The following is a 55,205-nucleotide window of genomic DNA, read 5'->3' as shown; positions in this document are numbered from 1 at the left end:
GTTCGCTACCCCATATCTCCCCGCCCCTCGGCCCGGCCGAACCCGTGAACCCCGCGCGAACCACGAAGGTCACAGTGTTGTCCCCATCACGTCCGGACGAGGCGGGACGCGCCGCGCACACGAAGATCGTCGCCGAATACAGTGCGGATCATGAGCCGACCGACATATCCGCCCGCGCGCCGCCAGGACGTCGTGGACGTGCTCCACGGCCGCGAGGTGCCCGACCCGTACCGGTGGCTGGAGGACCGCGACTCGGCCGAGACGCGCGACTGGCTGGCCGCCCAGGACGCCCTGTTCCACGCGGCGGTCGACGGCCTGCCCGGACGGGACCGGCTCCGCGCCCGCCTCACCGAACTGCTCGGCGCGGGCCACGTCGGCACGCCGGTCTGGCGCGGCGGACGGCTGTTCCAGACCCGCCGCGACCCCGCCCAGGAGCACGCGGTGCTCGTGACGACCGATCCGGACGGCACCGAACGCGTCCTGGTCGACCCGATGGCCCTGGACGACGCCGGCACCACCACGCTCGACGGCTGGCAGCCCGACAAGGAGGGCCGCCGCGTCGCCTACAAGATCTCGCGCGGCGGCGACGAGGAGTCGCTGCTGTACGTCCTGGACGCCGCGACGGGCGCGCCCGTCGAAGGGCCGATCGACCGGGCGCGCTACTCGTCGGTGGCGTGGCTGCCCGGCGGCGAGGCGTACTACTACGTCCGGCGGCTCCCGCCCGAGGACGTCCCCGACGGCGAGGACCAGTACCACCGCCGCGTCTACCTGCACCGCGTCGGCGCCGACCCCGCCGAGGACGCCGAGATCTTCGGCGACGGGCGCGACAAGACGAACTACTACGGTGCGAGCGTGAGCCGCGACGGCCGCTGGCTGACGATCTCGGCGTCCCAGGGCACGGCGCCGCGCAACGACCTGTGGATCGCCGACCTGGCCGCCTCGTCGCCGGACAAGCCCGCGCTGCGCGCCGTCCAGGAGGGCGTGGACGCCGAGACGGGCCTGTACGTCGGCCGCGACGGCCGCGCCTACGTGTTCACCGACCGGGACGCGCCGCGCTCGCGGCTGTGCGTGACCGACCCGTCCGACCCGGCGCCACAGACCTGGCGGGACCTGATCCCGCAGGACCCGGAGGCGGTGCTGACGGACTTCGCGATCCTGGACGACCTGGACCGTCCCGTCCTGCTCGCGGCCTGGACGCGGCATGCGATCGGCGAGATCACCGTGCACGACCTGGCGTCCGGCGAGCGCGTCGGGACCGTTCCGACGCCGGGGCTCGGCTCGGTCGGCGGGTTCTCCGAGCGTCCCGAGGGCGGCCATGAGGCGTGGTTCTCCTACACCGACAACGTGACGCCCGCGCGGGTGCTGCGCTACGACGCGCGGACGGGCGAGACCGCGACCTGGGCGGCGCCGCCCGGCACGGTGGACGTCCCGCGGATCGAGACCAAGCAGGTCGCCTTCACCTCGCGGGACGGGACGACCGTCCGGATGCTGGTCATGGCGCGGCCGGGGGCGGACGGGCCGCGTCCGGCCGTCCTGTACGGCTACGGCGGCTTCAACGTGCCGCTCACCCCGGGCTACTCCGCGAGCGTCCTCGCGTGGGTCGAGGCGGGCGGCGTCTACGCGATCGCCAACCTGCGCGGCGGGTCGGAGGAGGGCGAGGAGTGGCACCGCGCGGGGATGCGCGAGCACAAGCAGAACGTCTTCGACGACTGCCACGCCGCGGCCGTGGCGCTGGTCGCGGGCGGCTGGACGACCCCGGACCGGCTCGCGGTCTCCGGCGGCTCCAACGGCGGCCTGCTCGTCGGCGCGGTACTGACGCAGCGCCCCGAGCTGTACCGGGCGGTCGTGTGCTCGGCGCCGCTGCTCGACATGGTCCGCTACGAGAAGTTCGGCCTCGGACGGACGTGGAACGACGAGTACGGCACCGCCGACGACCCCGGCGAGCTGGAGTGGCTGCTGTCCTACTCGCCGTACCACCACGTGCGGGAGGGCGTCGCTTATCCGGCCGTCCTGTTCACGGTCTTCGACGAGGACACGCGCGTCGACCCGCTCCACGGCCGCAAGATGTGCGCGGCGCTCCAGCACGCGACCGCGTCGGACGCGCCGGTCCTGCTGCGCAACGAGGAACAGGTCGGGCACGCGGCGCGGTCGGTGAGCCGGTCGGTGGACCTGATGACGGACACGCTGTCGTTCATGGCCGCGCAGACCGGGCTGGACCTCGGCTGAGTGGCTTCGCTCACACCGGGACGAAGCAGGACGACAGGGAAATTGACGCGTGCTCCAATAGCCGCATGACTCCCGTGGCCGCGCGTCCCGCCGCGCTGGACCGGATCCTGGCCCTTCTCGCCGACCCGCCCGCCGTACCGGACACCGGCGCGGGCTACCTCGACCTCCTCGGACCGGTCGAGGAACCCGCGCCGACGCTCGCGCAGTCGGTCATGCGCTCGTCGTTCCTGCCGCGCATCTACGAACGCGTGTGGCGTCCGGTCGGGTTCAACCTCGCCAAGGGCTGGCCCGCCGGACCCGACACCGCCGCCGAGCAGGCGCTGCTGCGCCGCCGCCTCGGCCTCGGCGCCCGCCGGCACGCGGGGAGCGGCGACCGCCCGGACGCGACCGTCCTCGACATCGCCTGCGGACCCGGCAACGTCACGCGGGCGCTGGCGCGCGGCGTCGGCCCCGGCGGACTCCTCGTCGGCCTGGACGCGGCGCCGCGCATGCTCGCCCGCGCCGCCGCCGAGCCCGTCGCCGAGGACGGCCCCGCGATCGGGTACGTCCGGGGCGACGCCGTCGACCTGCCGTTCGCCGACGCGACCTTCGACGCCGTGTGCTGCTCGGGCGCGCTCTACCTGTTCGCCGACCCGTGGGCCGCCCTCGACGCCATGACCCGCGTCCTGCGGCCGGGCGGACGGCTCGTCATCCTCACCAGCCGCCGACCCCGCCTGCCCGTGACGGGCCTGACGGTCAGCACGGCCGGCCGCGCCGCCGGGATCCGCGTGTTCGGCGACGCCGAGGTCACCGGCGCCCTCGCCGAACGCGGCTTCGCCGACGTCCGGCGCGACCGCTACCCGCTCGCCCAGATCGTCGCGGGACGCCGCGTCTAGCGCAGGCGCTTCTCCAGGTAGACGTTGACGAGCCCGCCGATCCGCTCCCGGCGCGTCTCGCGCCAGCCGAACCGGTGGTAGAGCGCGAGCGCCGTCGTCTGCCGCGACGTCGTGTCGGCGCGCAGCACCCGGTACCCCAGCTCGACGGCGCGCTCCTCCAGCATCCGCACCAGCGCGGTGCCGTACCCGCGTCCCTGGTGGTCGGGACGGACGCGCAGCCGCACCATCTCGACCGCGTCCAGCTCCGGGGAGCCGAGCACCGTCGCGCCGAACGCCCGCGCCCGGCCGCCCGGCACGAGATCGGCCCGCCGCAGCCCGCCCATCGCGACGATCGCGCCGCCGGTCTCCCCGACGAGGAACTCCCCGTCGTTGGTCAGGTAGATCTCCTCCATCCGGAAGAAGTCGTGGTCGTAGTACACGCCGTCGCCCGGCCGCAGCCCGACCTGCGCCAGCCCCTCGCGGTGCAGCCGCAGCACGGTGGCGTGGTCGCCCGGCCGGTAGCGGCGCAGCCGCAGCTCCCCGAGCCGCCACACCGGCGGCTCCTGCGCCAGCCGCACCGGGACCGGACGTCCCGCCGGTCCGGCGCCCTGCGGGGACGTGCCCTCGAACGTCGTCATCTCGCGGTTCAGACCTCTGTACTCGGGTCGGAGGTGGCGGGGCTCTTGACCCACGGCCCGGTCATCGCCTCGTTGAAGGCGTCCAGCGCGGGCATCTTCCCGTGCCGGACCTTGACCTCGGCGCCGATCTGCCGGGCGCGGTGCATCAGGATGTCGGACCGGTGCTCGGGCGGCAGGTCGAGGATCGCGTCCTGCGCCGTGACGAGCGCCCCGTCGGCGTTCCCGGCGTTCAGCTTGCACAGCGCCCGGTCGAGCTTGACGAGCGTCAGGTCCACCCGGTCGCTCGGGGCGTAGAGGGTCAGCGCGCGGCTGAGCACCTCGTCGCCCTGCTTGTGGTCGCCGAGGTTGGTGAACGTGTCGCCCTCGTAGAACGTCATCTGCCGGTCGGTGAAGCCGAACACCAGGTCGTTGGTGTCCTCGTTGGTCAGCCGCTCGAACACCGACCGGCCGCGCGCCAGCGCCCGCCGCGCGCCCGGCCCGGCGTCGCCGCGCCCGCGCAGCGCGAGCATCCCGAGCGCCCGCGCCTCCACCGCCGGCCCCATCGCGGCGGCGACGGACGGGTCGCGTCCGGCCAGGTCCTGCGCCTTGCGCGCCAGGTGCAGCGCCTCGCGCGGGTCGCCGTAGTACATCGGGACGAGCGCCTCCCGCACCGTCACCCAGGCGCGGAGCTTGCGGTCGCCGGTCTCGTCGGCGGCGGTGCGGGCGGTGCGGAAGAACGACCGCGCGAGCCGGTGGTCGCCCAGGTTGATCATGATCAGGCCCGACAGCGCCGACAGCCGCGCGGCGATCCCGCACAGCCGCTCCTGGAGTTCGACCGGCTGGCGCATGTCGCACATCCGGCGGACCTCGCTGAAGTCCAGCAGGACGTCGCAGAGCATCCGCAGCGACGGCGTCGCCTGGTAGATCTGCCCGTACCCGAGGGTCGTCTCCTCCCACTGGTCGAGCATGGTCGGCGAGACGGTCGCGTTGACGAGCGTGTCGTCCATCTTGCGGCGGAGCCCGTCCACGGCCCCGAGGAACTGGCCGTCGACGGCGACGCCCGCCCCGGCCAGGAGCTGCAGCAGTGTTCTACGCAGCACGATGTCCTCCTCCCCCACGTCGATCGACGCGGGATTCTCGGCGCGGCCGGACTCCCCGCGTCCGACCGGCAGCCAGCGGCGCCGCTCCGGACGGGCGACGACGTTCCCGACGAGGGGTTCGGGCTCGGGCGCGCGGACGTCCCCTCCGCCCGACACGGCGACCGGCGCCGCGTGCGGGCGCCCGCAGACGCACAGGTTCGCGAAGCCGAGCTGCACGGGCTCGACCCGGTACACGGCGCAGAGATAGTGCAGGTACTCCGGGCCGGGCCGCTTGTACCCGCTCTCATAGGCCGACAGCAGCGTCTCGCCGAGTTTCGGCTCGGGCTTGCCGTCCAGCTCGAAAAGCGCTCTGACCTGCGCGACGATGTCCGAAAGCGCGACACCGTGCGCGAGCCGGTGCGCCTTCACCGCGCTCGTTCCGAACAACGGGCCGCACTGGTCGTGGATTTCTCTCGCGATCTCCACGGGAGAATGTCCCCTGGCCAGCCCGTGTGCGCGTATTCTGCGCGCAATGTCCGTTTCTTTTCGGGGGGGATCCGACATCGCCTCCGGCCTCCCTCACCGTTCGGCGGGGGCTCCGGCCGCGGGGGCGGCCGACGTCTCCTGCCACGGCGACCGGTTGGTTATAGCCACGACAGATAATCTTTCGCGCACAGAGCGTAACTCCCGGGCGGGTGCGCGCCAACCCAAATGGAAGAATGGCAGCGCGCCCCCGGTGCCGTCCGGCACACGGGTAGAGGATTTTCCTCCGCGGGGTGTCATCTGTGCTCCCGGGTAGGTGATTTCCCCTCCTTGACCGTCCGACGGGTGCCTTGACCCTTCCGCTGAGAGTTGCAATTCTCGCGTCCGTTGCCGGAGTACGGACGACGGAAGGGGTGCGCGGGTGGCCAGCGACAGACGCGTCGCCTACCTGGAGGACCTGGAGCAGGCGCTCGACACGCGGGGCCTGGTCGGCCGGGTGGTGTCGACCGGAACGGGACACGCCTTCCTGCGGGTGATCAACCCCGACGCGGCGAGTCTCGCGGAGGACGTCACCTGCGCCCCCTCGCCCGAGTCCCCCGACGTCTACTTCTGGTGGTCCTGGGGCGAGCGCCTCCACCCCGCCGACGACCCCGCCGCCGCCGCGTCCAAGCTGGCGCACGTCCTGCAGCCGTTGTGCCGCGAACCCGTCGGGCCTGTCCCGCACGGCGCCGCCGACGCGGCCTGGCGCTGGCGGGCCGGACACCCCTGAACCGGGCGCGTCCCGCGCGCCGGCGGGCGGATTCGGCGCGGCAGCGCCGTCGCGCGGGACGTGTCCACTGTGGAAAACCCACTGCTCCCGGGCCGTTACGATCGAGCGGGTACGCCACGGGAAGGTTCGCTCGATCATGTTGTTGAACCTCGTGTCCCTCCAGGTCCCCTGGGGTGACAAGGGGACGCCGGAGACGATGTGCCACTCCGCGGAGCCCAGCGTCGGCTGCCGCCTGGTCTGGAACGTCTCGCACGACGAGGGCTTCACCGACTTCTTCCGCACCTGGCTCGACAAGCCGCTCAACACCCTCGTCGTGATCGTCCTCACCGCCGCCGTCGCCCTGGTGCTGCGCAGGATCGCGCACCGGATGATCGACCGGGTGACGCTCCGGATGGCCGAGAGCACGATCTCCGAACGCGTCAAGGAACGGACGCGGACGCACTTCGAGGGCAGTCCCGCCCTGCTCAGCCAGCGGCGGGCGTCGCGGGCCAAGACGATCGGGTCGGTGCTGCGGAGCATCGCGTCGATCATGATCCTCGGGACGGCCGCGTTCAGCATCCTCGGAAACCTCGGCCTGAACCTCGCGCCGATCCTCGCCAGCGCCAGCGTCATCGGCGTCGCGGTCGGGTTCGGCGCGCAGAACATCGTCAAGGACTTCCTCTCCGGGCTGTTCATGCTCCTGGAGGACCAGTACGGCGTCGGGGACGTCATCGACGTCGGCACCGCCAAGGGCACCGTCGAGGCCGTCAGCCTGCGCGTCACGCGGATGCGGGACGTCAACGGCATCGTCTGGTACGTCCCGAACGGTGAGATCAAGCACGTCGGGAACGAGTCGCAGAACTGGGGCCGGGCCGTGCTCGACATCCCGGTCGGCGTCACCGAGGACGTCGAGAAGGTCAAGGCGCTGCTCCAGTCCACCGCCGACGAGATGGGCTCCGACCCCGCGTGGGACGCGCTGATCCTGGAACGTCCGTCGGTGTGGGGCGTCCAGTCCCTCGCCGAGGACGCGCTGACGATCCGCGTAGTGATCAAGACACTGCCGGGCAAGCAGGCGGAGACCGCGCGGGAGCTGCGCGAGCGCGTCAAGGTGGCGTTCGACCGGGCGGGCGTCTCCGTCGGCCCGACGGTGTGATCACGACTCGCATAGGGTGGGGACCGCTATGGCTGAACAGGTGACGTTCTACGAGGCGGTCGGCGGCGAGGAAACGTTCCGGCGCCTGGTCCATCGCTTCTACGAGGGCGTCGCGGGCGACCCCGTGCTGCGTCCGCTCTATCCGGAGGAGGACCTCGGCCCCGCCGAGGACCGGCTGCGGCTGTTCCTCGTCCAGTACTGGGGCGGGCCGAACACCTACAGCCAGGAGCGCGGGCACCCCCGGCTGCGCATGCGGCACGCGCCGTTCGTGATCGGCGCGGTCGAGCGGGACGCGTGGCTGGCGCGGATGCGCGAGGCCATGGACGACCTCGACCTGCCCGAACAACTCGACGCGATGCTCTGGAACTACTTCACGATGGCGGCGCAGAGCATGGTGAACGCGCCGTCCTGACAGGGTAGATCTCGCTCATGACGCGAACCCCCTGGTGGCGCAACGCCGTCGTGTACGAGGTGTACGTCCGCAGTTTCGCCGACGCCGACGGAGACGGCGACGGGGACCTGCGCGGCGTCCGGTCCCGGCTGGGATACCTGCGGGACCTCGGCATCGACGCGCTGTGGCTCACCCCGTTCTACCGGTCGCCGCTCGCCGACGGCGGCTACGACGTCGCCGACTACCGCGACGTCGACCCGCGCTTCGGTTCGCTGGAGGACTTCGACGCGCTCGTCGCCGACGCGCACGAGCACGGGCTGCGGGTGATCATCGACATCGTCCCGAACCACACGTCCGACCGGCATCCGTGGTTCCGGGAGGCGCTGGCGTCGCCGCCCGGTTCGCCCGCCCGCGACCGGTACGTCTTCCGCGCCGGGCCGCCGGACGGGTCGCCGCCCACCGACTGGCCCTCGGCGTTCGGCGGCCCCGCCTGGACGCGCCTGCCGGACGGCGAGTGGTACCTGCACCTGTACGCGTCCGAGCAGCCCGACCTCAACTGGCACAACCCCGAGGTCCGCGCCGAGTTCGAGGACATCCTGCGGTTCTGGCTGGACCGGGGCGCCGACGGGTTCCGCATCGACGTCGCCGCCGGGCTGTTCAAGGACCCCGAGTTCGCCGACCTCGGCGACCGGGGGCGGCACGAGCCGGGCAGCCCGATCTACGGCCGTCCCGAGGTGCACCAGGTCTACCGGGACTGGCGGCGCGTCCTGGACTCCTACGACGGCGAGCGGATGGCGATCGGCGAGGTGTGGACCGACGACCCGGACACGCTCGTCCGGTACCTGCGCGCCGACGAGCTGCACCAGGTGTTCCAGTTCCACCTCCAGCTCGCGCCGTGGTCGGCGGCGGACTTCCGGCGCGTGGTGACCGGCGCGATCGACGCGGTGGCGCCGACGGGGGCCGCGCCGACCTGGGTGCTGTCCAGCCACGACGTCATCCGGCACGCGACCCGGTACGAGCAGCCCGCCGGGCCGCCGGGGACGGGCCTCGCGCGGGCGCGGGCGGCGCTGCTGTTCGTCCTCGCGCTGCCCGGTTCGACCTATCTGTACCAGGGCGAGGAGCTGGGGCTCCCGGAGGTCCTGGACATGCCCGCCGACGCCCGCCGGGACCCGATCTGGATCCGCAGCGGCGGGACCGTCCTCGGCCGGGACGGCTGCCGCGTCCCGCTGCCGTGGGCGGGCAAGGCGGCGCCGTTCGGGTTCGGGCCGGACGGGTCGCGGCCGTGGCTGCCCGTCCCGGACGCGTGGCGCGACCTCACCGCCGAGGCCCAGTCCGCCGAGCCGGACTCGATGCTCGCCTTCTACCGGCGGGCGCTGCGCAAGCGGCGGGCGCTGCCGTCCGACCTGCCCGACTCCATCGTGTGGGCGGAGTCGCCGGGCGAGTCGCTGGCGTTCCGGCGCGGGCCGCTGACCTGCGTCGTGAACTTCGGGTCCGAGCCGGTGAAACTGCCGTCCGGGCAACGCCTCCTGTCCAGCGCGCCCGTCGGGGACCTACTGCCCGGGAACACCGCCGTCTGGCTCCTGGACCGCTGACCGGCGCGGCGGCCCGCTCGCCGGCGGGCCGCCGCACGGGTCACAGGCGCGGACGTTCCAGGAGAACCGGGTCCTCGGCCGGGACCGTCCGGGCCAGCATGGACGGCGCCGGGCCGAGCCCCGCCCAGCGGCGGACGTCGCCGGTCGCGGCGGCGCGTTCGGCCTCGGGCAGCTTGGCGATGAGCCGTCCGCTGTGGTTCATGCCGGGCGCCACGTACACCGCCGAGTCCCTCGCGCCCGCTCCGAGCCGGAAGGGCTCGGCGCCCCACGGGTCGTTCTGGCCGTACAGGAACAGCATGCGGTCACTGTGGCCGCGCACCCACGCGTCGATGTCGCGCATGGCCGCGCCGCCGTCGAACCGCATCGGTATGTCGCGGGGTACGTACGTGCGGGGCAGGTAGTCGTCCGCGTACTTCAGCTCGCCCTTGAGGTTCGGGAACGCGGGATACGGCCAGCCGAGCTGCGTACCCGCCTGGAAGTAGTACGGGACGTACTGCTCCAACGACTGGTCGGTGTAGGACGACAGGCCGGCGATGGCGTTCAGGCTCGCGTACAGCTCGTCGTCGGGGGCGGTCACGGCGGGCAGGCTCGCGCAGTCGGACTGGAGGCTGTACTGCCAGAACGCCCACTCGTAGTCCAGCACCGAGTTCTCGAACGCGCGGTCGGCGGTGCGCAGGATCCGGAACGTCCAGCCGTTCTTCGCCGCGTCGGCCTCCAGGTGCGCGACGAGCGGCTTGCGGCGCTCCAGGAACTCGCGGGCGAGGCTCTTGAGCTGCGCCCGGCACTTCGGGTCGTCGCCGACGGTCAGGAAGAAGCGGTCGTAGCGGCTGTCTTCGTCGTTGACCACGTCGTTGGGGGCCACGTAGACGACGCTACCGTCCACATCGTGGGGGTAGAACCGCCGGTGGTAGACGGCCGTCATACCGCCCTTGCTGGCGCCGGTCGAGATCCACTTGGCGCCGTAGATCGTCTTCAGTGCGCCGATGATGCGGTGCTCGTCCGTCGCGGCCTGCCAGATCGTGTCCTTGCGCCAGTTCGGCGGCTCCGGGCGCGACGGCGTGAAGTACCGGTACTCGACGGAGATCTGGTTGCCGTCCACCAGCGCGGTCGGCTCGCTCGTGAACATCGTCTCGGGCGTGTTGTAGCCGCTGGTGTAGAGCACCATCGGACGGTCCGTGCTCTTGTGCTCCAGCAGGACCCGCTGCTCGAACCACCGTCCGCGCGGGTTCCGGTGGTCGACGGGCTGCTTGTAGGTGAGCCAGAACCACCGGTAGCCGGGGAGCGTGGACGTCCGCTCCTGCACGGTCATGCCCGGAATCGCGCGCAGCCGGTCGGCGACGTCCGGTGGCGCCGCGCGGACCGCCGTGACGGTGCCGCCGGCCAGCCCCGCCGCCAGGAACAGGGCCATCGCCCCGCGTGAGAAGCGCCGCATCCTTCCCCTTCCCGCGTGAAATGTCGACGCGACCCTAAGCGGCTCGCGGTTGCGGGAACCGGCCCTGTTCCGTCCGTTACCCATCCGTGACCGGGGTCAGGACGGCGGGGCGAGGGTCCGTCCGTCGTCCCAGGGGGCGAGGCGCTCGAACAGGCGCTCGTCGTGCCAGCGTCCGGCCACATGGATGTGGCGCCGCGCGACGCCGACCGGGGTGAACCCGTTGCGCAGCAGGACGCGCTGCGAGGCGATGTTGTCGACGCGGGTGAACGCCTCCACGCGGTGCAGCCGCAGCTCGCCGAACGCCAGGGCCAGCGCCTGGCGCACCGCCTCGGTCGCGACGCCGTGCCCGACGTGGTCCCGGTCGACCCAGTAGCCGGTGAAGCAGCTCTGGAGCGCGCCGCGCAGGATGTTGTTGAGCGTGATGCGGCCGGCGATCGTCCCGTCCACGAGGATGACGCCGGGCCACATCTCACCGAACGCCAGGGCGTCCAGCAGGTCCCGGATGTTGTCGAGCTGGCCCTGCTCGGTGAAGTACCGGTCGCCCTTCTCCGGCTCCCACGGGCGAAGATGCTCCCGGTTCGTCCGGTACAGCGCGGCCAGCTCCGGCGCGTCGGCCTCGGCGACCGGACGCAGCGCGATCCGCCGCAGCGTCGCCGCGTCGCGGCCGGTCACTCCGCCGGGGCGAGGTACCGGCCGATGAACTCCCGCTCGTACGGGGTGAAGCGCCGCAGCCGGTTCGCCTCCACGTCGAACGCCACGATCGTGGACGTCGCCGTCGCGTACACGTTCTCGTCGTCGCGGACCTCGTAGGCCAGCGTGAACGACGCCGCCCGCGCCTGCCGCACCCACGTCTCGACCCGCACCGGGTGGACGGTCGGCAGCAGCGGCAGCCGGTAGTCGATCTCGTGCCGCGCGATGACCATCCCGCGCACCGGCTCCTCGCCCTTGCGGACGGGGTCGCCGTGGAACATCTCCAGCCGCGCGTCCTCCAGGTAGCCGAGGAACTTCACGTTGTTCACATGGCCCTGCGAGTCGATGTCGCCGAAGCGGAGATGGAACTCGTACACGTGCCGGAACTCGGCGGGGGGCGGTTCGGTGCGCTGCATGTCTCACCTGGGTTCGGGGGCGCTGGTCCGGGTGATGGTACCCGGACCAGCGGCCCGTCCCGGATCAGTCCCGGGTGAGCTTGCGGTGGGTGACGCGGTGCGGACGGGCCGCGTCCGCACCGAGCCGCTCCACCTTGTTCTTCTCGTAGTCGGCGTAGTTGCCCTCGAACCAGAACCAGTTCGAGCCCTCTTCCCACGCCAGGATGTGCGTCGCGATGCGGTCCAGGAACCACCGGTCGTGCGACGTGATCACGGCGCAGCCGGGGAACTCCAGCAGCGCGTTCTCCAGGCTGGACAGGGTCTCGGTGTCCAGGTCGTTGGTGGGCTCGTCCAGCAGCAGGACGTTCCCGCCCTGCTTCAGCGTCAGCGCCAGGTTCAGCCGGTTGCGCTCACCGCCGGACAGGACGCCCGTCGGCTTCTGCTGGTCCGGGCCCTTGAAGCCGAACGCCGCGACGTACGCGCGCGACGGCATCTCGACCTGGCCGACGTTGATGTGGTCGAGGCCGTCGGACACGGTCTGCCACACCGACTTCTTCGGGTCGAGCCCGCCGCGTCCCTGGTCCACGTAGGAGATCTGGACGGTCTCGCCGAGCCGCAGCACGCCGCTGTCGGGACCCTCCTCCCCCACGATCATGCGGAACAGGGTCGTCTTGCCGACGCCGTTCGGGCCGATGACGCCGACGATGCCGTTCGGCGGCAGGTTGAAGCTCAGGTGCTCCATGAGCAGGCGCTCGCCGAACCCCTTGACGACGTCGTCGGCGACGATCACCGTGTTGCCCAGGCGCGGGCCCGGCGGGATCTGGATCTCCTCGAAGTCCAGCTTGCGGGTCTTGGCCGCCTCCGCCGCCATCTCCTCGTACCGCTGGAGACGGGCCTTGCTCTTGGTCTGCCGCGCCTTCGGGTTCGAGCGGACCCAGTCCAGCTCGTCCTGGAGGCGCTTCTTGCGCTTGGCGTCCTTGTTGCCCTCGACCTTCAGGCGCTCGGCCTTCTTCTCCAGATAGGTCGAGTAGTTGCCCTCGTAGGGGTGGCAGCGGCCCCGGTCCAGCTCCAGAATCCACGTCGCCACGTTGTCCAGGAAGTACCGGTCGTGGGTGACGGCGAGGACGGTGCCCTCGTACTTCGCCAGGAACTGCTCCAGCCAGTTGACGCTCTCGGCGTCGAGGTGGTTGGTGGGCTCGTCCAGCAGCAGCAGGTCGGGCGCCTCCAGCAGCAGCTTGCACAGCGCGACCCGGCGCCGCTCACCTCCCGACAGCGTGGTGACGTCCGCGTCCGGCGGCGGGCAGCGCAGCGCGTCCATCGCCTGTTCGAGCTGGCTGTCGAGGTCCCAGGCGTTGCGGTGGTCGAGCTGCTCCTGCAGCTTGCCCATCTCGGCCATCAGCTCGTCGGAGTAGTCGGTCGCCATCTTCTCGGCGATCTCGTTGAACCGGTCGAGCAGCGCCTTGGTCTCGGCCACGCCCTCCTGGACGTTCCCGAGGACCGTCTTCTCCTCGTTCAGCGGCGGCTCCTGCTGCAGGATGCCGACAGTGAAGCCCGGCATGAGCTTCGCGTCGCCGTTGGACGGCTGCTCCAGACCGGCCATCATCCGCAGCAGCGTCGACTTACCGGTGCCGTTCGGTCCCAGAACACCGATCTTGGCGCCCGGGAGGAAGTGCAGGGTCACGTCGTCCAGGACGACCTTGTCCCCATGTGCCTTGCGCACACGCTGCATCGTGTAGATGTACTCGGCCATATCGTCAAGCCTAGAGCCTTCCGGGCACCGGTCGACGCATCCCGACCCCGCCCCGCCGACCCCACCCCCTCACCCGCCCCACCCCCAAGAACAGCAACAAGAGCCCCCACCAACTTCCCCCAACAACACGCCGCCTCTCCCCCGGCAAGCCCACCAAGAACACGAACCAAGCGCCCGCAGAGCACGGACACAAAACAAGAAACACAGCCACCCACGCGCCACAGCGAAGCAGCGCCCCGACAAAACGCGGAACAGAGCACCACAACACGCTGCCACGGGACACGAAAAACACCTGGACGGCTTGCTAAGCAGAGCGGCATGACGGGTCGACGCGGCGGGACGGGCCAGCGCGGCGCGGCGGGACGGGATCGGGCGACGCGGAGGCTCGGGGCGGCGCGGCGGATCAGTGCAGCGGGTCGGGTCGACGTGGCGGGATTGGGCGGCGTGGCGGGGTGGCGCGGCGGGATGGGATCGGGCGGCGCGGCGGGGCCGGGCGTGCGTGGTGGCGGGGCAGGTGGGAAGGGTTGGCCAGGGCGGTGGGTGCGGACGAGTGTGGTCAGAGGGTGCGGGGGCCGTCCAGGGCGGGGAGGCAGACGCGGTCGCGGCCGGACTGTTTGGCGCGGTACAACGCGAGGTCGGCGGCGGCGAGCATCTCGATCATGTCGGCGCCGTGCATGCGGAACAGGGCGACGCCGATCGAGATCGTGACGCTGACCGTTCCTTCTTCGGCGGGGACGGCCAGGCGGCGGACTCGGCCGCGCAGGCGTTCGGCGACGCGGCATGCTTCCACGGTGTCCGCGCCGGGCAGGAGGACGACGAATTCCTCGCCGCCGAATCTGCCGACGATGTCGTAGTCGCGCAGTTGGTGGCACAGGGTGCTCGCCACGCCGATGAGGACCTGGTCGCCGATGAGGTGGCCGTGGGTGTCGTTGACGCGCTTGAAGTAGTCGATGTCGATCAGCAGCAGGGCCAGGGAATCGTGGCCGCGCTGGGCGCGGGAGAGTTCGGTGTCGGCCTCGCGTTGCCAGGCGACGGCGTTGAGGAGGCCGGTCTTGGCGTCGGTGCGGGCGGCGGCCTGGAGCTGCTGGTGCATCAGGCTGCGCTGGAGCAGGACGGCGGGCGGGAGGGCGAGCAGCAGCAGGCCGAGCGAGATCGTCGCGCAGATGGAGACCGTGACGCCGACGCACAGCTCGACCAGGTCGAGGAGCAGGCTCTCGCGCGTCCACAGGACGTCCTTCCAGCCGCTCTCGGGGTTGGCGGCGTGCGCGGCGATCGCCACGATGAACGTGCTGATGACGGTGAACAGGACGGCGCAGCCGACCGCGACGGGGATGCCGGGGGTGACGTCCACGACCCAGCCCGTCCCGGCGAGCGGGTCGGGCACGACGAGGTGGAACAGCACGGACGCCACGGCCGCGGCGATGCCGTGCGCCGCCATGAGGAGCAGGCGCCGGTAGAGCAGCGTCCGGCGGACGCGGAACTGCAGCAGCAGTTGCAGCGGGATCGGGACGACCAGCGCGTACGCGGGGGGGAGGAGCAGCGCCGCAGGTAGCCACCACGCGGACAGCAGGTCGCGCGCGACCCCCGCGGGCATGCCGAGACGCCGGGACGCCTCGATGCATACGACCCCGCAGGCCAAAATCGCGCCAAAGGTCCCTAGATCGTTCAACCGCAGCGGCGCCTCCAACAGCGCCCCGACGGTCAGGAAGACGTGGACGGCGATGACGACCGACACGTACACGGCCGTCACCGACGGACGTCCGGAAAGCCCGCGCCAACTGGGCTTTTGGGTGAGGTCCCCGCCACGGTCCTCGGCGGACGACTGCACTGCTGTCATCCTTCCCCCCTATGCATCACGTTCTGTAACACGATAGTTGCAACGTGTGCGCACCGTGCCGGAAACCGGTAGCTTCGATTACGCACAAGTCGGTGGCCATCGGGCCATCCACCGCACGGCCCGCGAATCCGCGGGCCTCGGCACATTCGGAGGGGGAAGAGATCATGCGTGGCGTTTCCTGGATCTGAGGCGGCCCGCGACCCCCGCCGCGCGGGGACGGCGCGACGGCGCCCCCGCGCCGGGGACGGCGGACCCGGTCACGACCGCGACACCCGCTCGCCGTCCGCCCGCCGGACGGACCGGCCGTGGGTCTCGCGGTCCGCGGTCCTCGCCCGGCACCCGGACCGCATCACCGCCCCCGCCGGCGCCTCCCACGACTCTCCCGCCGTCCGACCGCTCGCCCACCCGGCCGAGAAGCCCGACGACCGCGCCACCCCCTCCGCCGGACGCCACCCGTCCGGCATCGCTCTTTCCCCCGCGAACACGAGCACCTCACGCACGACGACCAGCCCGAGCCCGTCCGCCGCGCACCCGCGCCGCGACGAACCGGACCAGGCTCTAGCCGCAGGCCCGCACCGTCGGGAACCACCGTTTCCCCGACGCTGCAGAACACCCACTTCGCACCCCCGCGCGCCGAAGACGGCCCTTCCGGCGGCACGTCTCCTCCCACGCGAGGACGAGCACAAAACGCGGCCGACGCCATGACGCGGCGCCCTCGCGCGCAGCCCGGCGCGCGGGGACACGACGGATCCACGGACGACGCAAGCCTTGATCAGCACGACCGCGGCAGCGTCCCCCGCAACAGCAATCCGGGTCCGACTCACGATTACCGACGGTACAGATATCTTTACGCTCACGAAAGACCCGAGGGCAACTTTTTGCGATCGTCACACCACCGTCCGTGATGGTCGTGAGGTTTTCTTTACCTTGCGTCTCGACCTCCCTTACGTACCGCCGCGCGACACGCCCGAGCCCCGTCCCCGCCCCGCCTCCTCGCACCCTCGCACCGCGCCACCTCCCGGCGCTGCCGCCCCGCACCGCGTCCCCGCGTGACGCGCCTGAGCCGTGTCCCCGCCCCCCTCCTCGCGCCCTCGCTCCGCGCCACCTCCCGGCGCCGCGTCCCGCCCCGCCTCCTCGCACCCTCGCACCGCGCCACCTCCCGGCGCTGTCTCCCGGCGCTGTCTCCCCGCGCCGCCTCGCGGGTGGGAGGCGGGGCGGCTTGGGGTGCGTGTTAGGCGGCTTGGGTTGCTCGGCGGGGGGATTTGGCGGGGGTCGTCGTGGGGGTGGGGGGTGTTTCGGGGGGCGGGGCCAGGGGGCCGGCGGCGGTCCAGTGGTCGGTGGCGTCGGCGGCCTCGCGGCGGTCGTCCTCGGTGAGGCCCGGGGAGCGGGTCACCGGGCGGAAGTCGACCGTGCCGCGGTTGAGGTCGGGGGCGAGGGTGACCGCCTCGATCTCGGCGGCGAAGCGGTTTGCGCCGTCCTTCTCGTACTGGCGGATCCGGAGCCTGCCGGTCACGATGACGGGATGGCCGCGGCGGAACTCCGACGAGTTGACGTTGTCGGCGAGAGACCGCCAGCACTGGACCGTCAGGAACATCGTCTCCAGGTCCTGCCACTGGCCGGCCTGGCGGTCGTAGCGGCGCGGCGTGCAGCCGATCCGCAGGGACAGGCAGGACGTCCCGGCGGCCGTGACCGAGTAGATGGGCTCGGCCGCGACCCAGCCGGTGACGGTGATCTGGGCTTCGTTCATCGTGGGCTCCTTCGTCCGGCGCGAGCCCTTGTGGCCCCGCGCTCGAACCCCACGCTCCCCCAGGTCAGAAGCTCAACGGAAGCCGCGATCCAAACTGTGGATAACCCTCAGCCGCGCAGCGCGTCCACATCGGCACGGAACCGGGCGAACCGGGCGAGTTCTTCGCCCACCGGCTTGAGGACCTTGGCGTCCGCGAGCCGTTCGATCCGTTCCCGCATGTGCCGTTCCAGCCGGTCGCCGTGCTTGGCCGACGACAGGGCCGCCAGGTTCCGGCACGCCGCCGCCGTCAGCCAGCCCATCCCGAGCGTGCAGACGGCCAGGACGGCGATGTACGGGATCAGCCCCGCGTCCCCGAGCAGCCGGTTGGTGTCGGCGTCCGTCCCCATCACCGCGTAGGCGACGAGCACACCGATCCAGCCGATGCCGAGCACGGTCACCAGCGCGAGGAAGTACTGCCACGTCTTGACCAGCCACCACCAGCGCGGCACCTGGTTGAACGCGGGCAGGACGTCCCGCAGCGACGCGCCGAGCGATTCGGGCAGGTCGTGGGCGTGCACGCGGGCGGCGGCGCGCACCGAGCGCGCCCAGGCGTCCGGGAGCGCGTCGGTGAAGCCCTCGGTGGCCTTGACCAGGGCGGCGTCCACGTCGCCCTGCTGCGCGCCGACCGGGCCGGTGAACGCGCCGCGCAGTTCCTCGCGCAGCTCGGTGAGCCGCATCCGGCGCAGCGGGTCGCTGCGGAGCCGGGAGACGAGCGTCTGGACGGGCCAGCCGACGAAGTCCGCGGCGCGCAGCTCGTAGGCGCTCTCCATGGCCTCGGCGACGGCGGGCGCCCCGGCGGCGGCGGTCAGCTCGGCGACCAGCTCCGCGCGGCGCTCGACGGGCACCGAGGTGGGCACCTCGTCGTCGCCGCGGTGGACGGCGAACCGGTCGGCGAACCGGTCCAGGTCGGTGGCGAGCCGTCCGGTGCGGGCCTCGCGGGCCGCGACGGTCTCGACCAGCACCTCGCGGAAGGAGGCGGCCCCCTCGTCGCTGACGGCGGACGTGGTCACGATCCGCGGCTTGGCCAGGCCCTCGGCCTCCAGCAGGCGGCGCAGGTCGGCGACGCAGTCGTCCACCTCGCCGGGCTGGAGCTTGTCCACCTGGTTCAGGACGATCAACGTGACCGCCGCGTACCGGGCGAACGGCACGATGTAGTTGCGGTGCAGCGCCGCGTCCGCGTACTTCTGCGGGTCCACCACCCAGACGAGCAGGTCCGCGATCGTGACGAACCGGTCAACCTCGGCGCGGTGGACGGCCTGGATCGAGTCGTGGTCGGGCAGGTCCAGCAGCACGAGCCCCTGGAGCGACTGGTCGGCGCGCGTGTCGAGGGCGCTGGCGCGGGCGTAGCGGTGGCGTTTGTCCACGTCGAGCCAGTCGAGGAGGGGCCCGGCGCCGTCCAGCCCCCACACGCAGGCGTGGGCCTTGGACGTCATCGGCCGCCGCACCCCGGTGGGCGACAGGTCGAGCCCGCAGATCGCGTTGAACAGCGAGGACTTGCCGCTGCCGGTGCCGCCCGCGAGCGTGACGACCGTGTGGTCGCCCGAGAGCCGCAGCCGCTGCCCGGCCCGGTCCAGCAGGTCGTGGGCGTCGTCCAGCAGCGCTGGGTCGACGCGGTCGGCGCCGCCGGTGACGAGGCGTTCCAGGCCGTCGAGCCGGGCGACGAGCGCGGGCGCGGGCGGCGCCACGGGCGCCGCGGAGGTGGTCATCGGGCAACCTCCAGGTTGTGGGTGGCCTGGTAGAGCTGCACGGGGACGCTCTGGTCCGGGATCCCGGCGGCGTCCAGCGCCTGCCCGAACCTGATCGCCTCCTCGTCGAACAGCATGCCGATGCGGCTGCGCAGGTCGGCGCGGGCCTTGGCGCCCATGCCGCGCAGCGACTCGGCCCCGAACAGCGCCTTGAGGAGCCGCTGCGGGACGGCGCTGGTGCCGGCGTCCACGGTGACGTCGGACGTCCCGTAGCCGAGCAGCCCGATCATGAGGACGAGCGACAGCGCCTCGGCGTCGAAGGAGACGAGCTTGGCCACCGACCGCTTCGTCACGCCCTGGGTGCGGACGAGTTCCTGCACGTGGTCCTGCCAGGAGCTGACGGCCCGGGTGACGCGGCGCTCCAGCTCGGGCGAGGCGGTGCCGAGCGCGGCCGACGGCGCGGCGAGCACCGGCCCGCCGGCGGGGTGCTCGCGCCAGCGGGCCATGACCTGCTCGGCGGCGTGCTCGGCGGACGAGACGATCAGCGACTCCAGCCCGCCGCGCAGCGCCGCCTTCAGCGACCGGACCCGGCTCGGGCTGCGGTGCCGCCGGACGCCGCGCTTGGCGGCCTTGCCCCGGCCCCGGACGCGCAGCGAGCGCAGCAGGTCGCCGGTGCCCGCGAAGTCCTGCCAGCGGGCGAGGACCTCGCCGCGCAGCAGGGAGCCGTTGCGGGTGGCCTCGTCCAGTTCGGCGAGCGCGGTGCCGTAGGCGGCGTCCACGATGCGGGCCAGCTCGGCGCGCTGCTCGGCCTGCGCCTCGACGTGCCTGGCGATCTCGGGGACGCGGGTGCGCAGGCTGTCCAGGACGGCCGCGAGCGTCTCCGACACCACGACCTCCCGGTCGGCGGCGCTGGCGGCGAGGTCGGTGAGCCAGGAGCGGACGTCCTCGACGGCCTCCTCGGGGAGGCGGCTGTCCTCGATGCGGGTCTCGGGGACGGTGAAGCGCCGCGCGCTCGTCACGCCGTGCTCGGCGAGCATGTCCGCGAAGTGCTCCACGACCTCGGACCCGGCGCCCTGCGGCACGCGGGACAGGACGACCCCGATCGTGGCGCCGTTGTCGCGGGCGCGGCCGAGCATGTCCCAGACCTGGGCGTCGGCGTAGCGGGCGGCGGTCGTCACGCACAGCCAGAGGTCGGCGGCGGCCATGAGCTTGGTCGCGAACTCGTAGTGGTCCTCGAAGACCGAGTCGAAGTCGGGGCTGTCCAGCAGCGCGAGGCCGGGCGGCAGGGTGTCGCTGGCGATGACGACGAGCTGGTCGCCGACGATGGCGTCGGGCGCGGGGCCGCGGACGCGTCCCATGCCGGGCAGCAGCGGCCCTTCGAGGAACCAGTCGGCGTGGTCGGGGTGGCAGACGAGGATCGGGCTGCTCGTGGTGGGGCGCAGCACGCCGGTGGCGCTGACGCGGGTCCCGACGAGCGTGTTGACCAGCGTGGACTTGCCCGCGCCCGTGGAGCCGCCGAGGACGACGAGCATCGGCGTCCCGGCCGCCTGGACACGCGGGAGAAGGTAGTCCTCGAGCTGGTTGCGCAGTTCGGAGCGGGCTTCGCGGGCGTCGGCGACGCCGGGGCCGTCCAGGACGAACTCGAACGCGTCGAGCTGTTCGCGCAGGCTGGTCAGGGCGTCGGTGAGCGCGCGCTGGCGCACGGTCAGCTCGCCGGGACGGACGGTGCCCGCCCGCGGGCGGGTCACGGCCTCGGTGCGCACGGCGGCGGGCGGCTTCGGCGGTTCGGCGGAGCGGTTCGTCTCGACGGGACGGTCCTTGTCGTCTCGGTGCTCGGCGGACGGCGCGGTCTCGTCCGGCCCGTCGTTCTGGACCGCGCTTCGTTCTGCGGGGGAGGTCACGGATCCCGTCCCAGGTCGGCTCGCAACGTCTCGATCTCCTGTGCCACGGTGACGACGTCGCCCACGATCACGATCGCCGGTGGCCGGACTCCGGCGGCCCGCATGCGGGCGGCCACCGTCGCCAGGGTCGCCGTCAGCGAACGCTGGGCCGGGAGCGTCCCCTCCTGGACCACGGCGACCGGCGTACCCGGCGACCGACCATAGCTTATGAGGGCTTCGGTGATCAGTTCCATGCGCTCGACCGCCATGAGGAGGACGAGTGTGCCGCCGCACCCCGCCAGGGCCTCCCAGTCGACGGTCGATTCGGGGTGACCCGGGGCGACGTGCGCGGAGACGACGTGGAACTCCTGCGACAGCCCCCGGTGCGTCACCGGGATCCCGGCGGCGGACGGCACCGCGACGGCGCTGGTGATGCCGGGGACGACGGTCACGGGGATGCCGTGCCGGGCGCAGTGCAGCGCCTCCTCGCCGCCGCGCCCGAAGACGAACGGGTCGCCGCCCTTGAGCCGGACGACGAACTTGCCCTGCCGGGCGTGCTCGACCAGGTAGTCGTTGATGCTCTCCTGCGGGACGGTGCGCCCGTAGGGGATCTTGGCGGCGTCGATGACCTCGACGTCGGGGGCCAGCTCGTCCAGCAGCTCGCGGGGGGCGAGGCGGTCGGTGACGACGACGTCGGCCTGGGCCAGGAGCCGCCGGCCCCGGACGGTGATCAGCCCGGGGTCGCCGGGGCCGCCGCCGACGAGCGCCACGCCGACGGGCTTGCGCCGCGACCGGCGCGACTCCAGGGCGCCGTCGCGCAGCTTGTCCACGACGGCGTCGCGCAGGCCCGCGGCGCGCCGGGGGTCGCCGCCGGCGAGGACGCCGACGGTGGTCTCGCCGACCTGCCCGGCGGCGGGCGTCCAGCCGGGCGAGGCGTCGGCGTCGTCGGCGCGGACGGACCAGATCCGCCGCTCCTCGGCCTCGGCGACGACGGCGGCGTTGACCTTGCCGTCGTCGGTGGCCGCCTGGACGAGCCAGGCCCCGGCGCAGTCGCCGGGGGCGTAGCCGCGCTGCCGCCACTCGATCCGTCCCGCCGTCACGAGGTCCTCCAGGGAGGGCGTGATCTCCGGGGACACGACGATGACCGAGGCTCCCGCGGCCAGCAGGGCGGGGACGCGGCGCTGGGCGACGCGCCCGCCGCCGACGACGACGACGCGTCGGCCGGTGAGGCGGAGTCCTAGCAGGTACGGGGGCACGGCGTGGGTCTCTCGATCGTGGCGGGGCGGTCGTTGACGGACGTACGTGACGGACATGGTTCTTTGCGGATAAAGGTACTCGGAACAGGAGCCTGATGGAGCGCCCCCGCGCCGCCGATGTGGCCCGGCCGCCCAGACCGTGACCAGGTCGTTACGACGGCGCGGGGGTGCGGGCTATGACTCGCCGTCCTTACCCGTCACGCCCGCCGAGTCGAACGTGGCGACCTCGTGGAGCACGCGGACGGCGCTCTGGACGAGCGGCAGCGCGAGCACCGCGCCGGTGCCCTCGCCGAGCCGCAGGCCGAGGTCCACGAGCGGCTCCAGGCCGAGGTGGGCGAGGGCGGCGGAGTGGCCGGGCTCGGCGGAGCGGTGCCCGGCCACGCAGGCGCCGACGACGCCCGGGGCCAGCGCGGCGGCGGCGAGGGCGGCGGCCCCGGCGATCACGCCGTCCAGGACGACGGGCACGCGCTGCGCGGCGCCGCCGAGGATGAACCCGGCGAGCGCGGCGTGCTCCAGCCCGCCGACCTCGGCGAGGATCTCCAGCGGCCCGGCGCTCGCGGGCAGCCGTCCCAGCGCGTCCCGGACGATCTCGATCTTGCGCGCGTGGGTGGCCGGGTCGATGCCGGTGCCGAGCCCGGTGACCTGCTCGGCGGGCCTGCCAGTGTAGGCGGCGATGAGGGCGGCGGACGCGGTCGTGTTCGCGATGCCCATGTCCCCGGTGACCAGGCAGCGGGCGCCGTCTGCGACGAGCCCGCGCGCGACCTCGATCCCGGCTTCCAGCGCCGCCCGCGCCTGGTCGGCGGTCATCGCCGGGCCGGCGGACAGGTCGGCGGTGCCGCGCGCGATCTTGCGGTCCTGAAGGCCGGGCGCCGTCGGCAGGTCGGCGGCGACGCCGACGTCCACGACGGTGACGGTCGCGCCGGTCTGGGCGGCGAAGGCGTTGACGACCGCTCCGCCGGCGAGGAAGTTGGCCACCATCTGGGCCGTCACCTCCTGCGGCCACGGCGAGACGCCGCGCGCGTGGACGCCGTGGTCGGCGGCGAAGATCGCGACGGCGGCGGGCGCGGGGAGCGGGGGCGGGCAGGTCCCGGCGAGCCCGGCGAGCCGCACCGACAGGTCCTCCAGGGCGCCGAGCGAGCCGGGCGGCTTGGTCAGCCGGGCCTGGAGGGCGCGGGCGTCGCGGATGGCGGCCTCGTCCGGGGGGACGATCGCGGCCAGGGTCTCCTCGATCACGGGGGGTCTCCTCTGTCTAGACGCCGAGGTCGGCGAGCGCTTTGAGCAGGCCGTCGTGGGCGGCGGCGTCGCGGACGGCGATCCGCAGCCAGTCCGGCCCGAGGCCGGGGAAGGTGTCGCCGCGCCGGACCGCGTAGCCGCGCTGGCGCAGCAGGGCGCGGACGCCCAGCGCGTCGGGCAGGCGGACGCACAGGAACGACGCGGCCGGGCGCGGGACGACGTGCAGGCCGCGTCCGGTGAGGGCGGCGGCGAGCCGGTCGCGCTCGGCGCCCATCGCGGCGGCCCAGGCGTCGGCCTCGGCGACGGCGTCGGGCGCGCAGCACGCCTCGATCGCGGCGAGCGCGGGCGTGGACACCGCCCACAGCGGCTGGGCCTCGGCGAGCCGTCCGATCAGTCCGGGCTCGGCGAGGACGTATCCGGCGCGCAGCCCCGCGAGCCCCCAGGTCTTGGTGAGGCTGCGGATCACGGCGACGCCGGCGGGGAGGCGTCCGGCGAGGCTCGCGGGCTCGCCGGGGACGCAGTCCATGAACGCCTCGTCCACGACCACGAGCCGTCCCGGACGGGCCAGCGCCGCGACCGCCTCGGCCGGATGCAGCACCGACGTCGGATTCGTCGGGTTCCCGAGCATGACGAGGTCCGCGTCGTCCGGCACGGCGGACGGGTCCAGCGCGAAGTCCCCGCCGAGCACGACCCGCTCGACGGCGTGCCCGGCGGCGCGCAGCGCGGCCTCCGGCTCGGTGAACTGCGGGTGGACGACCACCGCGCGGCGCGGCGCGACGACCCGCGCGAGCAGCACGAACGCCTCGGCGGCCCCGGCGGTGAGCAGCACCTCGCCCACCGCGCGCCCGTGCCGCGCCGCGACGGCCGCGCGCGCGGCGGACGGGTCGGGATAGGCGGCGAGGTCGGCGACCGACGCCCGGATCCGCTCGGCGAGCCAGGCGGGCGGGGTGCCGGTCCGGACGTTCACGGCGAAGTCGATCAGCCCGCCGCCGACCTCGCTGTCCCCGTGATGACGCAGGTCGATCACGCCGTGCCCCCCGCTCGCCCACGGCGCGCCGGGAAGCCGCCCGCGCGCCCGCTCGGCCCGCGCTTCTGCGGCTCGCTCACGCGGCCTCCCGGTCGTAGTAGAGCAGCGCGTTCACGGCGGCGGCGGCGACGGCCGAGCCGCCCTTCTCCGACACGTTGCTGACCTGCGGCAGCCCGCTGGCCCGCAGCGCCTCCTTGGCCTCGGCCGCGCCGACGAACCCGACCGGGAGCCCGACGACCAGCGCGGGCCGCACGTCCCGGGCGATGATCTCCATGAGGGCGGCGGGCGCGGAGCCGACGGCCCAGATCGCGCCGGGGCCGACCTCGGCGTAGGAGAGCCGGACGGCGGCGGCCTCGCGGGCGATCCCGGCGGCGCGCGCGAGCCGTCCGGCGGCGGGGTCGGCGATGTGGCAGACGGCCGAACGCGCGGTGATGCCCGCGACGACCATGCCCTCGTCGGCGACGACCGGCGCCCCGGCGCGCAGCGCGGCGAGGCCGCGCGCCAGGTGCTCCTCGTGGGTGACGACGTCCACGGCGTACTCCAGGTCGGCGGTGACGTGGATGATCCGCTCGGTGACCGCCCGCCAGAGCGGCGGCATCGGGGTGAGGTCGACACGGGATCGCAGGATCTCGTACGACCGGACCTCGATCGGGTGGGGCTGGCGGACGGTCACGCGGGCTCCTGTCTGGGTCGAAACTGTCATCGGGGCGCGGCTCCGGCGAGGGCGGCGGTGGCGTGCGGGGCCGTCGTCCGGCCGACGAGCAGCACGGCCCGTCCCAGGGTACGAGCGGTGCGCAGGGCCGCGGCCTCGGCGACCGACGGCGTCCCGATGCGGGCGCGGACGCCCTCCGACGGGTGCGGCACGACCACGTCCGCCAGCTCCCCGGCAGCGTGCCCGACGATCGTCCACCCGCGCGCCGCGGCGACCTCGACCAGCGCAGCCGCCGCCGCACGAGCCTCAAGCGTCGCAAGCACCCGCACGTCGCCGGAACGCGCCCCCGCCGCCGCGAGCACCCGGTCCACCAGCGCGCCGACCTCGGCGGCGTCCGCCCGCGAGGACAACCCGACACCGACGACAAGCCCCATCACCGCAACCCACCGACCCTTTCGCCAGCACGCCGCGGCGCGGCGGCCCGGCTTTCGGGCAACTCCGCGTCGCGGGCACCGCGCACGACCGCGAGCCCGCCGAGCGTCTCGACAGGACGCCGCGCCGCCGGGGCCGGGCGTTCGGAGAAGCCCGTGTCGTGGGCGCCGTGGACCACCGCGAGCCCGCCGAGCGTCCCGGCAGGACGCCGGGACGCGGCAGGGCGCTCGGGGAGGCCCGTGTCGTGGGCGGTGTGGACGGGTGCGGTCACCGCAGTCCGCCGAGCGTCTCGACGGGGCGCCGGGTCGTCGGGGCCGGGCGTTCGGGGAGGGCGGTGTCGCGGGTGGCGTGGACGAGCGTGAGGCCGCCGAGTACGACGGATCCCGTGGTGAAGCCCGCTGCGGCGAGGGCGTCCCGGACCGCTTCCGTGCCGTCGGGGGTGGTGATCGCCACGGCGGCGCGGAGGGCGTGGGGGGCGCAGTGGGCGGCCAGGTCGGGGGTGCCGGTGAGGTAGACGGCGTCGGGTTCGGGCAGTGGCGCGAGTACGGCGGGCGGGGCGCCGCGCGCCACGGCGACCTTGACGCGGTGCGCGGCGACGTCGGCGCGGATCGCGTCCCGGGCGGCGCGGTCGGCGGCGACCGCGACGGCCGCCGCGCCGAGCCGGGCGCACTCGACCGCCATCGGGCCGGCGTCGGCGCCGACGTCCCAGACCAGGTCGCCGACGCGCGGGCCGAGCCGGGCCAGCGCGAGCGCGCGGACCTCGGGCGGCGCGGCGGGACGGGCGAACGCGTCCGCGGGCAGCGCCCAGGCCGACGGGCCGTGCGCGCCCGCCAGCCAGGTCGGCGCGTCGAAGCGGCCGAACGGGTCGAGGACGAGCACGACCTGCGGGTCGTTCCACGGCCGGGTGGTGGCCTCGGCGGGCCGGACGCGCTCGATGCGCTCGGCGGGGCCGTCCAGGTCCTCGCAGACGACGAACGTGCGCGGCGTCTGCGGGAACAGCTCGCGCGCCAGCTCGGCCGGTCCCGCGCCGGGGCCGGTGAGGACGGCGACCTTGCGGTGGGCGCGGCAGGCGTTGGCGGCGCGGCGCAGCGCCCCGTCGCGGGCCGACACGACGAGCGCGTCGGCGGCCGGGAGCCCGGCCCGGTCCAGCGCCCGCGCGGCGAGCGCGATCACCGCGACGGCGCCGTTCGGCCGAACATGCCGGTCATGCGGCCGGTCGCGTCCACCAGGACGATCTGGACGGCGGCGATGTCGAGCGTGTCCGCGACGCGGCGGCACACCTCGCGCCCGCAGCGGCCGAGCGCCCCGGACGTCGCCCACTCGGCGGGCGGGGGCGCGTCCAGCGCGGCGGCGATCTCGTCGAGGACGGGTTCGCCGCCCGCCGCGTCCGCCAGCTCGGCGAAGCGGCCGACGACCACGACCGTGTCGAGGCCGTGCGCGGCGGCCTCGCGGGCGGCGGCGGGCAGCGTCGCGGGGTCGGCGTGGACGATCCGGGTCGCGGGCACCTTGGGCAGCAGCGCGCGTGCGGCGTCGCGGGTGCCCTCCCCGGCGCAGAGGACGAGTGCGTTCATCCCGCCGAGCCTGGTCCGGACGGCGCCGCGTCGCCGTCAGGCGCGCCGGGGACGTCGCGGGCCAGGTCGCGCGCGATCAGCCCGAACACCACCTGGTCGTGGTGCGCGCCGTCCGCCGACCGCTCGGCGCCGCGCGCCCGTCCCTCGCGCAGGAACCCGGCGTACTCGGCGACGCGGATCGACGCGTGGTTGGACGTCAGCGCCCGCAGCTCGACCCGGTGCAGGCCGCGCTCGTGCAGCGCCCACCGGACGACGAGCTTCAGCGCCTCGGTGGCGTAGCCGCGCCGCCGCCACGCGGGCCGCATCCCGTAGCCGACCTCGCAGGTGAGGTTGGACCAGTCGACGCGGAACAGCCCGATCGTCCCGGTGAGCGCGCCGGACGCCCGGTCGACGATCGCCAGGTGGACGCCGAGGCCGAGCTTCTGCGGCTGGTGGACGCCGTCCTCGAACCACCAGGCGAGGCGTTCGGCGTCCAGCTCGCGGGGGAAGTTGGGGGGCAGCCAGTCCTCCTCCGCGCGCAGGGCGGCGACGTAGTCCTCCGCGTCGTCCATGGAGAACGGCCGCAGGACGGTCCGCTCCCCCTCCAGCCGCACCGGGTCGCCGAACCGTCCGGTCATCGGGCCTCCTCCACCAGGCGTCGCGCGGACCAGGGCGTCGCGGCCCAGTGCAGGTGCAGGTAGGAGGCGACGCACGCGCCGCGCACGAAGCCCTCCGGTCCCGCCGGGGACCACTGCCACGCACCGCGGGGGCCGTGCGCCGGAGTGGTCCTGGTGCGGTGGAACTCGTGGCCGCGCACCCGTTCGCCGGTCCGGGCGACCACCGAGTCGTTGATCGCCACGGCGGCACGGTAGCCGAGTGCGAGACGCGGCGCCATGACTCCGGAGACATCGGGCAGAACACCGCACATCGGCGCCCCGTCGAGATCGCGGGCGAGGTACAGGAGCCCGGCGCACTCGGCGTAGACGGGCGCCCCGGACGCGGCGAGCGCGGCGACCTCGGCCCGCAGCGGGACGTTCTCCGACAGCTCCGCCGCGTAGACCTCGGGGAAGCCGCCGCCGATGACGAGTCCGCGCGTCCCGGCGGGCAGCTTCTCGTCGCGCAGCGGGTCGAACCGGACGACGTCCGCGCCCGCCCCGGCCAGCAGCTCCTCGTTCTCGGCGTACCCGAACGTGAACGCGGGGCCGCCCGCGACGGCGATCACGGGCCGCTCCCCCGGCGGCGGCGTGCCCGGATCCCAGGCGGCGCCGGTGAGCGGGGGCGCGGTGCGGGCCAGGGCGAGCAGGGCGTCCAGGTCGCAGGAAGCCGCGACCAGCTCCCCGAGGCGCGCCACGGTCGCGACGGCCTCGGCGCTGCGCTCGGCGGCCGGGACGAGCCCGAGGTGCCGCGACGGCTTGGCCACGTCGTCGCGGCGCCGCAGCGCGCCCAGCACCGGCACGCCGAGCGCCTCGACGGCCTCGCGGCACATGGCCTCGTGGGCGTCGGAGCCGACGCGGTTGAGGACCACGCCGCCGAGCCTGATTTCCCCGTAGGACGCGAAGCCGTGGACGAGCGCGGCGACGGACCGTCCGGCCGCCGCCGACGCGTCCACGACCAGCACGACCGGGGCGTCCAGCAGGCGGGCGACGTGCGCGGTGGACGCGAACTCGCCGCCCGAGTCGCCGCCCGGACGGCCCGTCGCGCCGTCGTAGAGGCCCATCACGCCCTCGATCACCGCGACGTCCGCGCCGGCCGCGCCGTGCTTGAGCAGCGGGACGAGCAGGTCCTCGCCCGACAGCCACGCGTCCAGGTTGCGTCCCGGGCGCCCGGCGGCGAGCGCGTGGTAGCCCGGGTCGATGTAGTCCGGGCCGACCTTGTGCGGGGACACCGTCAGGCCCCGCGCGGCGAACGCGGCCATCAGGCCGGTCGCCACCGTCGTCTTGCCGCTGCCCGACGCGGGCGCGGCGACGACCAGCCGTGCTACCACTCGATGCCCTTCTGGCCCTTCTGCCCCGCGTCCATCGGGTGCTTCACCTTGGTCATCTCGGTGACGAGGTCGGCGGCCTCCAGCAGGCGCGGGTCGGCGTCCCGGCCGGTGATCACGACGTGCTGGGCGCCGGGCCGGTCGCGCAGGACGGCCACGACCTCGTCCACGTCGATCCATCCCCATTTCATGGGATAGGTGAACTCGTCCAGCACGTACAGCCGGTAGGTCTCGGCGGCCAGGTCCCGCTTGATCTGCGCCCAGCCCTCACGGGCGTCGGCGGCGTGGTCGTCCTCGCCGCCCGCTTTGCGGATCCAGGACCAGCCCTCGCCCATCTTGTTCCAGACGACCGTCCCGCCCTCGCCGCTGTCCCCGAGGACGCGCAGCGCCGTCTCCTCGCCGACGCGCCACTTCGCGGACTTCACGAACTGGAACACCCCGATCGGCCAGCCCTGGTTCCAGGCGCGCAGCGCGAGCCCGAACGCGGCCGTCGACTTGCCCTTCCCCGGCCCGGTGTGGACGACCAGCAGCGGCCGGTTGCGGCGCTCCCGCGTCGTCAGCCCGTCCTGCGGCACGTACTCCGGCTTCCCCTGCGGCATGATCGCTCCTCCTCTGGCCTCGCCGCCGCGACGCGGCGGCTTCCCTCGCGGACTCCCTCAGGCGGCGCGGTGGGCGCGGACGAGTCCGGCGAGGCTGCCGGCCGCCAGGTCGTCCAGCCGGACGGTCTCCGCGCCGAGCCGGGCGCCGAGCGCGGCGGCCAGGCCGAGCCGCACCGGGCCGGACTCGCAGTCCACGACGACGCACGCGACGCCGTCCAGCAGCGGCGCGGCGGCGGCCGGGTCCGCGCCGGACGTGGCGCGGCCGTCGGTGACGAGCACGAGCAGCGGACGCCGCGCCGGGTCGCGCAGCCGCTCGGCGCGCAGCACCCCGGCGGCGCGGACGAGCCCGGCGGCCAGCGGCGTCCGGCCCCCGGTCGGCAGCCGCTCCAGCCGCCGCGCGCCCGCCTCCACCGACGACGTCGGCGGCAGCGCGACCTCGGCGTCCCGGCCCCGGAACGTGACCAGGCCGACCTTGTCGCGGCGCTGGTAGGCGTCGCGCAGCAGGCTGAGCACGGCGCCCTTGACGGCGGTCATGCGGCGGCGCGCGGCCATCGAGCCGCTCGCGTCCACGACGAACAGGACGAGGTTGCCCTCGCGTCCGTCGCGGACGGCCGCCCGCAGGTCTCCCGGGCGCAGGACCAGCCCGGCGCCCGCGCGGCCCCTCGCGCGCTGGCGCGGCGCGGCGGCGCGCAGCGTGGCGGTCAGGTGGATCCCGGCGGACCCGGGACGGGCGCCGGTCACGCGGCCGTGCGACGTGCGGGCCTTGGACCGGCGTCCCGGCGCGCCCGCGCCGAGGCCCGGGACGGTGAACAGGCGCGGCTTGAACGCCGCCCCCGCCGACACGACGCTCTCGCGCCCGCCGCTCGGCGGCTCGTCCGCCGCGTCCGGCGCCCCGCCCCCGGCGCCCGCACCTGCGCCCTCGCCCGCGCTCGCATTGGCATCTGCGCCCGCACTCGCGTCGGCGCCCTCGGCCGAACCCGCGCCCGCGCCGGAGTTCGCGCCCGTGCCCGCGCCGGCACCCGCGCTCTCGTCCGCGCCGGAGCCGGTGGCATCGTCCGCGCCCGCAGCGTCGCCCGAGCCGGCGCCGTCGCCCGGACCGGCCGCGTCGTCCGCACCGCCGGAGCCGCCGGAGCCGCCGGGGCCGCCGGGGTCGTCGTCGGGCGGGTCGGGATCGGCGTGTTCGTCCAGGATCTCGTCCAGCCGGTCGCGGTCCAGGCCGGGCGCGTCGAACGGGTCGCGGCGGCGCCGGTGCGGCAGCGCGAGCCGCGCGGCGGTCCGGACGTCGTCGGCGGTCACCTCGGTCCGCCCGTTCCAGGCCGCGAGCGCCAGCGCCGCGCGGGCCGTGACGAGGTCGGCGCGCAGCCCGTCCACGTCGAACGCCGCGCACACCGCCGTGATCTGCCGCAGCGCCGCGTCGGTCAGCGCGACGTCCGGCAGCAGCGCGCGGGCGGCGGCGATGCGCCCGGCCAGCTCGGCCTCGGCGGACGCCCACAGCGCGGCGAACGAGCCCGGGTCGTCCTCGAACCGCAGCCGCCGCCGCACGACCTCGGCGCGCTCGGCCGGGTCGCGGGTCGCGGCGACCTCGACGGTCAGCCCGAAGCGGTCCAGGAGCTGCGGGCGCAGCTCGCCCTCCTCGGGGTTCATCGTCCCGACGAGCAGGAACCGCGCCGCGTGCCGCACCGACACGCCCTCGCGCTCGACGTGCGACTCGCCCATCGCGGCGGCGTCCAGCAGCAGGTCGACGAGATGGTCGTGCAGGAGGTTGACCTCGTCCACGTACAGGACGCCCCGGTGCGCGGCGGCCAGCAGTCCCGGCTCGAACGCGGTGACGCCCTCGGTCAGCGCCCGCTCGATGTCGAGGGAGCCGGTCAGCCGGTCCTCGGCCGCGCCGACGGGCAGTTCCACCAGCCGCGCCGGGCGCTCGCCGGCGCCGGAGTGGGGGCCGTCGGGGCAGCGCGGGTCGGGCGCGGACGGGTCGCACGAGAAGCGGCAGCCCGGCACGACCGGCACGGGCGGCAGCAGCGCGGCCAGCGCCCGGACGATCGTGGATTTGGCCGTGCCCTTCTCGCCGCGCACGAGCACACCGCCGACCCGCGGCGACACGGCGTTGACCAGCAGCGCCAGCTTGAGATCGTCCATGCCGACGATCGCGGAGAACGGGTAGCGCGCGTCGCTGGAGGCCATGCCCCACTGTCCTTCCGTCGGGTGTCCACGCCCGTTGGCGGTCCAAGCGGCGGCCGGAGTCTCCTGGCTCCCGGATCACCGTCCGTCCCCGGGCCTTCCGGCGTGTCCGCCGTGGCGTCGAGCGTGGGGACGGGCTCCCCGGTCACAGTTGCGGGACAGCCCCGGATTCGCACCGGGTTCCTCCTGTCCGCCGTCCGCAAGGATCGCACACTCCCGGCGATCTGGACGAAGACGGTCAGGTAATGGCGAACCAGACGGCCTTGCCGGGCTCGGGCTCCCCGATCCGCGCGACGGCCGCCCCGGTGCCCCACCGGCCCCCCGACAGCTCCCGCACGATCGCGAGGCCGCGTCCGCAGTCGCCGGACGTCCAGGAGTAGCCGGGCAGCCGCGCGGACGCGTCCCGGTCGAAGACGGCGCAGTAGACCGTTCCGGACGCGGCGTCGCGGCACAGCCACAGCTCGTGCGGACGGCTCCCGGCCGCGTGCTGGTGGGCGTTGGTGGCCAGCTCGCTGACCATGAGCCGTGCGTCGGCGCGCGCCTCGGCGGGCACGCCGAGCGCGGCCAGCGCCTCCTCCAGGACGGCGCGGGCGTGCCGGGCGCACTCGGGGCCGTCCGGCAGCGGCCACGTCCAGCCGGCGGGCGGAGCGAGGGGGTCGGTGGTCTGGGCTGAGACTTTCACGGGTCGGTCCTCCCGCTCGGGACGCCTTGGGCGGGGGCGCCCCTGGGCAACTCGTCACATTGCGTCCCCGAGCCGTCACGCGACAGCGTCTCGTGAGAATCTCAGCGGCGCAACTGGCTTCGCCAGATTGCTCCACCGAGTTCGTCAATCCCTGCGGATTCCGGCAATCACGTTGTGCGACGCCGCGCTGACGGAAAGACTCGCTAGCCATGACCTACCGGCCTACTGTGCGCGGTCGCCGGCTGGCCCGCGAGCTGCGCAAGCTGCGCGAGGAGCAGCGCCTCACCCTCCAGGACGTGGCGGACCGGCTCGCCTGGTCGCGCGCCACCGTCTCCCGTCTGGAGACCGGCCAGACCCGCCCCAAACCCGACGACATCGCCGCGCTGCTCGACCTGTACGGCGTCCCGAGCCCCGACCGGGACGCGCTGCTCACCCTCGCCCGCGAGGCGGGCCGGCGCGGCTGGTGGACGGCCTACGCCGACGTGTTCGCGGGCAGCTATGTGGCACTGGAGGACGACGCCTCGGAGATCCGCACCTGGGATCCGCAGCTCATCCACGGCCTGCTCCAGACGCAGGACTACTCGCGCGCCGTCATCACGGCGGGCCGCCTGCTCGCCACGCGCGAGCAGATCGAGCGCCGGGTGGACGCCCGCAAGATCCGCCAGGCGATCCTGGACCGGACCGACGCCCCCCGACTGCACATGATCATGGACGAGGGCGCCCTGCGGCGTCCGATCGGCGGGCTCCAGGTGATGGCCGCCCAATTGGACAAACTTGTGAAAATGGGCGAACGGTCCTTTGTCACCGTTCAGGTGCTGCCGTTCTCCACCATGGAACACGCCGGACTTGACGGACGTTTCACCATCCTTTCCTATTCCGACCCCGCCGATCCCGATATCGCCTACGTCGAGGGCACGATGGGCGACGTTTATGTGGAAAGCAGCGCGGAAATAGCGAAGCACAGGGACCGCTTCCGCCGGATCGAGGAGGCGGCCCTCACCCCCGAGGAATCCGCGCACCTCATGATCGAGGCGGCAAGGAGCGGCATGTGACGAAAACGCGGCGCGACACCGGCGGCTGCTGGCGCACCTCCTCCCACAGCGGCAGCGGGGAGCAGTGCGTCGAGGTGGCGGACCTGGCCGGCGGACGGTGCGTCGTCCGCGACTCCAAGGACCCGCAGGGCCCGGCCCTGGTCCTGTCCAGCACCGGCTGGAGCGCGCTGCTGGACTCGGTGCGCGGGGCCTGACCGGCGGCCGTCCGGCGCTTCACGGGGTGGGCGGCGCCACACCGGCGAAGCGGAATGATCGAATGGGAGTCGACGCTGAGAAGGATGCCCGCGGGTCCGCGGGCGCCGCGACTGGAAGAAGGACACCCGATGTCCACGCAGGCCGACGCCGCCCGGCTGCTCGTCCGCATCCTGGAGGCCGAAGGGGTCGAGTACGTCTTCGGCATCCCGGGCGAGGAGAACATCCATTTCGTCGACGCGCTCAACGACTCGTCGATCCGCTATGTCCTCGTCCGGCACGAGCAGGGCGCGGCGTTCATGGCGGAGATCTACGGGCGGCTGACCGGACGGGCCGGCGTCGCCTCGGCCACGCTCGGCCCGGGGGCGATCAACCTGCAGCTCGGCGTCGCCGACGCGACGACCAACAGCACGCCGGTGGTGGCGATCTCGGCGCAGGTCGGTCTGGACCGCATCTACAAGGAGTCGCACCAGGTCATCGACCTCGTGTCGCTGTTCCGCCCGATCACCAAGTGGGCGGACCTGACGCCGACGGCCGAGGCGCTGCCGGAGATGGTCCGCAAGGCGTTCAAGACCGCGCAGACCGAACGGCCGGGCGCGGTGTACCTGGCGATTCCCGAGGACGTCGAGTCCGCGCCCGTCCCGGAGACCCTGAAGCCGCTCGCGGTGAACGTCGTCCGGCCGCAGGAGCCGTCGCCCGCGCAGATCGCCCGCGCCGCCGACGTGATCGCGATGGCGCGGCAGCCGGTCGTGGTGGCCGGGCACGGCGCGACGCGCGCCCACGCGGGCGAGGCGCTGGTGCACTTCGCCGAGACGCTCGGCGTGCCGGTCGCGACGACGTTCAACGGCAAGGGCGTCTTCCCCGACGACCACCGGCTCGCGCTCGGCGCCGTCGGGTTCATGCGGCACGACTACGTGAACTTCGGCCTGGACCGCGCCGACGTGCTCATCACCGTCGGGTACGAGCTGCAGGAGTTCGACCCCGTCAAGATCAACCCCGACGGCGACAAGCAGATCCTGCACATCCACCAGAGCCCCGCCGAGGTGGACGACCACTACACGGTCACGGTCGGCATCCAGGGCGACATCTCCCGGACGCTGCGGCAGCTCGCCGACTCCGTCCACCGCCGGTTCGCGGGCGCCGGGACGGGCGAGAAGATCCGCGAGCTGCTGCGCGCCGAGCTGGAGCAGGGCCGCGCCGAGGACGGCTTCCCGCTGTCGCCGCGCCGGGTCGTCGCCGACATCCGCGCCGCCATGGGACGCGAGGACATCGTGCTCGCCGACACCGGCGCGGTGAAGATGTGGATGGCGCGGATGTACCCGACGTACGAGCCGAACACGCTGCTGGTGTCGAACGGGCTGTCGTCGATGGGGTTCGCGGTGCCGGGCGCGATCGCGGCGAAGCTCGCCCGTCCCGACCGCCGCGTCCTCGCCGCGACCGGGGACGGCGCGTTTCTCATGAACTCGCAGGAGCTGGAGACGGCCGTCCGGGAGAACGTCCCGATCACGGTCCTGATCTGGGAGGACGGCGCCTACGGCCTGATCGGCTGGAAGATGGACCTGGAACTCGGCCGCAGCTCCAACATCGGGTTCGGCAATCCCGACTTCGTCACCTACGCCGAGAGTTTCGGGGCGCGCGGTTATCGGGTGACGTCCGCCGGGGAGTTGCTGCCCACGCTGCGCAAGGCGCTCGCCGACGACGGGGTGTCGGTGGTGACCGTCCCGGTGGACTACCGCGCGAACCTGGAACTGACCGACCGGCTCGGCGAGCTGACCGACCCGTTCTAGGTCCGCGCGGCGCCGCGGGTCAGGCGCGGCAGACGATCTCGCCGTGCGGGACGGTGAACCAGCCGTCGGCGTCGGCCGCCCACTCCTTCCAGCCCGCGTAGATCGCGTCCAGTTCGGCGCGGGTCGCGTGGCCGCCCGCCACGGCCGCCTCGGCGACGTTGGAGTGGACCATCCGTCCGCCCCACGTCTCGCTCCACCACTCGCGCTCCTGCGGCGTGGCGTAGCACCAGGACGAGACGGTCGCGGTGACGTCGGCGAACCCGGCCGCGTGCGCCCAGGCGACCAGGCGGCGGCCCGCGTGCGGCTCGCCGCCGTTACCGCGCGCCACCTTCTCGTAGACGGGGCGCCAGGCGTCCATGCCCGGCGGGTCCGGGTACCAGACCATGCCGCCGAAGTCGGCCTCGCGGGCGGCGACGATCCCGCCCGGCCGGCACACGCGCCGCATCTCGGCCAGCGCCCGCACCGGGTCGGCGATGTGCTGCAGCACCTGGTGGGCGTGGACGACGTCGAACGAGTCGTCCGGGAAGTCCAGCGCGTGGACGTCGCCGACCGCGAACGCGACGTTCGCCGCGCCCTGCTCGCGGGCGTGCGCGGCGGCCCGCTCCAGGACGGCCGCCGCCGCGTCGATCCCGGTGACGCGGGCGACGCGGGCGGCGATGCCGGCGGTGATCGTGCCGGGGCCGCAGCCGACGTCCAGGACCTCCGCGTCCGGCGTCAGGTGCGGCAGCAGGTGGGGGGCGGAGTTCTCGGCGGTGCGCCACTCGTGCGAACTCAGGACGGTCGCGTGGTGGCCGTGGGTGTAGCTGGTCATGACTTCCTCCCGTGGCGTTGCCTGCTCCGCACCCTAGACACGATGACCACTATTTGAGAAGTGAATCTCATTATGTGAGACGTCGGACATGTGCGACGATGTGCGCCATGGACGCGGAGGTCAACGTCAACCGGCCGGTCTCGGCGCGCGTGTGGAACTACTGGCTCGGCGGCAAGGACCACTACGAGGCCGACCGCCGCGCGGGCGAGGAGGTCGCGCGGCACGTGCCCGGCATCGCCGCCGCCGCCCGCGCCGACCGGCAGTTCCTCGGCCGCGTCATGGCGCCGCTCGTGCACGAGGCCGGGATCCGGCAGTTCCTCGACGTCGGGACGGGCCTGCCCACGGCCGACAACACCCACGAGATGGCGCAGCGCCTCGCCCCCGACGCGCGGATCGTCTACGTCGACAACGACCCGCTCGTCCTGTCGCACGCCCGCGCGCTGCTGACCAGCACGCCCGAGGGCGCGACGAGCTACGTGGACGCCGACGCCCGCGACCCCGGGCGGATCCTGGCCGCCGCATCCGCGACGCTGGACCTGGACCGTCCGGTCGCGCTGATGCTGCTCGCGATCCTGCACCTGTTCACCGACGACGCCGAGGCGGCCCGGATCGTCGGGACGCTCGTGGACGCCCTGCCGTCCGGCAGCCACCTCGTCCTCACCCACGCGTGCCTGGACGTCGAGGCCACCCGCACCGCGATGCGCGTGTGGAACGAGTCGGGCACGCCGCACCCGATCCGGGCGCGCGGCGCCGGCCAGATCACCGCCTACTTCGACGGGCTCGAACTCCTCGAACCGGGTGTCGTGTCGTGCTCGCGGTGGCGCCCGCTCCCGAACCGGTGGGGCCTTCCGGACGAGGTCATGACCTTCGGTGGAGTGGCCCGCAAACCCTGACCGCGCCGCTAGGGTGCCGCTGATCATCCTTTCTCGGAGGTGCCCGTGCCGCATATCGACCTCGGCAGCGAACTGCCCGGACTTCCCGCCCTGCTCGCCTACCGGCCGGAGACGGCGGGGCCGCTGCGGGCGCTCGCCGAGGCGCTGCTGCGCGGGCCGGGTCTTCTTTCCACGGGCGAGCGGGAATTGATCGCCGCCTACGTTTCGGAACTGAACGCGTGCGGTTTCTGCGCCGGGTCGCACGGGGCGTGCGCGGCCGAACTCCTGGGCGACGACTCCGTCCTCGGCCAGGTCACGGCCGATCTGGACGCCGCGCCGGTCACGCCCCGGCTCCGCGCGCTGCTGCGCCTGGCCGAGGCCGTCCAGCGCGGCGGGACGGCCGTGACGCCCGAACTCGTCGCGGACGCGAAAACGGCGGGCGCGGCCGACCAGGAGATCCACGACGCGATTCTCATCGCCGCCGCGTTCTGCATGTACAACCGTTATGTGGACGGCCTCGCGACGACGGCCCCGGCCGATCCCGGCGTTTACGCGATGATGGCGCGCGGGCTCGCCACCGGCGGTTATGCCTGACGTTTTTCAGCGGGCGGAATGGCGGGCCTGGATCTCGTCCAGTTCGGCGTGGGTCGGCGGCCGGTGCGCGAGCGGACGGTCCGACGGGGCGATCCCGGCGAGCAGGACGTCCAGGTGCCGCCGCCACGCGTCCGGGTCCACCCCGACGGTCAGCTCGACGATGTGCCGCAGCGACCAGAACAGGACGAGCGCGTCCCCGTCCGCCAGATCGGGCCGGACCGTCCCGGCGTCCTGCGCACGGACGAGCAGTTCCCGCACGATCGACCGGAACTCCCGCCGCTCGGCCGACGGCAGCCCCGCCCACAGCCGCCGCAGGCAGCCCCGGTGCGCGGCCTGGAGTTCGCCCATGCCGCGCAGGAGCGACGCCAGCCCGGTGCCGTCGCGCTCGTCCAGCGCCCGCCGGGCGAGGCCGAGCGAGTCCCGGACGACCTGCGCCACCAGGAACTCGATCAGCGCCTCTTTCGTGGGGAAGCGCCGGTAGACCGTCCCCATGCCGACGCCCGCCCGCGCGGCGATGCTCTCCACGCTGGCGTCCAGGCCCTGTTCGGCGAACAGTTCCCGGGCGGCGGCGACCACCCGTTCGAGGTTGCGGGCGGCGTCGCGGCGGAGCGGACGGGCGTCTGCGGTGACCATGGGGTCAATTATCGGCCGCCGGGACGAGCGTCCCGGCCTCCCGCACCGGTTCGGCGACGGTGGCGCGGCGCGCCTTCGGCACGAGGAGCGTGGTGGCGAGCGCGACGGCCGCCGCCCCCGCCAGGAACCAGAACCCGTGCGTGTACCCGGACTCCCTCGGCAGGCCGCCGACCGCGCCGGACGTGATGATCGACCCGGTCACGGCGGTGCCGATGGACCCGCCGATCGTCCGGATGTTGGCGTTCATGCCGCTCGCGGCACCGGTCTGCGCGGGCGGCACGGCCGTCACGATCAGCGCGGACAGCGCCGAGAACGCGAACCCGATCCCGGCCCCGCACAGCGCGGCGACCAGGTAGATCGTCCAGCGCTCGGCGTGCGCGGTGGCCAGCAGCACCATCGACGGGATCAGCAGCACCGCGCCGAGCGCGAGGACGGCACGCGCCCCGAACCGCAGTCCCAGCCGTCCCGCCGCGAGGCCGCTGAAGAACATCGTGACCGTCATCGGCAGCAGGAACACGCCCGACGCCGTGACGCTCGCGCCGAACCCGTAGCCGGCGGACGGCGGCGTCTGCACGAACGCGGGCAGGAACGCCATGAGCGAGTACAGGCCGAGGCCGAACAGCAGCGCGACGAGGTTCGTCGTCCAGACGGCGGGGAGCCGCATCATGCGCATGTCGATGAGCGGTTCGGCCGAGCGCAGTTCCACCGCGATCCAGGCGGCGGCGAGCAGGACCGCGAGCGCGAGCAGCCCGAGGACGCGGCCGGACGTCCAGCCCCACCGCGAGCCCTCGCTGATCGGGACGAGCAGCGCGACCAGCCAGGCCGACAGCAGCGCGGCGGCGGGCAGGTTGATCCGGCCGGGGGCGCGCACCGGGGACTCGGGGACGAACAGGTGCGTCGCGACCGCGGCGACCGCGATGACGATCAGCGGGAGCCAGAACAGCCAGCGGTAGTCGAGCGTGTTGACGATCGGCCCGGCGACGACGATGCCGAGGCCGCCGCCGACGCCCATGAGCGCCGCCGCCGTCCCGATCGCGCCGGAGACGCGGTCGCGCGGGAACTCGTCGCGGATGATCCCGAAGACCAGGGGCAGCACGCCGCCCCCGACGCCCTGGATCACCCGCGCCGCGATCATGACGCCGATGGACGAGGCGAGCGCCGCCAGCAGCGAGCCCGCCCCGAGCGCGAGCAGCGCGACGAGCAGCATGCGCTCCTTGCCGACGACGTCCCCGATCTTGCCGAGGACGGGCGTCGCGACCGACGCCGACAGCAGGTAGGCCGTCATGACCCAGGTCACCGTGCTCTGCGACGTGTGCAGGTGGTGCTGGATCGTGGGCAGGACGGGCGAGACGAGGGACTGCGACAGGGCGTAGGACAGGATGCCGAGGCAGAGGACGAGGAACGTGGCGCCGGTGCGTGGCCGCCCGGCGCCTGCGGTGTGGGTCAAGGGGGATCCCGGGCTGGGCGGATGGGGTGACCCGGTCAGGCTACGACCGAAGCGGAAGATCAACTCCGCTTCGGGCGGGTGAGACTTCCCACCCGCCCGCTCGGGAATAACGGCGTCAGCGGGCGAGCGCCGGGACGGGCGGAACCGGCGCCGCCTTGGCCGCGCGCGGGATGAGCAGGGCGGCGACCGCCCCGGCCAGCGAGAACACGCCGCTGACGGCCAGCGCGGGCGCGCAGCCGTCGGCGAAGGCCCGCGCGCCGCCGTACCCGCCGTGCGCGGTGAAGACCGCCGCGAGCACCGCGACGCCGAAGACGGCCGCGAGCTGGCGCAGCGTGTTGAAGACGCCGGACGCCGTCCCGATCCGCTGCGGCCCGACCGAGTTGATCACCGCGGTCTGGACGGCGGGCATCGCCATGCTGATCCCCGCACCCGCGATGACCATGGGCGCGACCAGCGCGGGATAGGCCGCGTCCGGGTCCGCGAGCAGGCTCAGCCAGGCCATGCCGACGGCCTGGAGCGTCAGGCCGGTGACGGTGAGCGTCCGCGCGCCGATCCGGTTCACCAGCGCTCCGGCGACGGGCGCGACGACGGTCACCGTGCCCGTCCAGGGCATGAGCTTCAGCCCCGTCTCCATCGGGCCGTCGCCCAGGCTCGTCTGGAAGAACTGCGCGACGAAGAACAGCGAGCCGTACAGCGCCGCGTACATGAGGAACCCGGCGGCGTTCCCGGCGGAGAAGCCGCGCTCGCGCAGCAGCCGCAACGGGACCATCGGCTTGTCGACGCGCAGTTCCCACACGGCGAACGCGGCCGTCAGCAGCACGCCGACCGCCAGCGCGCCGTCCACCTCGGCCGCGTCCCAGCCGACCGTGCCGGAACGGATCAGTCCCCACGCCAGCCCGAGCGCGCCGCCGGTCACCAGCACGACGCCGCCGACGTCGAAGGACGCCCCGGCGCCCCGGCTCTCGGGGACGTCCCGCAGCACCAGCGGGATCACCACCAGGCCGATCGGCACGTTGAGCCAGAAGATCCACTGCCAGGCGAGCCCCTCGGTGACGATCCCGCCGACCACCGGGCCCGCGACCACCGCCAGGCCCGTCACGCCCGCGAACACGCCGAGCGCCCTGGCCCGCCGTTCCGGCGGAAACCCGGTGCCGAGCAGCGCCATCGCGAGCGGCATCACGAGCGCGGCGCCGCTCCCCTGCACCGCGCGGGCGGCGATCAGCCACCCCACGTCCGGCGCCGCCGCGCACGCCGCCGACGCCGCCGTGAACAGGCCGAGCCCCGCCGCGAACATCCGCCGCCGGCCGAACCGGTCGCCGAGCGCGGCGCCCGTCATCAGCAGGACGGCGAAGCTGAGGCTGTAGGCGTTGACCGTCCATTCGAGCTGTTCGACGGTCGCGGCCAGGTCCAGGCGGATCCTGGCCAGCGCGGTCGACACCGCCGTCGCGTCCAGCGCCACCATGAGCGACGCCGTCGCGGTCAGGCCGAGCAGCCTGCCGCTGGTCCTCCGGGCCATAGTTGGCTTCCCTTCATCGGTTGCCGGTACAGACCGGGCCGATGCGGAAATTCGGCGGGCGGCGGCCGACGACTTCTCCCGCCGTCGCCGGTCGGTAGAAGGGGAGGTGCGACTGATGAGAACCGATGAGGACCAGGCGGCGGAGTTCGCCCGGCTGACCGACCCCTTCCGGCGTGAGCTGCTGGCCTACGGCTACCGGATGCTGGGCTCGGTCCACGACGCGGAGGACGTCGTCCAGGAGGTCTACCTGCGCGCGTGGCGGTCGTACGACCGGTTCGAGGGCCGGGCGTCGATACGGACGTGGTTGTACCGCATCGCCACGAACGCCTGCCTGAACGCCCTGGAGCACAGCAGCCGGCGGGTCATGCCGTCCGGCCTCGCGCCGCCGTCGGAGGACCCGGGACGCAGCGGCGTGCGCGCACCCGAGGTCGCCTGGCTCCGGCCGCTCGCCGACCGGCTGCTCGGCGCCGCGCCCGACGACCCGGCGTCCGTCGTGGCCACGCGCGCCGGGCTGCGGCTCGCGCTGATCGCCGCGCTGCAGTACCTGCCCGGACGGCAGCGCGCCGTGGTCATCCTGCGCGACGTCCTGGCCTGGCCCGCCGCCGACGTCGCCGCGATGCTCGGCATGACCGCGACCGGCGTGAACAGCACGCTGCTGCGCGCCCGCGCCCGGCTGTCGCGGCTCGTCCCGGCCGACGACGAGATCGCCGAACCGGCCGAACCCGCGCGCCGCGCGCTCCTCGACCGCTATGTGCGGGCGTTCGAGGCGGTGGACGTTCCGACGCTCACCCGGCTGCTCACCGAGGACGCGTCGTGGGAGATGCCGCCTGTCATTTCGTGGTTCCACGGCCGCACGTCGATCGGACGGCTGCTCCATTCCCGCCTGTCGGCGTCCGGGCCGGGCGGGAACCGGCTCGTGCCCGTCGACGCGAACGGCCAGCCGTCGTTCGCGATGTACCTGCGCGACGAGGACGGCCTGCTCCACGCCCATTCCATCCAGGTGCTGACGCTCGGACCGGACGGCATCACGCACGTCTTCAGCTTCATCGAAGAGGCGCTGTTCGACGACTTCGCCCTGCCGCGCGTCCACTCCTGAACCACGGACAAGTACGGGCCTGTTCGGGTAACCGGTTTCGCGGCGGGAGGGCAGTGACATGACGGTGAGGTAATTGTTACCTAGTTGTCATGTCGATGTTGGAATAGCGCAAAGAGTTCGGGGTGGGTGGGCGTTATATCCGGCTTGCTGGAATGGCGGGGGTTGTGGCGGGGCGGGGAGGGTTCGGGGGTGCCCGTGGTGTCGGGCCACGGGCACCGGGACGTCAGGCCGCCAGGGCCACCCGGCGGCGGTGGTCGGTGTAGCCGGACGGCGTGACCAGCGCTTCCACCACCGACGGCGGGCTCGGCACGAGGGCCGGGCGGGCGGACGGGGCGGTCTCGGTGTAGCCGTTCAGCGCCAGGCCGGACAGTTCGCCGAGCCACGGCTCGACGAGCGTGCGTTCGGCGGGGCCGTGAAATCGCGGGTGGGTCAGATGGAACGTCGTCTCGTTCACTGGCTACCCCTTCCTCCGACACGGGTCGTACCCGGTACCACGCCAGAAAAAAGCTCTCCGAGCCGGTTCCTATTCCGTGGCCTTCGTCTCACCTGCAACTCACGTTATGTCCTGCCACTGACATTTCCGCGCGCCGGAGACGGACGGTGCGCGGATCATGGCGGGGCGTGGCCGGACGGCCCACTGGAGCGGGCGGCGGCGGCCGAGCGGCCGGGGACGGCCGGGCCGGTGAGCGGATTCGGAGTGTCACCGGCCGCCCGCGCCGAGAATGGCGGATCGGCCGCGCGCCGCTCAACGGATTTTCGGGCGCGCCACCGGTCGAGCAGCGGTTCGAGGACGTCCGTCAGCGGCACGGCCAGGCCCGCGTACAGGACGAAGGCCAGGAACAGCAGCGCGGCGGGCACGAAGACGAGGTTCATGAATCCAGGGTGCGCCGACGGCCGCCCCCGCCGCATCGACCCGCCGTCTACCGTTCGGCCCCGCCACGTCATACGAACGGCTGATCCGGGGGTGCGCCCCAGGTCGTAGCCTCGGGACTCGTGACGGAACAGCGCGGGACGCTCGAACGCGTCCACTCGGCGGGCGGCTGCCTGCTGCGCCTCGCGGGCTGGGGCGCGACGGCGCTCGTCCTGCTCGCCTCGGTGGTCCTCCGCCAGACCACCCCCGTCCACCTCGCGGTGGACGCCGTGACGGTGGCCGCGGCGATCGGCGCGCTCGCGTCGCGGAACGTCCTGCGGTGGGCCGCCGGGGCCGCGGCGGCGTCGATCGCAGTGACGCTGCTGGCCGCCGCCACGCACTCCCCGGGGTTCGGCGCGATGGTGTTCCTGGAGGTCTCCTGGCTGCTCGTGCTCGTCGTCCGGGTCGTCTGGAAGGCGCCGCAGCCCCGGCTGCCCGCGCTGACGGCCCTGACCGGCGGCGCGGTGGCGTTCTGCGCCTTCCGCAGCCCCGGCGCGGCGGTCGTGCTGGTCGCCGTCGCGCCGCTCGGCGGGCTGGTCGTGGTGGCGATCGGCACGGGGCTCTACCTGCGAGCCCTGGACGCCCGGCGGGTCCGCGCGCTCGCCGGCGCCCGGCGGGACGAGCGCCTGGAGCTGGCGCGCGACCTGCACGATTTCGTCGCGCACCACGTCACGGGCATCGTCGTGCAGGCGCAGGCGGCCCGGTTCGCGGCCGGGTCCGCGGCCGCGCAGAGCCCCGAGCAGCTCGACCGCATGCTCGCCTCGATCGAGAAGGCGGGCGGGGAGGCGCTGGCGTCGATGCGGCGCATGGTCGGGCTGCTGCGCGACGCGTCCGACGACCCGGCGGGCCTGCGGCCGGTCGGCGGCCTGGACCAGGTCATCGACCTGGTCGAGCGCTGGACGGACCCGCCGGCCTCCCTCATCATCGACCGGAACGTCGGCGCGCCGCCGCCGGAGGTCGCGACGACGCTGCACCGGATCGTCCAGGAAGCTCTGACGAACGTCCGCAAGCACGCCGCCGACGCGACCCACGTCCGCGTCGCGATCACCAGGAGCGGCCCGGACGCCGTCACGATCGAGGTGACCGACGACGGTCAGGGCCGCGGGCGCCTGCTGCCGTCCGGCGGGTTCGGCCTGGCCGGGCTGGACGAGCGGGTCGCGTCCCTCGGCGGGCGGCTGTCGGCGGGGCCGGGTCCGCACGGCGGGTGGCGGGTGGTCGCCGTTCTGCCCATTAGGGATGTCCTGCGAGAATCGCCGGTGTGACGATCCGGGTGCTCATCGCCGACGACCAGGAGATGGTGCGGGCCGGGTTCCGCATGATCATCGACTCGCAGCCGGAGATGACCGTGGTCGGCGACGCGGCCGACGGCGTCCGCGCGGTCGAGCTGGCCCGCGAGCTGCGCCCCGACGTGTGCCTGTTCGACATCCGCATGCCGCGCATGGACGGCCTGGAGGCCACCCGCCTGCTCGCCGGGCCCGGCGTCCCCGACCCGCTGCGGATCGTGATCGTCACGACCTTCGACATGGACGAGTACGTCTACGGCGCGCTGCGCGGCGGCGCGGCCGGCTTCCTGCTGAAGGACAGCGGCCCGGCGCTGCTGGTGGAGGCGGTGCGGGCGGCGGCCGACGGCGCGGCGCTGATCTCCCCCTCGATCACCGTGCGGCTGCTGCAGCGGCTCGCGACGCCGCCCGCCGTGCCCCGGACGCCGCGCGAGAGCCCGACCGACCGGGAGCTGGACGTGGTGCGGCTCGTCGCGCGCGGCCGGACGAACGAGGAGATCGCGGCCGAGCTGTTCGTGTCGCCGTCCACGGTGAAGACGCACCTCGGGAGCGTCCAGCGCAAGCTCGCGGCGCGCAACCGCGTCGAGGTCGCGGCGTGGGCGTGGGAGTCCGGGCTGGCGGGTCGTTAGGTGGCGCCCGAGTCGCTGGCGGGCTTCCCGACGCCGGTGCTCGTACTGTGGATCGTCGCGGCGACGGGGTGGGGCGCGGTCCTCGCGGGGCTGCGCGCGGGCCTGCCCGGCCGGACGCGCGGTCCGGCGGTGTTCGCGCACGTCCTGACGGCCCCGGCGGCGCTGCTGGCGCCGGCCCTGGTCGGGTTCGGCGCGCTGCCGCTGACGGTCGGGGTCGCGGCGGCGTGGTGGGCGCTGGCGCTGACGACGGGCTTCCGGCCGCAGCGGCTGGTGGCGGCGGGCGGGTGGGGACGGCTCGCGTTGTTCCTGGTCGTGGCGGTGCCGGGCGCCGTGGCCGGGACTCATCTCGTCCTCTGACCCGCTTAATCGGACGATGTCCGGTCATGCGTTACGTAGGATCGGGATACGTGCGGGCAAATGCGCCAGGGAGGTGAGGTCATGCCGTGTGCGCTCTGCGGCGACATCATCCCCCGCGAAGTGGTGCGCTGTCCGCACTGCGGCGCCTGGGCCCGGCGCCGGGACTTCCGCGCGGTCGGCGTGGCGGTGTTCCTCCTGCTCGGCTTCAACGCCTTCATCGCGCTCGGGTCGGGGATCAGCCTGCTGCGCGCGGGCGGCCCGCTGCGCGGCGAGACCCACGACACCTATGACCCGGTGAACACCGGGAGGGTCCTCGCGCCGTACGCGGACGTGTTCGTCGTCTGTGCGGTCCTCGCGGGCATGACCGGGCTGCTGTACCTCGGCTGGCTGTGGCGGGCGCACCGGCAGTCGCCCGGACCGCACCGCCACCACCGCGTCTGGGTGGTGTTCGGGTGGGTGTGCCCGGTCGTGAACCTGTGGGTGCCGCCGCGCGTGGTGTACGACGTGTGGGTCAACAGCGGCCGGTACCGGACGACGGAACGCCAGGTGGCGGGCGCGGTCGTGGCGGGCTGGTGGACGTTCCTGCTGTCCGGCGCGCTGCTGGCCCGGCTGTTCGCGGTGGCCGACGTCGAGACGCTCGCCGACGCCCGGTTCGACGTCCACCTCGGCGTCGCGGCGGCGGCGTGCCAGGCGCTCGCCGCCGCGTTCTGCATGGTCACGGTCTTCCAGATCACCCGGCTGCAACTGCTGCGCGGCGACTAGTCCCAGACGGCCGTGAGCGTCCACGCGCCGCCGGACGGCTCGTGCCGCAGCTCGTACACCGCGAGCCCGTCCCCGGCGGACGCCTCGACCCGCCAGTAGTCCAGCCGGACCTCGCCGGCGGGCGGGTCCCGCCACCAGTCCGGCGTGAGGACCCAGTGCTCCAGCACCCGCCGCACCGCGTGGGCGCGGCCCTGCCAGACGAACTCCGACGGCTCCCCGCCGCTCGTCGCGACCGCCACCGGATCGGCGAACACGCGCGTCATCCACTCCCCCCGTCCCTGTCGTGTCATCGCCGCACGGGGGAAGTCATGCGGAACGCTCGAACATGTGTTCGGCAGGCCGAGTCTAGGGAACGCCGCCGCCGGGGAGCAAGGCGGGGTGGGACGAAACATCAGGTCAGAAGGTGTGCGATGGCCTCCGCGGCATGGTCGACGGCGGTCACGTCGGCGTAGCCCCCGCCCGTCCACAGGTACGACCAGCCCGCCCCGGTGGGCATCGCGACGATCATCACCTGCTGCCCGGAGCGCGGCCCGGTGACCGCGAGGACCGACTCCCCCGGCCCCGCCAGGCGCCAGTGCAGCCCGCGCGCACCGACCGCGCGGGCGAGCAGCGCGAGATGACGCCGACGCATCTGCGCCGGTTCTTGGGCACGGGCTACGGACACCGTGATCAGCCGCCTCGGGGTGAAGGTTCGCCGCCGGTCGCCCGGCGACGAGGGGGTGGCGCGCACCGCGCGACCCGGGTCGCGCGGGGCTCAGTCGGCTCATTCTTGCCCGCGCGTAACGTGGCGGTCACGGAACAGAGGGTCACGAGATGCTTACGCGGGCGGCCGACGGGGACGGGTCCGAGCCCGGCGTGATAGACCCACTAAGAAAAAGCGAGCACCGCGCGAAGGAGTCCCTCGATGACCGCCGCCCCCGGTCCCGGTCTGCCCGATCCCGAGGCCGCCGGCACGGTCCCCGCCGCCGGGCTGCGCGAGCGCAAGAAGCAGCGCACCCGGCTCGCGCTCATCGACGCCGCGCTCGACCTGTTCCTGCGCAAGGGCTACGAGGAGACGACGATCGACGAGATCGTCGCGGCCGTCGAGGTGTCCCAGCGGACGTTCTTCCGCTACTTCGCCACCAAGGAGGACGTCGTCACCGCGTTCCTCACCGACTTCGACCAGGTGCTGATCACGGCGGTCCGCGCGCGGCCCGCCGACGAGCGGCCGTTCACCGCGCTGGTCGAGGCGATGCGGGCGATGCTGCGCGCGGTGGCCGAAACCGGCCCGGACGAGACGGGACGGTTCCGCCGCGTCCAGCAGGTCGTGGAGGCCAACCCGTCCCTCATGGCCGCGCAGATGGCCCGGTTCCACGAGACCGAGGAGACGCTGGCGCGGGTCGTCGCCGAGCGCGAGGACGTCGACCCCGGGGACCCGCGGGCGGCGCTGATCGTGGCGTTCCACTCGGCGGCGATCCGGGTCGCGTTCGACCAGTGCGCGCGGCTCGACGTGTGGGACCCGGCGGCCATCGCCCGCCGCATGACCGACCTCGCCGGCATCGCCCGCGAGACCATGCGCGACTGGACCTGAATTCCGATTCCTCCCGGCGCGTACGGGACGGCTATGGTTTCCCCACAGCTCCCCGAGAAACCTCCCAGGACCTCTCCATGACCTCGTACGCACGAGAGAACGACGCGCTCGGCACCGGCGATCCGCGGGAACTCGGCCCGTACCGGCTGCTGTCGCGGCTCGGCCGGGGCGGTATGGGCACCGTCCTGCTCGGCGAGGACGCGGCGGGCCGCCGGGTCGCCGTCAAGGTCATCAACCCCGAGCTGGCCGGGGAGGCGGCGTTCCTGGAGCGGTTCCGGCGCGAGGTCACCGCGGCGCGGCGGGTCCGCCGGTTCTGCACCGCGCCGGTCGTGGACGCCGAACTGGACCGCGAGCCGCTGTACGTCGTCACCGAGTTCATCGACGGGCCGACGCTGGAGCACGCCGTCGCCGAGCGCGGGCCGCTGCCCGGTTCGGACCTGGAGGGCCTCGCGGTCGGCGTCGCGACCGCGCTCGCCGCGATCCACGGAGCCGGGATCGTCCACCGGGATCTGAAGCCCGCGAACGTCCTGCTGTCGTCCACCGGCCCGCGCGTGATCGACTTCGGGATCGCGCGGGCGCTGGACGCGGCGGATGGCCCCACCCGCACCGGCCAGTTCGTCGGCACCCCGAACTACCTGCCGCCCGAGCTGCTGCGCGGCGAACCGGTCACGCCCGCGTCCGACGTGTTCTCCTGGGGCTGCGTCGTCGCGTACGCGGGCACCGGCCGCGCCCCGTTCGACGGCGCGACGATGCCGCAGATCCTGTACCGCGTCGCGCACGAGCCGCCCGCGCTGGACGGCCTGGACCCGGCCCTCCGCGACGTCGTCGCCGCCGCCCTGCACAAGGACCCCCGGCAGCGGCCGACGGTGGACGACCTGCTGAGCCGTCTCGTCGGGCACCCGCGCCCGAACCCCGAGCGGATCGCCGAGACCGTCCAGTCATCGTGGCACGGCCCCGCCTACGACCAGACGATGCAGACCCGCCGCGTCTCCGCCGACCCCACCCGCCACGACCCGCCCCCGCCGCGCGGGTTCCCGGGCAAGCCGCTGGCGCTCGGCGCGGCGGCGGTCGCGCTCGTGCTGGTCGCAGGGATCGGGGCGTGGGCGGCGCTGCGTCCGTCCGGGCCGCCGACCGACACCGCGAGCGTGTTCAGCGACGACTTCAGCCAGACCGCGTCCGGCTGGTCCGGGAGCGCCTACACCCCGCCCGCGCCGGACGAGGGCTATGAGGGCGGCCACTACCGCATCGACCTGAACGACTCCACCGACTCGGCCGTCACCGACTCGCCGATCGACGTCGGCAAGCGCCCGCTGCCCGTCCGCGAGCTGGTCACGGTGAAGGTCGAGGTCACCGGCGGCCCCGACTACGGGCAGTTCGGCGTCTACTGCCGCAGCTCGCAGGGGAAGACGAACCTGCTGCCGTCCTACCGGTTCCTCGTCCGGCGCGACGGCAAGGGGACCGTCCTGCGCAAGGCCACGCCCGACGGCGGCTCCAAGGAGCTGTACTCCTCCGGCGACGCGCCCGGCTACCGGCCCGGCGAGCAGAACACCGTCCAGTTCGCCTGCGAGCAGGACGGCGGCAAGATGCGGCTGCGGGCCTGGCTGAACGGCACGCGCGCGGCGTCCGCGACCGACGACGACCGGATCCTCCCGAACGGGAACGCCGGCCTGACCGTCGCACGCGCGGGACAGTCCAACGCGATGGTGACCGTCCTGTTCGACGACTTCGAGATCTCCGAGATCCACTGACGTCCGCGTGAACGGCCGCCCCGAGGCGATCAGTCCTTGCGGCCGGTGGTGGCGATGGCGACGCCGAGGCCGATCATCATGAGGCCGCCGGTGCCGCCGACGGCCGACAGGCGGCGGGGCGAGCGGGCGAACCAGGCGCGGGCCGTCCCGGCTGCGAGGCCCCACAGGCCGTCGCAGAGCAGCGCGAGCAGGCAGAAGACCAGGCCGAACACGAGCATCTGCGCGGGCACGCCGCCGCGCGCCGGGTCGGCGAACTGGGGCAGGACGGCCGCGAAGAACACGAGCGTCTTCGGGTTCGTGACGCCGACGACGAAGCCCTGCCGCAGGGCCCGCGACGTCCCGACCGGCCCGGCGACCGCGTCGGCGGCCTCGGCGAGGGAGCGCCGGTGCCGGAACGCCTGGACGCCCAGGTACACGATGTAAGCAGCGCCGCACAGCTTCAGGACCGTGAACACGACGAGCGAACGCGCGACGACCGACCCGACACCGAACGCGACGGCTGTGGTGAGGACGAGCGCGCCCAGTTCGTTGCCGACGACGCCGGTCAGGGCGACGCGGCGGCCGTGCGCCAGAGCGCGGCCGACCACGAACAGGACGCTCGGCCCCGGCACCAGGATGATCAGCAGCGCCAGGGCCGAGAAGGCGAGGAGGTTTCCGGGGGCGACCATGACCGGCACCCTAATGACCCGGCTCGCCAGGCAAAACAGGATTTATACCGACGACCGCTCCCGCGCGTCCACCGCGGCCGACGCGACCGAAGGCCGCTCCAGCCGCGCCGACGCCACCGCCGCCGCGAGCCCGCCCGCCCCGAGCAGCGCCGCCACCCACAGCGGCGCCGTATAACCGAGCCCCGCACCGATCGCGGCCCCCGCCAGCGCGGGGCCGACCGTGTTCCCGAGGTTGAACGCCGCCACGTTGGCCGCCGACGCGAGCGTCTGCGCGTCCGAGGCGGTGGCGAGCACCCGCGACTGGAGCGCCGGGATCGTCGCGGACGCCACGACGCCGAACACCGCGAGCGTCACCACGGCCGTCACCTTGCCGTGCGCGGTGACCAGCAGGACGAGCGACGTCACGGCCAGCGCCGCGACCGTCACGTACACGCTGGCCAGCGGCGCGCGGTCGGCGTAGCGTCCGCCGAGCAGCCCGCCCGCGAGCATCCCGACGCCGAGCAGGGTGAGGACGAGCGGCACCGCGCCGGAGGAGAACCCGGTGACGTCCGTCAGCAGCGGCGCGACATAGGTGATCACGGCGAGCGCGGGCGCCCAGCCGAGCGCGGTGGTGAGCAGGACGAGCCAGACCCGTCCGCGCCGGAACGCGCCGAACTCGCCGCGGATCCCGGCCGCCGGACGCGGCGAACGCGGCACGAGCGCGGCGATCCCGGCGAACGCCAGCACGCCGACGACCGCGATCACCCAGAACGTGGCGCGCCAGCCGAACCGCTGCCCGACGGCCGTCCCGAGCGGGACGCCGAGCACGTTGGCGAGGCTCAGCCCGGCGAACATGAGCGCGATGGCGCTGGCGCGCTTCTCCGGCCGCACCAGCCCGGCCGCGACGACCGACCCGACGCCCATGTACGCGCCGTGCGCGAACGACGCGACGATCCGCGCGCCGAGCAGCGCGAGGAACCCCGGCGCCAGCGCGGACAGGACGTGCGCGGCGACGAACAGCCCGACGAGCCCGAGCAGCATCCCCTTGCGGGGCAGCCGGGCGCCGAGGGCGGTGACGAGCGGGGCGCCGACGACCGTCCCGAACGCGTAGCCGGAGACCAGCAGGCCCGCCGCCGGGATGGACGTGTGGAAGTCGGCGGCGAGGTCGGGCAGCAGCCCGGCGATGACGAACTCGGTGGTGCCGATCCCGAACGCGCCGAGCGCGAGGGCCAGCAGGGCGAGGGGCATGACGGTCCTCCGGTAGGATTACCGGCGTACGCCGATAGCGAGCTGAAGCATTAATTGCAGACGCCGACTATCTCAGCACGCAACTAGCGTGCGCGGCAAACGCGCAGGAAGGTGAGCCGTGTCACGTCCGGACGACGCGCGGGCCCGCGGCTGGCGGACGCTCGCCGCGCTCCAGGCCCGCATCGAGGACCGCATCGAACGGTCGCTGCAGGCCGAGCACGGCCTGAGCGTCAACGAGTTCTGCGTGCTCCACCACCTCGCCGGCCCCGACGGGCCGCACACGCGGATGCAGGAACTCGCGGCACGGCTCGTCCTCAGCCAGAGCGCGACGACCCGGCTCGTCACCCGGCTGGAGGAGCGCGGCCTGCTCACCCGCGTCATCTCCGCCGAGGACAGGCGCGGCATCTACGCCCAGGTCACCGACGAGGGACGCGCGCTGGAGCTGCGCGCCGCCCCCACCCACAACGCCGCGCTGGAGGACGCGCTCGCGCAGGCCGCCGACCTGCCCGAGCTGACGCCGCTGGTCCGCGCGCTGGAGTCCCTCGCCGACCTGAAGGTGTGATCAGGCGCCGCGCCCGGTCCGCGCGAGCACCGCGCGGCGGATCTTGCCGGACGACGTGCGCGGCATCTCCGCCATGAACACCACCGAGCGCGGCACCTTGTGCGCGGGCAGCCGGTCCCCCGCGAAGCCGATGAGGTCGTCCTCGGTGGCGCGGGTCGGGGCGGTCGCGTCGTCCAGGACGACGAACGCGCGCAGGTCCCCGTCGGCGTCCGGGACGACCGCGACCTCGACCACCCCGGGGTGCCGCCCGAGCGTCCGCTCGACCTCGACCGGCGCGACCGGCTCGCCGAGCACGGTCACCTGGTCGCGGACGCGGCCGTGGTGGTGGACGAAGCCGTCCTCGTCCACGTGGACGAGATCGCCGGTGAGCAGCCAGCCGTCCGCGCCGAGCACCCGCGCGGTCCGCTCCGGACGGCCCAGGTACTCGCGCGTCACCGACGGCCCCCGCACGTACAGGACGCCGGTCTCGCCGGTCCGCGCGGGACGGCCGTCCACCCGGACCTCGATCTCGAACGGGTCCAGCGGGACGCCGAGCGTGCCGCGCCGCCGCCGGGTGATCGTGTTGGAGATGAACGTGTGCCCCGCCTCGGTGCTGCCGAGGCCGTCCAAAATCGGGCAGCCGAGCGCGTCCTCGACCCGGGCGGCCAGCGACGGCAGCAGCGGCTCCCCCGCCGACAGCGCGGCGCGCAGCGTCCCGAACGCCTCGCGCAGGTCCGCGCCGTCGGCCGCGACGAGCCGCGCGTACAGGGTCGGGACGGTGAACAGCAGCGACGGCCGGTGCGTCCGCGCCTGCTCCAGCAGGCCCGCGACGGTCGGGACGTCCGGCCACAGCACCGCCGACGCGCCCCGGAACATCGGGAAGAAGACCGTCGCGCCGAGCCCGAACGGGTAGCACGCCTTCGCCGGGGACAGCACGACGTCGCTCGACGTCAGCGCGAGCGCGCCGTCGGCGAGCGCCCGCACGTAGCCCTCGGCGTCGCCGTGGCGGTGGACGACGCCCTTCGGCGTGCCGGTCGTCCCGGACGTGTACTGCACGTAGGCGGGCGCGTCCGGCCCGACCGGCTCGGGATCGGGGACGCACGCGGGCTCGTCGGCGAGGTCGTCGCCGGTGATCACGTGCCGTCCGGCGAAGCGCCCGGCCAGGTCGGGCGCGCAGACGACCGTGCGGGGCTCGGCGTCCGCGACGATGTGGGCGTGCTCGTCCGGGCTCTGCTCCGGCCCCGTCGGCACCGCGACCGCACCGAGCCGCAACGTACCGAGCAGCGCGGCAACGAACGCGGGCGAGTCGGGCAGCGCGATGAGGACGCGGTCGCCGGACCGCACCCCGGCGGCGTGCAGCACCCCGGACGCGCGGGCCGCCGCGTCGTGGACGGCGCCGTGGCCGAGCGTTCCGCCGGCCGTCCGGAACAGGGGGCGGTCCCGCCAGCCCCGGGTCTCCGCGCGCCGCGCGAGCGACGCGGCGAGATTGTCGTCCATCCGAGCCTCCTGCATGGAGAGGAGGCTACGCCCGGTATGCGCACCGACACGCGCGGTTCGCGGTTTTTCAGCCCGGCAGAAGTTCCCAGCCGGTGCCGCGCCGGACGAGCAGGTCGCGGACCAGCAGCGTCCCGACCGGGACGTCGCGGCCGGGGGCGGCGTCGTCCTCGCCGCGTCCGTCCGACCAGACCTGCCCGACGGCCCAGCGCAGCTTCTCGACGCCGTCGGGGTGGCCCGTCCCGGACGCGACGAACACGTCCCGCGCGGGCACCGCCACGACCAGGTCGCCCTCCACGTCCTGGGCCAGCTTCTCCAGGAACCCGTCGTCCAGCAGCAGGGCGGCCTCCAGCCCGGCGCCGCCGAGCGTGACCGTGACAGCCCGCACGTCGGGGTACCAGTCGAGCGACAGCTCCTGGCGCCGGTTGCGGAGGTTGACGGTCGCGAGGCGCCACAGGTCCTTCGGCGCGATGCCCATCTCGTCGCAGTGCCGCCGCGCGACGTGCTCGTAGCGGCGGCGGCCGGCGCTCTCGTCGGGCAGCTCGAAGGCGTAGGTGACGTAGAGGTCGCCCGCGAGGTCGTCCCGGACGGGCTCCTCGCCCGGCGGCAGCGGGAACTCCAACTGGACCTCGGCCGGGACCCGCGCCTTCGGCAACGGGACGACGAGATCGGTCCGCTCGGTCACGAGGTTGCTCCTCCCGGGGACGGCGTTTACCAAGTGGATCACGATACCGGGATGCGGCCGTTACCGTGGGTGATGTTCTAGGCGCGTTCCGTGACCGGCCCGCCGGGCGGGACGATCGGCAGTCCTCGCGGCGCGCCGTCCTCGATGAGCCGTCGCAGCGCCGTCGTGTCGAGGTGGTCGGCGATGAGGTCGCCCAGCTTGTCGAGCGTCTCCTCCCTCAGTTCCCGGAACGAGACATCAGGGGCCGGGACGAAATCCCGGTTCGCCGTCTTCGCCACGTCTGCGAGGAAGGCACGGCGGAAGGCGTCGTTCTCCAGCGCGCCGTGCCAGGTCGTGCCCCAGACCGCGCCGCTCCGGCAGCCGTCCAGGAACGGTTCGCCCTGGTGGCCGACGATGCCGTGGTGGATCTCGTACGCCTCGACGTCGTGGCCGTACGCTTCGCCCGTCGGACGGGCCAGCGTCTTGTGCCGGTGGAACGTGACGTCCGCCGGGAGCAGACCGAGGCCGCCGACCTCGCCCTGCTTGGACTCGACGTCGTCGCGGATCGTCCGTGCGAGCATCTGGTAGCCGCCGCAGATGCCGAGGACGGGACGGTTCCGCGCGGCGCGCTTCTCGATCTCGTCCGCCATGCCGCGTGCGCGCAGCCAGGCGAGGTCCTGGACGGTCGCGCGGCTGCCGGGGAGGACGACCAGGTCGGCGTCGGCCAGGTCGCCGGGGCTCGCCGCGTACCGGACGACGACGCCCGGTTCGCAGAGCAGGGCGTCCAGGTCGGTGAAGTTGGAGATGCGCGGGAATCTGACGACCGCGACTCTCAGCGTCTCGTTACCGTGCGGGGCGCGGGCGTCCGGGCGGGGGGCGTCGAGGGCGAGGGTGTCCTCGGAGTCCAGGTAGAGGCCGAGTTGCCACGGGAGGACGCCGAGCGTTGTGCGTCCGGTCAGTGCTTTGAGCTGGTCCAGGCCCGGTTCGAGGAGTTCGCGCGCGCCGCGGAACTTGTTGATGACGAAGCCCGCGATGAGCGCCTGGTCCTGCGGTTCCAGGAGCGCGACCGTCCCGTAGAGGGACGCGAACACGCCGCCCCGGTCGATGTCGCCGACCACGATGACCGGGATGTCCGCCGCGCGGGCCAGGCCCATGTTCACCAGG

The 55,205-nt window shown here is 73.9% G+C and carries 54 protein-coding genes, 1 pseudogene and 1 riboswitch (1 of these 56 running past the window's edge); of the genes and pseudogenes, 19 read left to right on the top strand and 36 right to left on the bottom strand.

Features of this window, described 5'->3' with window-relative positions:
• The first annotated feature begins 150 nt into the window (after window positions 1-150).
• Both BTM25_RS10690 and BTM25_RS10685 read left to right on the top strand, forming a co-directional pair.
• A complete protein-coding gene (locus BTM25_RS10690; RefSeq protein WP_103562886.1) occupies window positions 151-2,226 on the top strand; it encodes a prolyl oligopeptidase family serine peptidase in 2,076 nt (691 codons plus the stop codon).
• Between the two features lie 65 nt (window positions 2,227-2,291).
• Window positions 2,292-3,101 (top strand): class I SAM-dependent methyltransferase, encoded by an 810-nt coding sequence (locus tag BTM25_RS10685; RefSeq protein WP_103562516.1) that lies wholly within the window; start codon window positions 2,292-2,294, stop codon window positions 3,099-3,101.
• Here BTM25_RS10685 and BTM25_RS10680 read toward each other — a convergent pair.
• Both BTM25_RS10680 and BTM25_RS10675 read right to left on the bottom strand, forming a co-directional pair.
• Window positions 3,098-3,718, bottom strand: coding sequence for a GNAT family N-acetyltransferase (locus BTM25_RS10680; protein ID WP_103562515.1), 621 nt, complete (start codon window positions 3,716-3,718; stop codon window positions 3,098-3,100). The genes BTM25_RS10685 and BTM25_RS10680 overlap by 4 nt on opposite strands.
• An 8-nt stretch (window positions 3,719-3,726) precedes the next feature.
• On the bottom strand, window positions 3,727-5,262 hold the full coding sequence (locus BTM25_RS10675; RefSeq protein ID WP_103562514.1) for a hypothetical protein: 1,536 nt from the start codon (window positions 5,260-5,262) through the stop codon (window positions 3,727-3,729).
• 418 nt (window positions 5,263-5,680) lie between these two features.
• On the opposite strand from BTM25_RS10675, the gene BTM25_RS10670 reads away from it, so the two are divergent.
• The 4 genes and pseudogenes from BTM25_RS10670 to BTM25_RS10655 all read left to right on the top strand — a co-directional run bounded on the left by BTM25_RS10670 (window position 5,681) and on the right by BTM25_RS10655 (window position 9,143).
• The gene (locus BTM25_RS10670; RefSeq protein WP_235828335.1) at window positions 5,681-6,028 is read left to right on the top strand and encodes a hypothetical protein; all 348 of its coding nucleotides are present in this window, start codon (window positions 5,681-5,683) and stop codon (window positions 6,026-6,028) included.
• A gap of 136 nt (window positions 6,029-6,164) precedes the next feature.
• The gene (locus BTM25_RS10665) at window positions 6,165-7,160 is read left to right on the top strand and encodes a mechanosensitive ion channel family protein (protein WP_103562513.1); all 996 of its coding nucleotides are present in this window, start codon (window positions 6,165-6,167) and stop codon (window positions 7,158-7,160) included.
• 40 nt (window positions 7,161-7,200) lie between these two features.
• Window positions 7,201-7,566: pseudogene (locus BTM25_RS10660) on the top strand (globin); the annotation flags it as partial.
• 23 nt (window positions 7,567-7,589) lie between these two features.
• Window positions 7,590-9,143, top strand: a complete 1,554-nt coding sequence (locus BTM25_RS10655; RefSeq protein WP_103562511.1) for a glycoside hydrolase family 13 protein — start codon at window positions 7,590-7,592, stop codon at window positions 9,141-9,143.
• Between the two features lie 40 nt (window positions 9,144-9,183).
• Here the strand turns inward: BTM25_RS10655 and BTM25_RS10650 are convergent, their stop codons facing one another.
• From BTM25_RS10650 to BTM25_RS10545, 21 genes are all read right to left on the bottom strand, one after another.
• Window positions 9,184-10,575 (bottom strand): S28 family serine protease, encoded by a 1,392-nt coding sequence (locus BTM25_RS10650; protein WP_235828334.1) that lies wholly within the window; start codon window positions 10,573-10,575, stop codon window positions 9,184-9,186.
• Between the two features lie 96 nt (window positions 10,576-10,671).
• Window positions 10,672-11,247, bottom strand: coding sequence for a GNAT family N-acetyltransferase (locus tag BTM25_RS10645; protein ID WP_235828333.1), 576 nt, complete (start codon window positions 11,245-11,247; stop codon window positions 10,672-10,674).
• Window positions 11,244-11,681: an acyl-CoA thioesterase gene (locus BTM25_RS10640; protein WP_103562509.1), complete on the bottom strand. Its 438-nt coding sequence runs from the start codon at window positions 11,679-11,681 to the stop codon at window positions 11,244-11,246. The genes BTM25_RS10645 and BTM25_RS10640 overlap by 4 nt, the downstream gene beginning before the upstream one ends.
• A gap of 64 nt (window positions 11,682-11,745) precedes the next feature.
• Window positions 11,746-13,410, bottom strand: a complete 1,665-nt coding sequence (gene ettA / locus BTM25_RS10635; protein WP_103562508.1) for an energy-dependent translational throttle protein EttA — start codon at window positions 13,408-13,410, stop codon at window positions 11,746-11,748.
• A gap of 556 nt (window positions 13,411-13,966) precedes the next feature.
• A complete protein-coding gene (locus BTM25_RS10630) occupies window positions 13,967-15,247 on the bottom strand; it encodes a sensor domain-containing diguanylate cyclase (protein ID WP_235828332.1) in 1,281 nt (426 codons plus the stop codon).
• Between the two features lie 1,231 nt (window positions 15,248-16,478).
• Window positions 16,479-16,994 (bottom strand): single-stranded DNA-binding protein, encoded by a 516-nt coding sequence (locus BTM25_RS10620; protein WP_103562506.1) that lies wholly within the window; start codon window positions 16,992-16,994, stop codon window positions 16,479-16,481.
• A 107-nt stretch (window positions 16,995-17,101) separates the two neighbouring features.
• Window positions 17,102-18,739, bottom strand: coding sequence for a P-loop NTPase family protein (locus tag BTM25_RS10615; protein ID WP_103562505.1), 1,638 nt, complete (start codon window positions 18,737-18,739; stop codon window positions 17,102-17,104).
• The gene (locus BTM25_RS10610) at window positions 18,736-20,619 is read right to left on the bottom strand and encodes a GTPase family protein (protein WP_103562504.1); all 1,884 of its coding nucleotides are present in this window, start codon (window positions 20,617-20,619) and stop codon (window positions 18,736-18,738) included. The genes BTM25_RS10615 and BTM25_RS10610 overlap by 4 nt, the downstream gene beginning before the upstream one ends.
• Window positions 20,616-21,854 (bottom strand): uroporphyrinogen-III C-methyltransferase, encoded by a 1,239-nt coding sequence (gene cobA / locus BTM25_RS10605; protein WP_235828331.1) that lies wholly within the window; start codon window positions 21,852-21,854, stop codon window positions 20,616-20,618. The genes BTM25_RS10610 and cobA overlap by 4 nt, the downstream gene beginning before the upstream one ends.
• A 174-nt stretch (window positions 21,855-22,028) precedes the next feature.
• A complete protein-coding gene (cobT, locus tag BTM25_RS10600) occupies window positions 22,029-23,087 on the bottom strand; it encodes a nicotinate-nucleotide--dimethylbenzimidazole phosphoribosyltransferase (protein ID WP_103562502.1) in 1,059 nt (352 codons plus the stop codon).
• Window positions 23,088-23,103: 16 nt separating this feature from the next.
• Window positions 23,104-24,114, bottom strand: coding sequence for an Rv2231c family pyridoxal phosphate-dependent protein CobC (gene cobC, locus BTM25_RS10595; protein ID WP_103562501.1), 1,011 nt, complete (start codon window positions 24,112-24,114; stop codon window positions 23,104-23,106).
• A gap of 76 nt (window positions 24,115-24,190) precedes the next feature.
• Window positions 24,191-24,787: a precorrin-8X methylmutase gene (locus tag BTM25_RS10590; protein WP_235828330.1), complete on the bottom strand. Its 597-nt coding sequence runs from the start codon at window positions 24,785-24,787 to the stop codon at window positions 24,191-24,193.
• 26 nt (window positions 24,788-24,813) lie between these two features.
• Window positions 24,814-25,200, bottom strand: coding sequence for a cobalamin biosynthesis protein (locus tag BTM25_RS10585; RefSeq protein WP_103562499.1), 387 nt, complete (start codon window positions 25,198-25,200; stop codon window positions 24,814-24,816).
• Window positions 25,200-25,469 (bottom strand): hypothetical protein, encoded by a 270-nt coding sequence (locus BTM25_RS10580; RefSeq protein WP_103562498.1) that lies wholly within the window; start codon window positions 25,467-25,469, stop codon window positions 25,200-25,202. Before BTM25_RS10580 ends, BTM25_RS10585 begins: the two co-directional genes overlap by 1 nt.
• On the bottom strand, window positions 25,466-26,371 hold the full coding sequence (locus BTM25_RS10575) for a hypothetical protein (RefSeq protein WP_103562497.1): 906 nt from the start codon (window positions 26,369-26,371) through the stop codon (window positions 25,466-25,468). Before BTM25_RS10575 ends, BTM25_RS10580 begins: the two co-directional genes overlap by 4 nt.
• Window positions 26,368-26,769: a hypothetical protein gene (locus BTM25_RS10570; RefSeq protein ID WP_103562496.1), complete on the bottom strand. Its 402-nt coding sequence runs from the start codon at window positions 26,767-26,769 to the stop codon at window positions 26,368-26,370. Before BTM25_RS10570 ends, BTM25_RS10575 begins: the two co-directional genes overlap by 4 nt.
• Entirely contained in the window at window positions 26,766-27,386 is a 621-nt protein-coding gene (locus tag BTM25_RS10565; RefSeq protein WP_103562495.1) for a GNAT family N-acetyltransferase, read from the bottom strand. The genes BTM25_RS10570 and BTM25_RS10565 overlap by 4 nt, the downstream gene beginning before the upstream one ends.
• On the bottom strand, window positions 27,383-28,732 hold the full coding sequence (locus tag BTM25_RS10560) for a cobyrinate a,c-diamide synthase (protein ID WP_103562494.1): 1,350 nt from the start codon (window positions 28,730-28,732) through the stop codon (window positions 27,383-27,385). The genes BTM25_RS10565 and BTM25_RS10560 overlap by 4 nt, the downstream gene beginning before the upstream one ends.
• Window positions 28,726-29,328, bottom strand: a complete 603-nt coding sequence (gene cobO, locus BTM25_RS10555; RefSeq protein ID WP_103562493.1) for a cob(I)yrinic acid a,c-diamide adenosyltransferase — start codon at window positions 29,326-29,328, stop codon at window positions 28,726-28,728. Before cobO ends, BTM25_RS10560 begins: the two co-directional genes overlap by 7 nt.
• A gap of 57 nt (window positions 29,329-29,385) precedes the next feature.
• Window positions 29,386-31,512, bottom strand: coding sequence for a putative cobaltochelatase (locus BTM25_RS10550; protein WP_103562492.1), 2,127 nt, complete (start codon window positions 31,510-31,512; stop codon window positions 29,386-29,388).
• A 57-nt stretch (window positions 31,513-31,569) separates the two neighbouring features.
• A riboswitch (cobalamin riboswitch) is annotated at window positions 31,570-31,694 on the bottom strand.
• Window positions 31,695-31,747: 53 nt separating this feature from the next.
• Entirely contained in the window at window positions 31,748-32,191 is a 444-nt protein-coding gene (locus BTM25_RS10545; RefSeq protein ID WP_103562491.1) for an ATP-binding protein, read from the bottom strand.
• 209 nt (window positions 32,192-32,400) lie between these two features.
• Between BTM25_RS10545 and BTM25_RS10540 the strand changes: the two genes are divergently transcribed.
• From BTM25_RS10540 to BTM25_RS10530, 3 genes are all read left to right on the top strand, one after another.
• Window positions 32,401-33,243 carry a helix-turn-helix domain-containing protein gene (locus BTM25_RS10540; protein WP_103562490.1) on the top strand — a complete coding sequence of 281 codons (843 nt, stop codon included), beginning with the start codon at window positions 32,401-32,403 and terminating at the stop codon, window positions 33,241-33,243.
• On the top strand, window positions 33,240-33,437 hold the full coding sequence (locus tag BTM25_RS10535) for a DUF397 domain-containing protein (protein WP_103562489.1): 198 nt from the start codon (window positions 33,240-33,242) through the stop codon (window positions 33,435-33,437). Before BTM25_RS10540 ends, BTM25_RS10535 begins: the two co-directional genes overlap by 4 nt.
• Window positions 33,438-33,566: 129 nt before the next feature.
• Complete coding sequence (locus BTM25_RS10530; protein WP_103562488.1) at window positions 33,567-35,222, top strand: acetolactate synthase large subunit; 1,656 nt, start codon at window positions 33,567-33,569, stop codon at window positions 35,220-35,222.
• Between the two features lie 19 nt (window positions 35,223-35,241).
• On the opposite strand, the gene BTM25_RS10525 is transcribed toward BTM25_RS10530, so the two are convergent.
• Window positions 35,242-36,033: a methyltransferase domain-containing protein gene (locus BTM25_RS10525; protein ID WP_103562487.1), complete on the bottom strand. Its 792-nt coding sequence runs from the start codon at window positions 36,031-36,033 to the stop codon at window positions 35,242-35,244.
• Window positions 36,034-36,140: 107 nt separating this feature from the next.
• Here BTM25_RS10525 and BTM25_RS10520 point away from each other — a divergent pair, with 107 nt between their 5' ends.
• Window positions 36,141-36,926 (top strand): SAM-dependent methyltransferase, encoded by a 786-nt coding sequence (locus BTM25_RS10520; protein WP_205648022.1) that lies wholly within the window; start codon window positions 36,141-36,143, stop codon window positions 36,924-36,926.
• 39 nt (window positions 36,927-36,965) lie between these two features.
• Complete coding sequence (locus BTM25_RS10515; protein WP_235828329.1) at window positions 36,966-37,499, top strand: carboxymuconolactone decarboxylase family protein; 534 nt, start codon at window positions 36,966-36,968, stop codon at window positions 37,497-37,499.
• Window positions 37,500-37,505: 6 nt separating this feature from the next.
• Here BTM25_RS10515 and BTM25_RS10510 read toward each other — a convergent pair whose 3' ends face one another.
• The 3 genes from BTM25_RS10510 to BTM25_RS10500 form a co-directional block, all read right to left on the bottom strand.
• Window positions 37,506-38,132 (bottom strand): TetR/AcrR family transcriptional regulator, encoded by a 627-nt coding sequence (locus tag BTM25_RS10510; RefSeq protein WP_103562484.1) that lies wholly within the window; start codon window positions 38,130-38,132, stop codon window positions 37,506-37,508.
• A 4-nt stretch (window positions 38,133-38,136) separates the two neighbouring features.
• Window positions 38,137-39,579: an MFS transporter gene (locus BTM25_RS10505; protein WP_103562483.1), complete on the bottom strand. Its 1,443-nt coding sequence runs from the start codon at window positions 39,577-39,579 to the stop codon at window positions 38,137-38,139.
• Between the two features lie 115 nt (window positions 39,580-39,694).
• Window positions 39,695-41,095, bottom strand: a complete 1,401-nt coding sequence (locus BTM25_RS10500) for an MFS transporter (RefSeq protein ID WP_103562482.1) — start codon at window positions 41,093-41,095, stop codon at window positions 39,695-39,697.
• A gap of 115 nt (window positions 41,096-41,210) precedes the next feature.
• On the opposite strand from BTM25_RS10500, the gene BTM25_RS10495 reads away from it, so the two are divergent.
• A complete protein-coding gene (locus BTM25_RS10495; RefSeq protein ID WP_103562481.1) occupies window positions 41,211-42,191 on the top strand; it encodes a sigma-70 family RNA polymerase sigma factor in 981 nt (326 codons plus the stop codon).
• 223 nt (window positions 42,192-42,414) lie between these two features.
• Here the strand turns inward: BTM25_RS10495 and BTM25_RS10490 are convergent, their stop codons facing one another.
• Window positions 42,415-42,645: a hypothetical protein gene (locus tag BTM25_RS10490; protein ID WP_103562480.1), complete on the bottom strand. Its 231-nt coding sequence runs from the start codon at window positions 42,643-42,645 to the stop codon at window positions 42,415-42,417.
• 155 nt (window positions 42,646-42,800) lie between these two features.
• On the bottom strand, window positions 42,801-43,064 hold the full coding sequence (locus BTM25_RS10485) for a hypothetical protein (RefSeq protein ID WP_103562479.1): 264 nt from the start codon (window positions 43,062-43,064) through the stop codon (window positions 42,801-42,803).
• 120 nt (window positions 43,065-43,184) lie between these two features.
• Here BTM25_RS10485 and BTM25_RS10480 point away from each other — a divergent pair, with 120 nt between their 5' ends.
• The 4 genes from BTM25_RS10480 to BTM25_RS10465 all read left to right on the top strand — a co-directional run bounded on the left by BTM25_RS10480 (window position 43,185) and on the right by BTM25_RS10465 (window position 46,129).
• Window positions 43,185-44,363 carry a sensor histidine kinase gene (locus tag BTM25_RS10480; protein WP_103562478.1) on the top strand — a complete coding sequence of 393 codons (1,179 nt, stop codon included), beginning with the start codon at window positions 43,185-43,187 and terminating at the stop codon, window positions 44,361-44,363.
• A complete protein-coding gene (locus BTM25_RS10475) occupies window positions 44,360-45,010 on the top strand; it encodes a response regulator (RefSeq protein WP_103562477.1) in 651 nt (216 codons plus the stop codon). The genes BTM25_RS10480 and BTM25_RS10475 overlap by 4 nt, the downstream gene beginning before the upstream one ends.
• Window positions 45,011-45,367: a hypothetical protein gene (locus BTM25_RS10470; protein ID WP_103562476.1), complete on the top strand. Its 357-nt coding sequence runs from the start codon at window positions 45,011-45,013 to the stop codon at window positions 45,365-45,367.
• A gap of 81 nt (window positions 45,368-45,448) precedes the next feature.
• A complete protein-coding gene (locus BTM25_RS10465) occupies window positions 45,449-46,129 on the top strand; it encodes a DUF4328 domain-containing protein (RefSeq protein WP_103562475.1) in 681 nt (226 codons plus the stop codon).
• Here BTM25_RS10465 and BTM25_RS10460 read toward each other — a convergent pair.
• Window positions 46,126-46,392 carry a DUF6504 family protein gene (locus BTM25_RS10460; protein ID WP_103562474.1) on the bottom strand — a complete coding sequence of 89 codons (267 nt, stop codon included), beginning with the start codon at window positions 46,390-46,392 and terminating at the stop codon, window positions 46,126-46,128. The two genes, BTM25_RS10465 and BTM25_RS10460, sit on opposite strands and share 4 nt — an antisense overlap.
• A 128-nt stretch (window positions 46,393-46,520) precedes the next feature.
• Window positions 46,521-46,760 carry a hypothetical protein gene (locus BTM25_RS10455; RefSeq protein ID WP_103562473.1) on the bottom strand — a complete coding sequence of 80 codons (240 nt, stop codon included), beginning with the start codon at window positions 46,758-46,760 and terminating at the stop codon, window positions 46,521-46,523.
• A gap of 273 nt (window positions 46,761-47,033) precedes the next feature.
• Here BTM25_RS10455 and BTM25_RS10450 point away from each other — a divergent pair, with 273 nt between their 5' ends.
• Window positions 47,034-47,699 (top strand): TetR/AcrR family transcriptional regulator, encoded by a 666-nt coding sequence (locus BTM25_RS10450; RefSeq protein ID WP_103562472.1) that lies wholly within the window; start codon window positions 47,034-47,036, stop codon window positions 47,697-47,699.
• Between the two features lie 77 nt (window positions 47,700-47,776).
• A complete protein-coding gene (locus BTM25_RS10445) occupies window positions 47,777-49,447 on the top strand; it encodes a serine/threonine-protein kinase (protein WP_103562471.1) in 1,671 nt (556 codons plus the stop codon).
• Between the two features lie 29 nt (window positions 49,448-49,476).
• Here the strand turns inward: BTM25_RS10445 and BTM25_RS10440 are convergent, their stop codons facing one another.
• Both BTM25_RS10440 and BTM25_RS10435 read right to left on the bottom strand, forming a co-directional pair.
• A complete protein-coding gene (locus BTM25_RS10440) occupies window positions 49,477-50,115 on the bottom strand; it encodes a LysE family translocator (protein ID WP_103562470.1) in 639 nt (212 codons plus the stop codon).
• Window positions 50,116-50,157: 42 nt separating this feature from the next.
• Window positions 50,158-51,342 (bottom strand): MFS transporter, encoded by a 1,185-nt coding sequence (locus tag BTM25_RS10435; protein WP_103562469.1) that lies wholly within the window; start codon window positions 51,340-51,342, stop codon window positions 50,158-50,160.
• Window positions 51,343-51,460: 118 nt separating this feature from the next.
• Here BTM25_RS10435 and BTM25_RS10430 point away from each other — a divergent pair, with 118 nt between their 5' ends.
• Window positions 51,461-51,904 (top strand): MarR family winged helix-turn-helix transcriptional regulator, encoded by a 444-nt coding sequence (locus BTM25_RS10430; protein WP_103562468.1) that lies wholly within the window; start codon window positions 51,461-51,463, stop codon window positions 51,902-51,904.
• Here the strand turns inward: BTM25_RS10430 and BTM25_RS10425 are convergent, their stop codons facing one another.
• The 3 genes from BTM25_RS10425 to BTM25_RS10415 all read right to left on the bottom strand — a co-directional run.
• Window positions 51,905-53,395 carry a class I adenylate-forming enzyme family protein gene (locus BTM25_RS10425; RefSeq protein WP_235828328.1) on the bottom strand — a complete coding sequence of 497 codons (1,491 nt, stop codon included), beginning with the start codon at window positions 53,393-53,395 and terminating at the stop codon, window positions 51,905-51,907. It lies immediately after the preceding gene.
• Between the two features lie 52 nt (window positions 53,396-53,447).
• Window positions 53,448-54,062: a DUF1444 family protein gene (locus BTM25_RS10420; RefSeq protein WP_103562466.1), complete on the bottom strand. Its 615-nt coding sequence runs from the start codon at window positions 54,060-54,062 to the stop codon at window positions 53,448-53,450.
• Between the two features lie 77 nt (window positions 54,063-54,139).
• A protein-coding gene (locus BTM25_RS10415; RefSeq protein WP_103562465.1) for a cobyric acid synthase crosses the window boundary here: on the bottom strand, window positions 54,140-55,205 show its 3' portion. 437 nt of this gene lie beyond the right edge of the window; 1,066 of the gene's 1,503 nt are visible here — the last part of the coding sequence; its start codon lies beyond the right edge, outside the window; it ends in the stop codon at window positions 54,140-54,142.

Source organism: Actinomadura rubteroloni, from assembly GCF_002911665.1.
Lineage (GTDB): Bacteria > Actinomycetota > Actinomycetes > Streptosporangiales > Streptosporangiaceae > Spirillospora > Spirillospora rubteroloni.
Note: the sequence above shows the minus strand (reverse complement) of the source record. Positions and strands in the feature narration are given on the sequence as shown.

Excerpts from the sequence above, each read along its gene's own strand:
- BTM25_RS10685 (WP_103562516.1), top strand. The coding sequence starts at position 2,292 with ATGACTCCCGTGGCCGCGCGTCCCGCCGCGCTGGACCGGATCCTGGCC.
- BTM25_RS10680 (WP_103562515.1), bottom strand. The coding sequence starts at position 3,718 with ATGACGACGTTCGAGGGCACGTCCCCGCAGGGCGCCGGACCGGCGGGA.
- BTM25_RS10465 (WP_103562475.1), top strand. The coding sequence starts at position 45,449 with ATGCCGTGTGCGCTCTGCGGCGACATCATCCCCCGCGAAGTGGTGCGC.
- BTM25_RS10525 (WP_103562487.1), bottom strand. The coding sequence starts at position 36,033 with ATGACCAGCTACACCCACGGCCACCACGCGACCGTCCTGAGTTCGCAC.
- ettA (WP_103562508.1), bottom strand. The coding sequence starts at position 13,410 with ATGGCCGAGTACATCTACACGATGCAGCGTGTGCGCAAGGCACATGGG.
- BTM25_RS10440 (WP_103562470.1), bottom strand. The coding sequence starts at position 50,115 with ATGGTCGCCCCCGGAAACCTCCTCGCCTTCTCGGCCCTGGCGCTGCTG.
- BTM25_RS10435 (WP_103562469.1), bottom strand. The coding sequence starts at position 51,342 with ATGCCCCTCGCCCTGCTGGCCCTCGCGCTCGGCGCGTTCGGGATCGGC.
- BTM25_RS10455 (WP_103562473.1), bottom strand. The coding sequence starts at position 46,760 with ATGCGTCGGCGTCATCTCGCGCTGCTCGCCCGCGCGGTCGGTGCGCGC.
- BTM25_RS10565 (WP_103562495.1), bottom strand. The coding sequence starts at position 27,386 with ATGACCGGACGGTTCGGCGACCCGGTGCGGCTGGAGGGGGAGCGGACC.
- BTM25_RS10570 (WP_103562496.1), bottom strand. The coding sequence starts at position 26,769 with ATGAACGCACTCGTCCTCTGCGCCGGGGAGGGCACCCGCGACGCCGCA.
- BTM25_RS10615 (WP_103562505.1), bottom strand. The coding sequence starts at position 18,739 with ATGACCACCTCCGCGGCGCCCGTGGCGCCGCCCGCGCCCGCGCTCGTC.
- BTM25_RS10665 (WP_103562513.1), top strand. The coding sequence starts at position 6,165 with ATGTTGTTGAACCTCGTGTCCCTCCAGGTCCCCTGGGGTGACAAGGGG.
- BTM25_RS10425 (WP_235828328.1), bottom strand. The coding sequence starts at position 53,395 with ATGCAGGAGGCTCGGATGGACGACAATCTCGCCGCGTCGCTCGCGCGG.
- BTM25_RS10445 (WP_103562471.1), top strand. The coding sequence starts at position 47,777 with ATGACCTCGTACGCACGAGAGAACGACGCGCTCGGCACCGGCGATCCG.
- BTM25_RS10510 (WP_103562484.1), bottom strand. The coding sequence starts at position 38,132 with ATGGTCACCGCAGACGCCCGTCCGCTCCGCCGCGACGCCGCCCGCAAC.
- BTM25_RS10450 (WP_103562472.1), top strand. The coding sequence starts at position 47,034 with ATGACCGCCGCCCCCGGTCCCGGTCTGCCCGATCCCGAGGCCGCCGGC.
- BTM25_RS10540 (WP_103562490.1), top strand. The coding sequence starts at position 32,401 with ATGACCTACCGGCCTACTGTGCGCGGTCGCCGGCTGGCCCGCGAGCTG.
- BTM25_RS10630 (WP_235828332.1), bottom strand. The coding sequence starts at position 15,247 with ATGACAGCAGTGCAGTCGTCCGCCGAGGACCGTGGCGGGGACCTCACC.
- BTM25_RS10485 (WP_103562479.1), bottom strand. The coding sequence starts at position 43,064 with ATGAACCTCGTCTTCGTGCCCGCCGCGCTGCTGTTCCTGGCCTTCGTC.
- BTM25_RS10530 (WP_103562488.1), top strand. The coding sequence starts at position 33,567 with ATGTCCACGCAGGCCGACGCCGCCCGGCTGCTCGTCCGCATCCTGGAG.
- BTM25_RS10620 (WP_103562506.1), bottom strand. The coding sequence starts at position 16,994 with ATGAACGAAGCCCAGATCACCGTCACCGGCTGGGTCGCGGCCGAGCCC.
- BTM25_RS10690 (WP_103562886.1), top strand. The coding sequence starts at position 151 with ATGAGCCGACCGACATATCCGCCCGCGCGCCGCCAGGACGTCGTGGAC.
- BTM25_RS10655 (WP_103562511.1), top strand. The coding sequence starts at position 7,590 with ATGACGCGAACCCCCTGGTGGCGCAACGCCGTCGTGTACGAGGTGTAC.
- cobO (WP_103562493.1), bottom strand. The coding sequence starts at position 29,328 with ATGCCGCAGGGGAAGCCGGAGTACGTGCCGCAGGACGGGCTGACGACG.
- BTM25_RS10640 (WP_103562509.1), bottom strand. The coding sequence starts at position 11,681 with ATGCAGCGCACCGAACCGCCCCCCGCCGAGTTCCGGCACGTGTACGAG.
- BTM25_RS10460 (WP_103562474.1), bottom strand. The coding sequence starts at position 46,392 with ATGACGCGCGTGTTCGCCGATCCGGTGGCGGTCGCGACGAGCGGCGGG.
- BTM25_RS10520 (WP_205648022.1), top strand. The coding sequence starts at position 36,141 with ATGGACGCGGAGGTCAACGTCAACCGGCCGGTCTCGGCGCGCGTGTGG.
- BTM25_RS10585 (WP_103562499.1), bottom strand. The coding sequence starts at position 25,200 with ATGGGGCTTGTCGTCGGTGTCGGGTTGTCCTCGCGGGCGGACGCCGCC.
- BTM25_RS10500 (WP_103562482.1), bottom strand. The coding sequence starts at position 41,095 with ATGGCCCGGAGGACCAGCGGCAGGCTGCTCGGCCTGACCGCGACGGCG.
- BTM25_RS10495 (WP_103562481.1), top strand. The coding sequence starts at position 41,211 with ATGAGAACCGATGAGGACCAGGCGGCGGAGTTCGCCCGGCTGACCGAC.
- BTM25_RS10650 (WP_235828334.1), bottom strand. The coding sequence starts at position 10,575 with ATGCGGCGCTTCTCACGCGGGGCGATGGCCCTGTTCCTGGCGGCGGGG.
- BTM25_RS10550 (WP_103562492.1), bottom strand. The coding sequence starts at position 31,512 with ATGGCCTCCAGCGACGCGCGCTACCCGTTCTCCGCGATCGTCGGCATG.